Source organism: Amycolatopsis sp. cmx-4-83 (genome assembly GCF_046548815.1).
GTDB classification, from domain to species: domain Bacteria; phylum Actinomycetota; class Actinomycetes; order Mycobacteriales; family Pseudonocardiaceae; genus Amycolatopsis; species Amycolatopsis pretoriensis_A.
On record NZ_JAEBEF010000012.1, the window covers coordinates 165,898 to 223,568 of the forward strand.

A 57,671-nucleotide genomic window follows, 5' to 3' on the forward strand; every position below is an offset into this window, starting at 1 on the left:
AGGTCGCACAGGCCGACACACCGCGGCCGAGCAGCTCCTGCTCGCCCGGCACGTTCAGGTACCGCGCCGCCGCGCCCATGGCGAGGATGACCGCGCGGGCGGCGTAGCGCTTGCCGTTCGCGTGGACGTACTTCACGTCCCCGGTCAGCTCCAGCGACTCGACGTCCTCCGCGCGCAGCTCGGCGCCGAAGCGCTCCGCCTGCTTGCGCATCTCCTCCATCAGGTCCGGCCCCATGATGCCGTCGCGGAACCCGGGGAAGTTCTCGACCTCGGTCGTCGTCATCAGCGCGCCGCCGAACTGCGTGCCCTCGAACACCAGCGGTTCCAGCTGGGCCCGTGCCGCATAAACGGCAGCGGTGTATCCGGCAGGACCCGACCCGACGATGATCAGGTTCCTGATTTCCTCGGCAGCCACCCGTGACCTCCGCTCGTAGTGACCCGTGTACCAGGCTCAACACGATGGTAGGTGGCCATGTTCCCAGCCGTGACAGCCGCTACTTCTCCCCAACGACCTTGTCGAACAACACAGCCGGATCACCCGGCCCGCAGTCGGCGCCGAAGGCGACCAGGCGGAACTGGGCGAGCTTGCCGGTGGTCAGGATGATCATCACCCCGGCCTTGCCGCCGACGTTCACCGGGCGGATGCCTTCCGGGCGCACCTTGGGGTCGAGACCGGCGGCCGCGACGCAGGCGTCCAGCTTGTCCTCGTTCTGCAGCGGGCCGAAGTCGCGGACGCCGATCGCCTTGCCGACCAGGGCCTGCGCCCCGGCGCCGTCGCTGCCCACCGACGGGCCCGAAGGCGCCGGCGCGGCGACGTTCGGGGTGCCGGTCTGCTGCGACGTGCCCGGGAGGGCGACCGTCACGGCGACGACCGCCGCCGCGGCCGCGGTCAGCACCCCCGCGGCCCAGCCGAGCCGCTTGTTCCGCCGCCGCCGGGCCGCCGCGAGGTCCACCACCTGGGCGTCCCGCGGTGCCGGAGCTGCCGGCGAGGTCTCACGAAAGTGGGCGGCTGCTTCGGCGGCCAGCGCCGCGTCCAGCCGCGCCGCGAACTCCGCGGGCATCGGCGGGGCCGGCGCGTCGGCGAGCGCCGCCAGGTCGGCCTGGGTGGCGTCGAGGGCCTCCAGGATCGCCCGGGCTTCCGGATCCGCGCCGACCAGCGGCCACAACTCGGCCGCCTGAGCTTCGTCCAGCACCCCGGCGTGGAGGTCGGCGAGCACGTCGACAGACCAGGGCGGACCGACGGTCCCCCCGATCCCCCGGCTTTCGTCCGTCATCGTCCCTCCCCGCTACCCGGCTGACGCCCGGCCCGTTTGCTTTCGTGAGTTGGGACGTTCGCAATCGCATCGGGGTTCCGCAGGTGCCCGAGAACCTTCGCGAGTTTTCCGCGGCCCCGCGCGCACCGGCTCTTCACGGTGCCTTCGGCGATGCCCAGCAGCTTCGCCGTCTCGGCGACGGAGTAGCCCTCGACGTCGACGAGCACGATCGGGGCGCGCTGGTCTTCGGGCAGCTGCTCGAGGGCCTCGCGCACGAGCAGGCTGGTCTCCCGCTCGGCCATCGAGTCCCGCGGCGACGCCGGCTCGTTGAACCCTGTCTCCGGCAGCGGCACGGTCGGACGCGCCTGGCGGCGGCGGATCCGGTCGAGGCAGGCGTTCACCACGATCCGGTGCAGCCACGTCGTGACCTGCGACTCCGCGCGGAACTTGTCGGCGGCCCGGAACGCCGAGATGAACGCGTCCTGCAACGCGTCGGCGGCTTCTTCGGGGTCGCGGACCGTGCGCAGGGCGACGGCCCACATGCGGTCCCGGTGGCGCTGGACGAGTTCGCTGAACGCATGGGGGTCCCCCGCGGCGTGAGCCGCTATCAGATCCGCATCCGTGGGAGCTGCAGCTGTCACCCGGGAGAGCCTACTGACCCTGTCGGGTGGGTCACCCCGCAGGCAGGAAGGTCAGGTCCGCGATTTCGGTCTGGAACTCCTCGTCGGCGCCACCCAGCTGAGTGATCCAGACGATGAAGTACTCACCCTGGGTCGGCTGGGCCAGCGGAATCGTGGTGTCGCCGTCCTTCAGGTCGCCGTTGCCGACCACCTTCGTGTCGGCCAGATCGGGGTTCTTCTCGGTCGCCGAGCGGATCTCGACCTTGGTGCCCGCGGTGCCGCCGGACACCTGCACCTGGCTGAGGGTGATCGGGTCCTTGAAGGTGACGACCAGCCCGACACCCGGCTTCACAGCGGGGAACTGCTGCTTGTACTGCTCGGTCCGCCACTGCGTATCGGCCTTGCCGTCGATCGCGTACTTCGCCCGCGCGGTGTTGTCGCCCTTGCCCTCGGGGTTGTAGACGGCCACGGCCTGCGGCTTCACCGCGGCGCCGACGGTGGGTGACGGCGGCGGGGCCGGCTGGCTCGGCGCGGGCGGCTGCCCGGCGGGCTGGCTCGACGCCGGCGGCGCGGCGACGTTGATCGTCGGTCCGCTCGCCTTCGAGTCGCCCTGGAAGACGTTGATCAGCATCAGCCCGCCCCAGGCGAGGATGACGACGGTCGCGACCACCAGCACGGTGACGCCGAGCGCGAGCTTGCGCCGCCGGGCGACGTCCTTGACCGGCTTCTTCGTGGTCCAGACGGTGCCTTCGCCTTCGGCCGGGTCACCGCCGACGGCCTTGATCAGCTGGGTGCGCTCTTCCTCCTCGGCCACCTGGTCGAGCATCCGGAGGATGGCCGCGCTGGTGCGGATGCCGCCGTTGCCGCCGTCCTCGATGGTGCGGACGGCCAGCGACGACAGGTCCGCCGGGACCGTCGGCACGAGCTGGCGGGGCGGGATGATCCGGTTTTGCGGCGAAAGCGGTGCCGGCGGGATCGCGGGCGGGCCGCCGGGCAGCGCCCAGCGCCCGGTCAGCAGCAGGTACAGGACCGCGCCGAGCGCCTTGACGTCGTCGCGCAACGTGGCTTCCGGCAGCGGGCCGGGGAACGCGAGCTTCAGCGCGCCGTTCGGCGTCAGGCGGAGGCGCTGCGGGTGGTCGAGCCCGAGGACGAGCCCGTTCTGGTGCGCCTGCTCGACGGCTTCGGCCAGCGCCTGCACCATCCGCGCGGCCGCGGCGGGCGCCACCGGCCGCTGCGCGACGAGGTCGACCAGGTCGCTGCCCTTGGTCCACTCCGCGACGACGACGCCGAGCAGGCCTTCGCTCGAGGTGATGCCGCTGCCGAGCGCGAGCACGTCCAGCACGCGGGCGACGCCGCCGTGGCCGAACTTGGACGCGTGGGTGGCGCGTTCGAGGGTGCGCCGGGCCAGCCGGGCGGCCTCGGGATCGACCGGGTCACCGACCAGCAGGGTCAGCGCGACGTCCCGCTTCAGCTGCCCGTCGCGCGCACGCCAAAGGTGCGCGTCACCCCGCTCGTCCACGCCGAACTGCGCGAGGAGGCGGTAGCGGCCGTCGCCGACCACGCGCCCGGGGGCCAGCGATCCGACCTGGGCCTTGCCCACGTGGTTCGCACCCCCCGCCTGTTCGCTCCGCCTCGTGTCCACCCGCACTCTCTCCCGTTAGCTCCCCCGCCAAGGTTACCCAGAATACGACGCGGGAGTCGTCGCCATCCGTACCGGAATCGTTACCCGCGCTTGATCAACCGGGTGAACCTCGAAGTGGCCGGCCTCAGCTCCTCCACCTTCAGCGCCATGAGCACGCCGAACGAGACCACGATGCCCACCACGCTCTGGAGCAGGAGTTTCGCCCAGGCCCCGAAAGTAGGCCCGAAAGAGTCCGGTACCAGCTTGCCCGCGACCCACGCCGCGGCGACACCGAGCACGCTCGCCACCACCGTGAAGAGGATCACGCCGATCACCCGCTTGCTCCGCAAGTTGCCCAGCGTCACCCAGAGCCACACCTGACCGAGGATCGCACCGACCACGAACGTCAGCGCGTTGACCATCATCACGCCGAGCACGACGTTGTCCGGCGACAGCAGCACCGGGCACAGGTACAGCAGCGGCACCTTGACCAGCGTCATCACGATCATGATCAGCGTCGGCGTGCGGGCGTCCTTCATCGCGTAGAAGACGCGCATCTGCAGCATGACCAGCGCGTACGGCAAGAGGGCGAACGCCGAGATGGCCAGCGCGTCGCCGAGCCGCTCGGCGGTCTCCACCGTGCCCTTGCCGAAGGTGAACAGCGCGATGCCGATCGAGCCGCCGACCACGGTCATCACCGCGGAGATCGGGACGAGCATCACCGTCGAGATCCGCGACGCGTACGAGAGGTCGCCGATGAGCTTCTTGTGGTCGCCGTCCGCGGCCGCGCGGCTCATCCGCGGCATGATCGCCGTCAGCAGCGAGACGCCGATGACGCCGTACGGCAGCTGGAAGAGCAGCCAGGCGTTGCTGTAGGCCGTCACACCGCCGGGCGAGCCGCTGGTCAGCACGCGCGTGTTGATCGTGTAGCCGATCTGGCTGACCGCGACGTAGCCGAGGATCCAGAGGGCGAGGCCGCCGAACTCCTTCATCTGCTTGTCGATGCCCCAGCGCCACTTGAACCGGAAGCCGGACCGCAGCAGCGGCGGCACCAGCAGCAGCGCCTGCGCGACGATGCCGCCGGTCACGCCGATGCCGAGCGTCAGCACCTTGGGGTCGGTGATCGACGGGTTCGCGGTGTCGATGTCGCCCGGCATGATCCAGACGACCAGGATCGTGAAGATGACGACCAGGTTGTTGATCACCGGTGCCCACGCCGTCGGCCCGAAGACCTGCTTGGCGTTCAGCACCGCCGAGAGCAGCGCGAAGACGCCGTAGAAGAAGATCTCCGGCAGCAGCAGGTAGGCGAACGCCGTGGTCAGACCGGAGCTGGCCTTGCCGGAACCGTCGACGTACAGGCTCGTGAACGCCGGCGCCGCGAACACCGCGACCACCGTGCCGACCAGCAGCAGCGTGAACGCCACGGTGATCAGGCGCTGGGTGTAGGCGCGGCCGCCGTCGGGCTCGTCCTGCGCCCGCACCAGCAGCGGCACCACCACGCTGGCGAGGACGCCACCCATCAGCAGCTCGAAGATGATGTTCGGCATCGTGTTGGCGACGTTGAACGAGTCGTTCGCGATGCCCTGGCCGATCGCGCCGACCAGCAGCAGCTTCCACAGGAAGCCGGTGATCCGGCTGATCAGCGACGCGATCGCCATCCGGCCGGACGCCTTCGCCAGCGACGGCGCCTTGGCCGGTGCCTCCGGTGCGTCCTCGCCCGGCTTCGGCTTGACGAGCGGCGTCTTGAGCGCCGGCATGACCTGGGTGGCCAGCGCGTCGTACGGCCGCATGACGTCGGGGTCGGCGACCGGCCAGCGCGAGTTCATCGGGACGCCGGCGGTGCGCGGGATGAACCGCGTGGCCTCCGGGTCGGGCGGGCGCTGGGCCTCCTCCTGCCACGGCCGCACCGGCGCCGGACGACGGGTGCCGCGGCCGCGAGGCGGTACGGGCGTGCCGGGCGGCGGGGTGCCCGGGGCCGCCGGGATGCCGGGTGGCGGGGTCGACGGCGGGCTGGGCTGCGGGAGCCGTCCCTGCTGCGCGCCGGGGCCACCTTGCGGCGGCGCGGCCGGCGGGCCGCCTGCTTGGGAGGTGACCGGCTGGGCGCCGCTCAGGGGCTGGCCGGGCAGGGGGACGCCGCTCGGCTGGGGGCCGCCCTGCTGGGGGCTGCCTTGCGGTCCGCCTGGCTGAGCGCCGCCTGGGGGGCCGCCCGGCTGACCGACGCCTGGCTGGGGACCGCCTTGCTGGGGTGCCGCCGGTGGGGCGCCGCCGGGTTGCGGGCCACCCGGCGGCGGACCGCCTGGGTGGGGGCCGCCCGGTTGTGTGATGACGGGTTGGGCGCCGCTCAGGGGCTGGCCCGGCAGCGGTACGCCGCTCGGTTGCGGGCCCGGCTGGGCACCGCCCGGAGGCAGGCCACCCGGCTGAGCGCCGCTCGGCGGCTGACCAGGAGGCGGTCCGCCGGGAAGCGGCGGAAGCGGCGGCACGGGCTGGACCCGCGTCGGCGCGGGTCCGCCCCGCGGCGGTTGTCCCCCACGCGGCGGGGGCTGCTGGGGCGGCGGGACGCGGCGGGGCGGCCGGTCCTCGCGAAGGGCACGGTCCCCTTGTGGAGCCCGGTCGTCGCGAGGGCCGCGATCGGCCTGGGTTGCTCGGTCCTCGCGAAGGGCGCGGTCTCCTTGTGGAGCCCGGTCGTCGCGGGGGCCGCGGTCGGCGTGGGGTGCCCGGTCGTCGCGAAGGGCGCGGTCGCCCTGGGGTGCTCGGTCCTCACGAAGGGCGCGGTCGCCCTGCGGAGCCCGGTCGTCCCGGCGGCCGCGGTCGGCCTGGGGTGCCCGGTCGTCGCGGGGGCCGCGGTCGCCGTGCGGACCTCGGTCGTCGCGGAAGGCGCGGTCGCCGTGGGGGCCGCGGTCGTCCGCGGGCCAGTCCTCGCGGGGGCGGTCGCGGCGGGGCGCGCGGGGCGGGGCCTCTTCGCGACCCGGCCGGGCGGCCCGCCGGGGACGGTCGTCGCCGGGCACCCGGTCGCCGCGGGGCTGCTCGCGGCGGGGCTGGCCGGCGCGGGGTGGGGCGTCGTCCGGGGGCGGCATCTGGCGGGTTTGGCCGTTGCGGGGCGGCTGCCTGCGGCCGCGCTCCGGGGGTGGTGGAGGCGGCTGCTGCCGGCGGGGCGGTTGCGACGCGCGCGGGGGTCCGTCGCCCCGTTGCGGGGGCGGAGCGGCTTCGCGCCGAGGACGACTCGCACGCTCGGGTGGTAAGCCCGGGTCTCTCTCCAACGCGTGCCCAATCCTCGGTGCTCTACTCCGGTGCCGCGGCCGGGTGCCGCGCACGTGCGGACCAAGGGTAATCGGGAACCGCGCGGAACACGCGAAGGCCGAGGGATCAGTCCACTACATCGCGTCCCGCGCGGGCGTCCTTCACCCGCCGGTAGATGCGCCGCGAGGCGAGCAGAAGCAGGGCCACACCTGCGGCGACGGTCGCGATGATGGTGATCGCGCCGTACTCCGTGGACGTCAGCTCGAAGCGCGCGGATGACCCGAGCGGGGTACCGGTCGGGGTGCTCAACGACACATCGACGCTGAACCGGCCGGCCCGCAGCGCCTCCACCGGGAGCAGGTACTGCCGTCCGCCGCCCGCCGGGAAGGACACCTCCTTGCGGTCGTCCGTGCGCAATCCGGTGTTGTTGCTCAAGGTGAACCGCGCGTTGATGCCCACCGGCAGGTCGTTCACCACGTACACCGGCAGCGGGGAGTTGCCCGACGCCAGCGCGATGGTCTGCCGCGGCTGCTGGACGCTCACCCGGTCGCTGATCGCCGCGATCTCCGCCTGGGCGTTCGCGGTCGCCGCGTCGGCGGGCAGGCCGCGCCACGCCGTCGAGGCGCCGCGGAGCTCGGCCAGCCGGACCGGGGCGACGACGTCGTCCGGCTTCACCCGTTTGGTCGGGTCGAGCTGCATCGAGGACGCCATGCCGGTGGCCTGGCCGTCGACGGCCGAGAGCGTCGCGGCGACCTGGGGGTCGACCGCCGCGTTCGGGTCCTGGCCGCCGTCGCCGACCGCGCCGGAGGCGGCCGGGTCGGCCGAGAGCAGCGACGGGAGGGCGATCGGGGTGACCACGCCGGCGGTGATGAAGCCGGCGACCTGCTCGAGGTACGCGGTGAGCTCGGCGACCGGCGCGTCCCAGCGCCGCGGCGGGGCGACCAGCAGGTGGTCGGGCCGCTCCTGGCCGGCCGGCTGGCCGAGACCGGCCCGGAACGCGAGGGCGCCGAGGCCGTTCTGGCTCGAAATCGCCCGCTCGGTGTTCACCGGCGAGGTGACCGAGTCGGGCACGGTCGGCACGCCCGTCATGGCGGCCGAGACCAGCGAGTCGGTCGGCTGCGCGCGTACGGCGCTGCCCTGCACGGTGACACCGCCGCCGGCCGCGGTGGGGGCCAGCTTGGCGGCGTCGGTCAGCACCGTGCGGACGCCGGCCTGCGACAACGCCGTGAGCACCGCTTCGCTCGGCGTGCCGCCCGGCCAGAGCACCCCGGTCTGCGGCGTGACGCCGGCCAGCTGCTGGATCGCGGCCGCGCCCGACACCGCGCCGGTGACCAGCGTGGCGTCGCCCGGGCGGATCTTGGCGACGGTCTCGAGGTCGGCGTCGGCGAAGGGCAGAGTCACGACGCACCGGCCGGTCAGCAGCGTCTTGAGCGCGGCGAGCCACGCCTTCGCGGCCTCGGTGCCCTTGCCGTCGACGTTCCCGCCGTCGGTGTGCACCTGGTAGCCGCGGCTCATCGTGTCGATGGTGGTCAGCAGGTCCGGGTCGAGGGCGAAGCACATCGACTTCGCGAGGTTCGAGCTGCCGCGCACGGCCGTGGTCGCGGCGCCGACCAGCGCGTTCAGCCGGCCGTCGCCGCTGATCTCGGCGGCGAGGCGGTCGTCGCGCAGCACCAGCGGCTGGCCGTACGGGGCCGCGTACACCTGCGGGACGCTGCTGGTCAGCGGCCAGAGCATGGTCATGCTCGGCGCGCCGGCGCGACTGCTCGACTGCTTGCCGGGCCCGGTGAGCACCGGCATCAGCATGCTGACCGCGCCGAGCCGGGCGGGCCCGCCGAACTCCGGCGTGCCGTTCACGTTCACCAGCAGCGGGTAGACGCCGGGCCGGCTGAACCGCTCCGCGCGGGGGCCGGTCAGATTCACCGTGATGTTCAGCGGCGCGCTCTGCCCCGGGTCCAGCGCGTCCGCGACGGGGGCGAAGTCGGTCAGCGGGCTGTCCTTGAGGACGGCGCCGGAGAGCACGTCGTTGACCCCGCGCGAGGTCGTGACCCGGTCACCGACCTGCAGGCGGACCTGCGGCCGGGTGACCTTCCGGTCGCCGGTGTTGGTCACCGTGCCCGCGACGGTCAGCGTCGTGGTCGACCCGGTGATCACGCGCGGGGCGAGCTCGTTCAGGTCGACGCGCAGGCGGGCACCTTCCTCCGCCTGGGCCACCGAGGCGCCGGCGAGGGCGGGGACGGCCAGGAAGAGGACGGAAAGGAAGGCTGCGGCGAACCGCTTCACTCGGGGGCTCCCTCAGGGGCGTGCTCGTCTCGTCCGTGGACGTCCGGGCGCGCGAAAAGTTCCTTGGCCTTCCGGACGAGCTTGCGCTCGTCGGAGTAGGCGAGTTTGGTCTCCAGCTCGGCCAGCGGGACCCAGGCCACCTCGGTGACCTCGACGTCCTCGTCGGACAGCTCACCGCCCAGCGCCTCGAGCAGGAAGTGGTGGACGGTCTTGTGGATGCGCCGCCGCTCGGCCACGAACCAGTAGTCGATGGTGCCCAGCGGACGCATGACGCGCGCGGAGATGCCGGTTTCCTCCTTCACCTCGCGCACGGCCGTCTGTTCCACCGTCTCACCGTCCTCGATGTGGCCCTTGGGCAGCGACCACAGCAGTCTGCCGTGCCGGTCGAGCCGGCCGATCAGCACCGCCTGTTCGCGCGCCGCGTCCACCACGAGGCCACCGGCCGACGTCTCGTCGACCGTGGTCAGGCGCCTGCCGCGCTGACGCCTGCGCCGCCTGCGCGGCTTCGAGGCGCCGGGTCGGCCGGCTGATCCAGACATGCTGCGATGCTAGAGCAAACGGTTGCCCCGGTAGGCTGGCTCTCCGTGTCCGTGTCCGGCGGTGCTCGGAGCAAGCGCACCTGGAACGTAGTGGGATTTTCGTGAACGACGTGGTCGTCAAGCAGAACGCGGTGGTGGAGCTGATGCGGGTCTCCCCCCTGGCCGAGGAACTGGCGGAGAGGTTCGCCAGTGCGGGCCACCGCCTCTACCTGGTCGGCGGCAGCGTGCGGGACGCGCTGCTGGACCGGCCGTCCGGCGATCTCGACTTCACCACCGACGCGCGCCCCGACCGGGTGCTGAAGATCGTCAGCGGCTGGGGCGACGCCGTCTGGGACGTCGGGATCGCGTTCGGCACGATCGGCGTGACCAAGAAGGGCATGCAGCTCGAGATCACGACGTTCCGCGCGGACAGCTACGACCGCGTCGGCCGCAACCCCGAGGTCACCTTCGGCGACAGCATCGAGGGCGACCTGCTCCGCCGCGACTTCACGGTCAACGCGATGGCCGTCGAGCTGGCGTCGGGCACGTTCATCGACCCGCACGACGGGCTGAGCGCGCTGCGGGAGCAGGTCCTCGACACGCCGGCGACGCCGCAGGAGTCGTTCGCCGACGACCCGCTGCGGATGCTGCGGGCCGCCCGGTTCGCCGCGCAGCTGGGCTTCACCGCCGCGCCGCGGGTGGTCGACGCGATGACGTCGATGGCGGGCGAGATCGACCGGATCACCGCCGAGCGCGTGCAGGCCGAGCTGTCGAAGCTGCTGCTGGCCGCCGACCCGCGGCCGGGCCTGGAGCTGCTGGTCGGCACCGGGCTGGCCGACCGGGTGCTGCCCGAGGTGCCCGGGATGCGGCTGGCCATCGACGAGCACCACCAGCACAAGGACGTCTACCAGCACTCGCTGACCGTGCTCGCGCAGGCGATCGAGCTGGAGACTTCGCACGAGCCGGCGTCCGGACCCGATCTGATCCTGCGGCTGGCGGCGCTGCTGCACGACGCCGGGAAGCCGGCGACGCGGGAGTTCCAGCCGGGCGGCGGCGTGAGCTTCCACCACCACGAGGTGGTCGGCGCGCGGATGGCCCGCAAACGTTTGCGGGCGCTGAAGTTCTCCAAGGAGATCGTCGATGACGTCTCCCAGCTCGTGTTCCTCCACCTGCGGTTCCACGGCTACGGCAAGGGCGAGTGGACGGATTCGGCGGTCCGCCGGTACGTCACCGACGCCGGTCCGCTGCTGACCCGGCTGCACAAGCTGGTCCGCGCCGACTGCACCACGCGCAACCGCCGGAAGGCGGCCGCGCTGCAGGCGACCTACGACGACCTCGAGGCCCGCATCACGGCGTTGAAGGCCAAGGAGGACCTCGACCGGGTCCGCCCGGACCTCAACGGCGAGCAGATCATGGAACTGCTCGGCATCAAGCCGGGACCGGACGTCGGGAAGGCGTGGAAGTTCCTGAAGGACCTGCGCCTGGACCGCGGGCCGCTGGACCACGACGACGCCGTGGCCGAGCTGAAGCAGTGGGCCGCGGAAAACGGCGTCGGGAACGGCTGAGCCGGTGACGGGCGGGGGCAGCTTCCTGGTGGCGCTGATGCGCCGCGGCGCCCCCGCGATCGCCACCGCCACGAGCGAGCTGCCCGACGAGATCGCCGACCCGGCCCCGATGCACGCGCTCCGGCGCATCTCGCGGATGAACGGCCCGATCGACCCGAGCGAGCGCGACGGCCTGCTGCTGCGCGCCACCCGGTACGTCGTGCTCATCCCGCTGGCCTACCGGCTGCTCGCGGTGCCCGGCCAGTTCGGCGTGTACACCGTCAAGCACGGCACGACCGGGCTGCTGCCGGTCGGCGTCTTCACGCTGCTCTCGGTCGCGCTGAACGTGATCGGCCTGCGCTGGATGTTCCGCTCGGCGCCGTTCCGCGGCCGGGACGCCGGGAAGCTGCTCGCCGTCGACCTGCTCTTTTCCGTGCTCTCGCCGCTCGTCCTCGCGCTGACCGTGCCGGCGGTGGCCTACTTCGACGCGCTGGCGGTCAGCAGCGTCCACCTCTTCGGCGAGGCCGGGCTGCTCACGCTCGCGCTGGGCGTCCCGAGCGGGCTGGTGTTCGGCCTGGCGAGCTTCCCGCTGCGGATGCTCGCGAACTGGCTCAACACCGGCCGGTTCCAGGTGGACGCCGCGTTCTCGACGTACTCCGTGCTGCTCGCGGAGCTGTTCCTGGCCACCGCCGCCCTGCTGCTGACCGGCCTCGGCACCCGGCTGGCGCTGGCCTACGGCACCCGCAACGGACGCCTCGCCGAGCGCGCCCAGCAGCACCGGATGCTGCACGACACCGTGCTGCAGACGCTCGAGGCGATGGCGCTGTCCGGCACCGCCAACCCCGAGGAACGGCTGGTCGAGATCCAGCGGCTGGCCCGGGCGCAGGCGATGGAGATCCGGCACACGATCGAGTCGGCGAAGTCCGAGCGGGCCGAGGCGGGCGCCCGGCCGCTGGGCGAGAAGCTCGCCGCGCTCGCCGCCGAGATGGCGCGCGACGGCCTGCGCGCCCAGCTCGTGGTGGCGGAGCTGGACGACGACACGCTGTCGGAGGTCCGGCAGATCGCCATCCGCGACGCCGTGCGCGAGGCCCTGCGGAACACGATGAAGCACTCCGGCACCGACCGGGTGGTGGTCCGGGTCGAGGAGCGCGACGGCGGGATCGCGGTGATCACCCGCGACCACGGCAGCGGCTTCAGCGCGGCCGACCACCCGGCCGGCTTCGGCATCAGCGAGTCCATCACCGCGCGGCTGGCCGAGGTCGGCGGGACGTCGCTGGTCGAATCCGGACTGCCCGGCGGGGGCACTCGGGTGACGCTTTGGGTCCCCTTCTGATATCTCCTGAACATGACCTCGATCGAGCTGCTCGCCGACGCTCTCCTCGCCCACCGCGCCGGTGACCGCGACCAGGCCGTCGAACTCGCCGCCCGGGCCGGGCGCGCCGGCTCCACGCTGGCCGACGAACTGCGGATCTACCTGGGCGGAGACGGCTCGGCGCCGGTGTACGACCAGCCGAGCGCGTTCACGACCTTCATCCGCGGCGGCGGCAACATCGGCCTGTACCGGGCCCTGAGCACCGCGCTCGCCGAGCGCTACGACGCCGAAAAGCCCGAATCGCTGCTCGACCTGGGTTGCGGCGACGGCCTCGCCGTCGTGCCCGCGCTGGAGCAGGCCGCGCACACCCCGGCGCGGATCGACCTGGTCGAACCGTCGGCCGCACTGCTCGAAGGCGTCCACGAGCGGGTGCCGTCCGCGCAGTGCTGGCAGTCGAGCGCGCAGGAGTTCCTGGCCCGCGACGACCTCGGCTGGGACTTCGTCCAGTCGACGTTCGCGCTGCAGTCCATCGAGCCGGAACAGCGCGCGGAGGTGCTTCGCACGCTGCAGCTGCGCACCGGGAAGCTGGTCATCGCCGAGTTCGACGTCCCCGAGTTCGAGGAAGGCTCGCCGGAGCACCTGCGCTCGCTCGTCGAACGCTACGAGCGCGGGGTCGCCGAGTACGGCGAAGACGCCTCCCTGGTCGCGCAGGGTTTCCTGCTGCCGGTGTTGCTCGGGATCGTCTCCGGGCAGGAGCGGACGAACTGGGAGCACCCGGCCGCGGGCTGGACCGAGCAGCTGAAGACGGCGGGCTTCACCGACGTCGACGTCACCCCGCTCGCCGACTACTGGTGGTCGCCCGCCGTCCTGATCACTGCCTGCTGAGCGAGCCCGTTTCGAGGTGCTGGGCGAGCGGGCGCGGCAGCAGGTAGGCGACCGCGCCGCCCGGCATCCCGCTCCACGGCGCCGTCACGCCGGTCAGCACCCGCACCGCCCGCTGCACCCGGTACAGCCGCTTCTCCCGCTCGCGCTCGAAGGCCAGAGCGGCCTCGACGAACCGCGTACCCGCGGCGTGCACCAGGTTGCCGGTCTCGTTGCCGAACCGGACGACCGTCGTGCCCGGGGCGAGCGTGATCAGGCGCTTGCCGCGGTAGAAGTTCAACGGCGGTTCGCCGCGCATCGGCAGGATCGGCCAGTCGGCGGGCTGGTCGGACTCCTCCGCCGGGCGCGGCGGCAGCATCAGCAGCACGCCGAGCAGGAACCGGGCCGCGTCGCCGAGCGAGCCGAACGCCACCGGCTCGTCGGACGGCGGCCGTGAGACCTCCCAGCCGTTCTCCGCGCGGCGCAGCGTCCAGACGTCCTCGGCCGGGATCTCGTTCGCGCCGATCCGGTAGGCGGCCGGGGGCACGCCGTGCTCGGAGAGCCGCTGCTGGAGCAGCTCCAGCGTCTCCGCGCCGCGCAGGTTGCGCACCTGCTCGCCGCGGGCGACGCGGGTCAGCGCGCGCTCGTCCGGCAGGTCGGCGGCGGTCTGCGCCGGCCGCGGCGTGCCGCTGACCTCCGCCTCCGCCGTCGCGCGGACGAGCTCGCCGACGAACGGCGGCCGGAAAGCGGCCGCCCGGATGTGCTCGACCAGCTCCGGCTCCGGCGGCACCCCGTACTTGCGCAGGTAGTGCGGCACGGCGGCGGGCCAGATCCAGGTGCCGTCGGTGTGGAACGCGTTCGGCACGTCCGGCTTCGCGCCCGGCACGCCGAAGATGTCCGGCAGCGGCGTCGGCCGGTGCAGCGCGACCGGCGAGCGGAACAGGTAGTCGAGCACCCCGCGGACCTGATCCGGCGGCACCGGCGGCCGGTTGACCACCGGACGCTCGCCCTCGGCGTGCGAGTCCGCGGCCCGCGCGAGGCGGAACGCGGTGTCCAGCGGGAGCCCGGCCTTCGCGGTCAGCCACGCCGGCGCGTGCTTCGGCGTGCGCGGGTAGGTCGCCAGCTCCAGCTCGTAGGCGGCGGTCGACGGGCGCCCGCCGTCGTTGGGCGGCACCCGCCAGTCCGGCTCGCGGTCGGCGTCGAAGTCGAAGTCGAACGACGACGCCGAGTCGAGCGTGAACGTGCCCTGGAACCAGGTGCCGGTCTCGGGCTGGAACATCGCCGCGCGCAGCCGCGCGAAGAGGCCGCCGAGCCGGGGCACCGCGGGCAGCGACACCGACACCGGGCCGTCCTCGTCGCCGACCGCGCGGACTTCGATCTCCGCGTAGTCGCCGACCTGCCGGAACTGCGCGCCGACCCGCGACCAGCCGCCGGGCACGGTGTGCAGCAGCGTCCGGCCGATCGCGCGCAGCAGCGCGTTCTGGTCGTCGCCGCCCGGCTGCGGCCGCGCGTCCGGCGCCTCGGTGAAGTCCAGCCGCGTCTGCCACAACGCCGTGACCTGCTTGGCCGGCACGGTGACCGAGAAGTCGGTCAGCCCCAGCTGCGCCGCGCGGACGCTGTCGTCGCGGACCCAGCGCAAGGTCAGCTCGGGCCGCTCGCCCGGAGCGACCTCGAACACCTCGCCGTCGTACTCGGCGAAGGTGCGCAGCGTGAACGTCGCCGGCACCTCGCTCGCCGGCACCACTCGCGCCGGCCGCCCGTCGTGCTCCTTGTCGAACCCGTCCGGCGCCTCTTCCTCCGGAAGCACGGACAGCAGCACGGTGCCGTCGGTGGTGGACCGCTGCGCGCGGAACGTCCCCTCGCCCCACGTCGCGTACAGGCCGTCCGGGCGTTCGGCCACCTCAACCCGGTAACGCACGTTTTGTCCTCCCCTGCCCCAGTGACCCCAGGAATCTAGTCGACCGGGTACCGAGCGAACCACCGGTCGTCACCCGGCGCACCCGGGCCGAATTCGGTGATCGCGTCGTCCGCCAGTCCGACGATGACGTCGCGGAGCTCCAGCCGCTCCAGCCAGCTCTGCCGCAGTGCTCCCTCGCCGTACATCGCGCCGACGAGGTTGCCGCAGACCGAGCCGGTCGAGTCGCTGTCCCCGCTGTGGTTGACCGACGCCAGCAACGCCGTGTCGGCGTCGGTCGTGGTGAGCGCGACGTACACCGACATCGACAACGCCGTCTCGCCGATGTTCCCCGCGCCGAGCGATTCGAGCTTCTCCGGCGTCGGCGGGCCCTGCTCCGCCAGCGCCAAGGCAGCGTCGAGTGCCGCGCTCTGCTCTTCGTGCCCCGCGTGCTTCACGAGCTCCGCCCGCGCGGTCGCGACCGCGTCGAGCAGGGGTTTTCCGTGCAGCAGTTCGTGCACGACCACCGCGAAGCACCCGGACGACAAATACCCGCTCGGGTGACCGTGGGTCAGCGCCGCGCTCTCGGCGCCGAGCCGGAACACCTCGGCGAGGTCGTCCGACCACACCGCGATCGGCGCGGCCCGCATCACGCCGCCGCAGCCCTTCGAGTTGTTGACCGGCCGCTCCACGGTGCCGCGGACGCCCGAGCGGCCGTACGCCTCGAGCTCGCCGAAGCAGGTCAGGCCCGGGGCGCGGCGGCTGAAGAGCTCCTGGTGGGTGATCAGCCAGCCGTCCGGCGCATCGAGGGCCGACTGCGGCCCGCGCGCCCGGTCCCACGCGACGCCCTGGGTGTGCAGCCAGCGCTGGTAGGCCAGCTGCAGCGAGTGCACGACGTCGGCCGAGCCGGTGCGCCGCCGCTGCGCGTGCGCGCGGATCAGCGCTTCGAGGGTGAAGAGCGTCATCTGCGTGTCGTCGGTGATCCGGCCGACGCCGCCGTACGCGGGGATGAAGTCGGTGATCCCGGCCGGCCCGGCGATCTCGCGGATCCGGTCGATCGAGTCGAACTCCGTCTTCGCGCCCAGCGCGTCGCCGATCGCCCCGGCCAGCAGGCTGCCCCGCAGTCGCGATCGCAAGTCCGGTCCCTTCGGTTTCGGGGTGAACCGGCCGCTCGGGTACCGGCGCTCCCAACGCGGGTGTTCCGCGGTCTCCGTCTGGAGGCCGTTGCGGTTGAAGTACCAGAAGACGTCGCTCGCGATGTCCTCCAGCAGCCCGAGGTCGGGCAGCGCCGAGACCCACGGCAGGCCGGGCAGGCCGACCCGGGCTCCCACCAGTGCCCCGGCGAGGGCGCCCGCGACCGGGCCGGAGCGCGCGGCGAGCGTGATCGCCGCCGCGGGGTCGTAGCCGCGCTTGGCCGCGGCGAACAGCGCGCGGCCGAGCACCGAGCGCACGCTCCGGCCGTCGCCGATGCTTTCGAGCTGGGCGACGTCGTCGGCGTCGCGGTCCTCGCGCAGCGCCAGCGTCGACGTCGCCAGGTCGCCGCCCACTTCCCGCAGGCGGACGTGCACCGGCAGCGCGAACGCCTCGCGCGTGAGCAGGGCCTGGAAGACCGCGATCAGCAGCTCGACGCCTTCGGTGACTTCGGCCCCGGCGCCGCTGCCGGTCAGCTCGCGGGCGACGTCCTTCGCGTACCGCTCGCCGTCGACGTCGGCGAGCGCGACCGCGCCGGCCGGGGTCGCGGCCAGCGCGGTGGCCAGCAGCGCGGAGAACTCCGCGGGCGGCGGGCCCGCGTGCCGGGTCGCGACGGCGAGCCAGCCGACCGGGTCCGGCTCGGGCAGCGTGGCCGGGACTTCGCCGGTCGGCACCGGCGGCAGCCCGCGCAGCACGATGTCGGTGTGGAACAGCAGGTGCCGGGTCAGCCCGCCGAGCGGCAGCGGTCCGGCCGGGTCGGCACCGCCGCCCAGCGCGTCACCGATCGCGAAGCCGACGTACGCGCCGACGATCCGGTGCCAGGCGAAGCGCCCGGCGGGCGTGCCGAAGGCGGAGAACTTGCCGAACGTCCACGGCACCGGCCGCGGGCGGCCCTCCTCGTCGACGTGCGCGATCAGGCCGTGCGCGGCCAGGTCGGCGGGCCATTCCGGGGCCTGGCCCGCGCGGCGCCGGACGCCGTTGCGGTACTGCCAGGCGAACCCGCGCAGGTACCGGACGCACTCCTCGGGCGTCAGCTCGAAGTGGTGGTCGCGGGCGTGGTTCACCGCGTACCGCAGGTGCCGTTCGAGCAGGTCGGGCGGCTCGACGCCGAACTCTCCGACCAGCGCGGGCAGCGCGTCGGCGACCGCGGGGCCGGCTTCCGGTGCGGGTTCCTCGACCCGCGGACCGCGTTCGCCGGTCGCACCCAGCTCGGCCGCGGTCAGGCTGCGGACCAGCCCGGTGCCGGGGTCGAGCGTCAGCCCGGCCGACGACGGCAGATCGCGGACGGGCACCCGCCACCGGCGCGGGTAGCGCCCGGGAACCAGCGCCGACGAGCTGTAGGCGATGACTTCGCGGGCGCCGGTGCCGGGCACCGGCCGCAGCAGCGGCTCGCCGTCCGGCAGCGGCACGAGCACTTCGCAGTCGAGCAGCGCCTGGGCGAACTCGGGACGGCTGATCCAGCCCACGGCCAGGTAGGTCAGCAGCTTGGCGGCGTCCGTCGCCGGCACCGGGAAGCCGCGCCAGACCGGGCCGGGCGTGTACTGCTCGTTGACCCGGTACTCGCCGGTCGATCGGGTCCAGCCGCGGATCGCCCGCACCGGGAGCTCCGGGAACGCCTTCTCGTCGAACTCGGGATCGACGTCGGGCCGCCACTCGGCCTCGGCGGGCGTGCTCGCCATCGACGCCTGGTCGAGCGTGACCTCGCCGCCGTCGCCGGGCACGAACAGCACCGGGGCCGGGATCAGGCCCGCGCCGACGTCGGTGCCGTCCAGGTACGCGGCGGCGTTGACCGTGAAGCGCCAGCCGTCCGGGCGGCGCGTGGTGAGCTCGTCCCGGATCCGCAGCCGGTCACCGCCCGGTCGCGTGCGCAACCACTCCCGCACGCGAGCGACGGCGTCCTGTTCTTCCATGCTCCCCATCCTCGGGCTAATGCCGCGGGTACCGCTCGATCCACGTGTCACCCTGCGCGCTCAGCGCCGAGTGCCGGTCGAAGTGCCAGTAGGCGTCCGAAGCGACGTTCTCGACCAGGTAGCGCAGCTCCAGCTGGTCGACCCACTTCTGCGGCAGCCCGGGGATCCCGGTGCGCGCGCCCAGCAGGGCGCCGGCGAGCGCACCGGTGAGCGCGCTGCGGCCGGAGTGGTTGACCGCGCGCAGCAGCGCCTGCTCCGGGTAGTTCTCGAAGCCGGACAACGCGGCGAAGGCGCGGCCGAGCACCGACAGCGTCGTCTGGCCGTCGCCGATCAGCTCCGCCATCCGCAGGTCGGGCAGCCCGTGCTCGCCGAAGAACGGCACCGACTCGGCGACCATGTCCCCGATCGCCGTCCACTCCGGGCCCTGCTGGAACTGGTTGTCCGGGTTGAGCACCTCGCGGCTGAGGTTCCAGATCGGGAAGCTGAACGCGTCCTTGGTCAGCGCGTGCTCGAACAGCCAGGTCAGGTAGGTCGCGGCGGCCAGGTCCGGCTCGGTCGGGTGGGTGACGCCGGCGAGGTCGCGCACCGCCTGGCGCGCGCCGCCGCTGAGCCCGCTGCCGGGCCCGGCCATGGTCAGCGCGGCGGGCAACGCGGGGATCAGCGCGGCCGGGCCGGTCAGCGGCGGCGCGCCCGCGGCCTCGGTCGCGAGCTGGTGGTAGGCGTTGAGCTCGGCGTCGTCGGCGTCGCGGCGGGCGTGCAGGTCCGCGACCTGGACGAGCCAGCCGTCGGCGTTCTCCATCGGCGCGCCCTGGGTGCGCAGCCAGCGCTGCAGCGCCCCGCGGACGACGCCGGGGAAGAGCTGCTCGGCTTCGCGGGACTCCGGCTGCTCGCGGTGTGGGCTGCGGACGACGGCCTCGGTGTAGAACAGCAGCCGCTGCGTCAGCGAGCCGATCCGGCCCACCTGGTCGAACGCGGGCAGCAGGTCGGTGACGCCTTCGATGCCGTACTTCGCGTGGATGTCGTGCAGCGGCACCCGGTCGACCGCGGCGCCGAGCGCTTCGCCGAGGGCGAAGCCGACGTACGCGCCCGTGACGCGCTGCCAGCCGTAGCGGAAGCCGTCGAGGTCGCGCTCGGGGTACTTGCCGAACGTGTCCAGCCGCGGCACCGTGCGCCCGGCGTTGTCGTAGGCCGGGGCCAGGCCGTTCGCGCGCAGGTCGTTGGGCTTGCTCCGCGGCGGCTCCGGCATCTGCAGCCGCTTCAGCCAGGACTCGCCGAGCACGGTCTTCGCGCACTCCTCCGCCGTCAGCTCGAAGCCGCGGCGGCGGGCCTTCTCGGCCGCCTTGAGCGGCGGCTTCACCGGGTCCGGCAGCCCCATCCGCGCCGCGGTGTCGGCGGCGACGCGGATCAGGTCCTCCTCGGCCTCCGGGCAGCGGCCGTGCACGTCGATGCGCGGCTCGTGGCGCGGGAACCGCTTGACGATCTCCGCGAGCTCGCCGCTGGAGACGTCCTCGATGGTCGTCGGGCCGCCGTTGATGACCAGGTTCGGCGGGTGCTCGAACTCGGCGAGCGTGGCGACGTCGACCTTCCACCAGCCGTGCTCGCGCGAGGGCAGGTGCCGGGTCGAGCTGAACACCTTGAGCTCGTTGCGCTCCTCGGCGAAGTAGAAGCGGTCGGTCTTGCCGGTCTCCAGGTCGAGCGGGACGAACACCTCGCAGCGGATCAGCCCGATGAGCAGCAGCTCCCGGGTCAGCCAGCCGACGCTGCCGAACGACAGCAGCGTCTCGAGGGTGTTCTCCGGCTTCGGGTAGCCGCGGCGGATCGGGCCGGCCTTGTACTCGGGGTTCTCGCGCTCTTCGCCGGTCTGGTTGCCCTCGGCGTCGACCTTCACCCAGCCCGCGACCGCCTGCAGCGGCACGCCCAGCTCACCGAGCCCGGCCTTCACGTACTCGGGGTCGACGACCTCGCGCCAGTTCTCCTGGCCGGGGAACGCCACCGGCACCGACAGCCCGCCGGGGTGCGGGTGCGCCTGCCGCAGCTCGCCGTCCGGCTCGCGGACCACGACCGACGGCGGCGGGAAGATCTCCTTCTCCGGCCGTCCCTCGTCGAGGAACGCGATGGTGTTGTAGGGCACCGACCAGCCCTCGGGGATGCGCAGGACCTTCCCGGTGTCCACCCGGAGCCCGGCGGGACCGGAGACGTCCGGACCGTGCACCGCGCGCAGCCACTGGCCGACCTTGGCAATCGCTTCCGCCGCTTCCACCTACTCGATCCTCTCCAGGCTTCCGTCGGACTCGTGCTCGGCGATCGTCTTCGGCAGCACGAAGGCCACCGCACCACCCGGCAGGTTCGCCCACGGAACCGTGATGCCGGTGATCACGTGCAGAGGGCGTCTCAGCCGGTAGCTCCGCCGTTGCCGCTCACGTTCCAGCGGCAGCGACGTCGTGGCGAACCGTACCTCCCCGTGGTGGACGAGGTTGCCGGGTTCTTCGCCGAAGCGCAGAACGACCGTACCCGCCACCAGCCGGGTGATGCGCTTGTTGCGGAGCAGGGTGAGGGGAGGCTCACCCGGAGCCGGGTGGACCGGCCAGTCGTCGAGCTCCTTGGCGGTTTCCAAGGGGGTTTCGTGGCCCGCGGTCATCCGGGCGGGGTGCAGCAGCAACGCGCCCAGCAGCTGCTGCGCGGCATCCTCCAGCCGGGTGAAGTACTTCGGCTCCCGGGCCGTTCCGCCGGCGTACGCGGCGACCTCCCAGCCGCCGGGGGTGAAGTTGAGGCACCACGTGCCGTCCGCCCGCTCCCCGACCCGGTAGGCCTCGGGCCAGACGCCGTGCTCGCCCAGCCGCTGGACCAGCACGATCAGCAGTTCTTCATCGGCCAGCTTCGGATCCGGCGTCGTCTCCAGCTCGGCGGCGACGTCCCCGGTGGTCTTCTTGACGTCGGCCCGCCCCGGCTTCGGCCGCGGCCCGCCCCGCAGATCCGCCTCGGCGGTCCGCCGCACCAGCGGCTCGACGTACGGCGGCTGGAAGTGGTGGCGCCGGATGTGCGCGACGAGGTCCGGTTCGGGCGGAACGCCGTGCTTCGCGAGCAGCAGCGGCACCGCGTCGGACCAGATCCACGTCCCGTCGCTGTGGAACCGCTGGTCGCCGTCCTCGTGCACGACGGCTTCGCGTTCGAGGTACTGCAGCACGAGCGGCACCTCGGTGTCGGTCAGCGGCGGCCGCTCGACGTCCGGGTCGCCGATCTCGGCGTGCCGGAACACCAGGCCGAGTGGAAGCTGCGCGCGCAGCCGCCACCAGTCCGGGATGTGCTCGTCGGCCCGCGGGAAGGCGGCGAGCTCGTCGGGGTAGTCGGTCGCGGCCGGCGGTTCGGTCCACACCGGGTCGTCGTCACGCGCGAAGTCGAAGTCGAAGGTGCCGTCCGGGTTGAGCGTGAACCGCGCCTGCAGCCACGTCCCGCGGTCTTCGGCGTACATCCCCTCGCGCAGTTGGGCGAAGAGCTCGCCGAGCGCGTCCGACGTCGTCGCGTTGTGGCCTTCGAGTTCGCGGTGCGCCCCGACCTGCCGGAAGTCGACGGCGGCGGGCCCGGCGGCGTCCAACCGGTGGTCGCGCAGGAGCTTTCCCAGCTGCACCAGGAGGGTGCGCTGGTCGTCGGGCGAAAGTCGTTGTTCCACGTGAATCATTGCCCCGCGTTGAAGCGGCTCGTCACCGTGAACGACGGTGCCTCACCGGCGGCGATCCGGGCGGCTTCGTCTTCCCACATCTTGAAGGTGCGCTTCTGCAACGCGTGGACCAGCGCGGTCTCCTGCTTGGTCCGGCCGCGTCCCTCCTTGAATGCTGTGCCGTTGATGCCGTTGATCGTCTCGTAGAGCGCGAAGATCGGGCCGTCGCCGGACAGGTAGTGGTTCCGCTCGATCTCGGTCTCTTGGACGAACTTCTCCTCGCTGAACGGCCCGCCGATGTTCGACTCCGTGGTCGACCAGATCAGCTCGCGGATGTGGCTGCTGTCGGCTTCGAAGAAGCCCGTTCGCAGATTGAGGATGGTGCCCTTCAACCCGCCGTCGGGCGTCGAGTCGATCCGGTAGGTCTGGGCGTAGTACTTGTAGAACCTGGGGGTCTGGAAGGCCATCAGCCGCTCTCCTCGGATGTCAGTCCCCGCCGGAACGCTTCCTCGAACCGGCCTCGGACCTGTTCGGTCAGCGCCGCGGCGAGGGCCGCCTCCTCCGGCGACAGGAGGCCTTCTCGCCCGTCCTTCCTGCTCAACGTCTCGAAGTCGCGGCGCACCTCGTAGAGCGCGTGCTCGTACGACGCCACCTCGTCGATGTGCGTGAGGTGCAGTCGCAGTTCGGCCACGTGTCCGTTCGGCAGCCGGACGTTGAGCTGCAGGTCCCGGTAACCGCTGTCCTTGGGCCCGGCCAGCCGGTCCGTGAAGTCGACGATCTGGAGCTCGGGATCATTGCGTACCGCGTCCAGTGCGCGGTACATGTCCGCCACCCGCTCGAATTGGATCTTGGCGCCGACGAGGTCGTGCAGCTGGGAGCCGTCCCAGCCGTACTTCGCGATCTTCGCCAGCGCGCGGACGTCGTCCTTCGGCTCCGGCCGGAATCCCGGGTGGCCGTCGGTCTCTCCGGCGATCCGCTCGGTGATGCGGTTGAGCGTGCCCTGCGTCTCGGGCCAGCGCTCGCGTTCCTCCGCGACCCATTGCTCGCAGTACTCCGGATCACCGGCCCGTGCCTGGTCGAAGCTGCCGTGCCGCAGCGCTTCAGGCGGGGCCACGGCGGCGATCCCAGCGACGTCCGAGGAGATCTCCGCCTGCTCCGGCGTCGGGTCGAAGGGCTCGACGCCTTGATGCTCCACGTCGTCGATGACGTGGTAGCCGCGCTCGTTCACCTCGTGGACCGCGTCCTCGAGGATCGGGATCGCCTCGGGGTGCTTGAGCAGGCTCTCGAGGGTCTTCGGGTTGTCCAGCAGCGAGCGGGTCAGGTAGTCGTTGCCCGGTTCGCTCAGGATCCGGATCAGCTCGGGGTGCTGCCCGATGTGCTCGCGGATGTAGTCCGCCGACGCGTGCCCGTCGAGCGCGGCGGCGACGTCGTCGCGGGCGAGGAACGCGTCGTGCGGCTGGGCTGTCCCGTACCCGCCGTGGTCCCCCGTGACGTGGTCGGACCCGATGTGCACCTCGTCCGGCGTGCCGACGTGCATCAGCTTGATGCTCTTCGGCGGCTGAGGCAGGTGCATGAGGTCGCCGGACTGCGGGTCGATGAACGCGACGCCGTCGCGGGTGTGCACGACCATCGCCACGTGGCCGTACTCGACGCCGTTCGGGCCGTCGTACTTCACCGCGACCACGGCGTGGTGGTCCAGCGGCCGCTCGCGCATCTCGCGGATCACGTCGTCGTAGCTGCCGCGTGCGGAGAAGGTCTCGCCGAACCGGCCCTCGAGGTGCTCGAGCGTGCCGCGGCTGGCCATTTCGTGCAGCAGGATCGGCTCGGCCGTCAGGTCGCCGCCGCGCACGCGATCCAGGTACGCCTCAGGGCCGCGTGTGCAGTTCGAGAGGTAACCGTTTTCGAGCGCGCCGGGCTCGCGGAAGCCCGGGTTGACGTCGCGCAGGTGCGGGTGCCGGTCCTGGACGTAGGCCGCGCGCTCGCTCGGCGTCGTCCCGCCGGCGTGGATGGCCGGTTCGGCGGGCGGGTTCGTCGAGCGCGCCAGCCGTGAGTAGTCCGGCCTCGGCTCGGCGGCCGGCAGCGGTTCGGCCGGCGTCTCGTCGACGGTGTCGTGGACGGTCGGCTGCTCCGGCGAAGGCGCGACGTGCGCCGGCTCGTTGAGCCCGCTGAGCCGTTCCATCATCGCGGCTTGCTTGCGACGTTCGAACTCGGCCGCGTTGTGGTCGTTCTCCGCGCGCCGCTCGGCCATCTTCTGCTGCGCGGCCTCGGGATCGAGGTAGCGCGGGTGGCCGGGCCCGATTTCTTCGGCCTCGATGACCCACTTGCGGCGGCCGTCGGGGGTGATCTCGAGACGCCGTTCGTGCACCAGCAGCTGGGTGCCGGGCGGGGAAAGCGACTCGCGCTCGCCCGGGTTCTCGGCGAGCTTCGAGATGTCGCGCAGGTTGTCCGACCGGACGTGCAGCTCGACGTCGTCGCCGAACTTCGACGTCGAGAACTCGCCGGTCTTGATCGACGCACTGGAGAACGCGGGCTCGACGACGACCCGCCCCGGCTCGTACGGCCCGGCGACCAGCTCCGCCAGGCGCGGATCGCCGCCGACGTCGATGCCGCGGAGGCTCTCCCCGGACGTGCGGGGGACCTGGTTGAGGCCGTCCAGGATCGCGCGGGTGTTCTCGTGCGCGAGGTCGAAGCCGGGGTGGTCCGGGCCGCGGCGCAGGGCCTCGTTGACGTCGTAGGCGTACTCGCCGCGGGTGTAGCCGTGCAGCGCGACGGCGCCCTCGTCGGTCAGCGGCAGCCCGGCGGCGTCCCGGCGGTCCAGCGCCCGGTCGTGGATCTGCTGGTAGATGTCCTCGTCACCGACCGCGCGGCGGATGCTCTCGTGGTCGGCCGGGGTGCCGTGGTGCTCGCCGTCGAAGAGGTAGCCCTCGTCGTGCGGGAGCCGCTCCGTCGTCGGGTTGAGCCGGTCGGAGATGCCTTCGTGGTGCGGGGGCGCGTCCCCGCCGCCGAGCGGCAGGGCGTGGACGCCGGTGGCGTCGTGCGGCAGCTCGGCGAGCCGCCCGGTGACGGGATCGGCGAAGAGCACCCCGTGCTCGGTCCGCACGGCGGCGACCAGCCGGGACTCCCCGTCAGGCGTCTCGAAGGCGACGGCCGACCGCGCGCCGACGGGACGTTCCCCGAGGTCACGGGCGACGTCGTCGAAGCTGCCCCGGCTGTGCCACTGCCCGCCGAGCTGCTCGCTGACGTGCGCGAGGCTCTGCTGCCGGGCCGGCCCGGCGACGACGTCCTCGCCGTTCATCCGTCGCTCGAAGGCGACCATCGACTCGGCGGCGTTGGTCCGGAAGCCGTTCTGGAGGCCGTCCGGGCCGTAGTGGTTGCGGGTGTTGACGTCCCCGAGCTCGGGAACGGCGTCCCGCACGAGCCGCGCGTGCTGCTGCGGCGTCTCGACGGACCCGGCGTGCAAGACGGGCGGCCCACCCGGCGTCAGCGGCTCGGCGAGCTGCGCCCAACCCCCGTCGGGCTCCCCGGTGGCCGGCGGCACCCGCTCGGGCGGAGGGCCCGCGTTGGGGTCGTCGAAGGCGGTGAGCTTCGACATGTCACCCGGGCGGAGTTCGGGGTGCTCGGCGTAAAACTGCTCGAGCTCTTCGTCGGCCTCGCGCTGGAAGCGGTCCTCGTCGGCCCGCTCGTCGGCGCGGCGCTGCTCGATGGCGTCGCGCGCCTCGTGCGCCCCGAGGTGCCCCGGCTCACCGGCCACGACCTCCTCGGCATGCACGACGTAGTGCGGCTGCCCGGGCTCGGGCTTCGGCTTGTGGTTGGGGTGCCCAGGGCCTTCCTCGACGCCGGTGATCTTGAACTGCGTCCCGGCCTTGAAGAGGACCTCGCGTTCGTGCCCGATGCTGGCCATCGACTCGACGTCGCGCCCGGTCTTGGACTGGATCCGCATCTCGACTTCACCGGGGAACTTGCTCCGCGGGTGGTCGGCGTCGATCTTCGAGGAGCTGAGGAACGAGGGCTCGGTGATGTGCGCGCCGTCGTGGAACCGCGAGACGAAGGCCTGAAGCCGCGAGAGGTTGCCGCCGAAGTCGACCCGCCGCGAGACGGTGCCGAGGTGAGGAGGAAGTTCGTTCAGCCCGGAGACGAGCGCCCCGGCCTGGGGCGCGAGGTCGATCAGTTCGGGACCGCCCATCCGCAGGGCGCGGTTGAGCGGCCCGACCATTTCGTACCGCGTGTAGGCGTGGACGGCGAAGGCCCCGTCATCGGAGATCCCGGGGTGGTGCTCGTCGCGCTTGGCCAGCGCTTCGCGGCGGACCTGTTCGTGGCGCCACTCGCCGTCTTCCAGGCTGGAGCGCCCGGAGTCCATGAAGGTGTCCTCGACCCGCCGAATGCCGGCGGGATCATCGGTGTGGAAGTCGTGGTCGGTGAGGTAGGGCTCGTCCGGCCGGGGTTGCCCGTAGTCAGCGTGTTCACCGGCGGCCGTTTCCTGTTCGTGCACCGGTTGCTCGTCGGCACGCCCTTCGTACGCGAGCGGCTCTTGTTCGCGCGGGGTCGCTTCGTCGGGACGCTGTTGCGGCGCCGGCTCTTCAGTGGCGGGCGCCTCGTGTTCGCGTGGGGACGTTTCCGCCGGGCGCTGCTCGTCGCCCGCGCGCGTTTCGTGCTCGCGCGTGGCCGAACTCGCCTCGGCGGGCCGTTGCTGCTCGTGCGGCTGCCCCACCGGACGTTCCGGCCCCGGAGCGGTTTCCCCGAGCGGCCGAGGCTGCTCAACGGGCCCCCGCGGCAAGTGCTCCGGCGGCGACCCGAACCGCGGCGGCGGCACCCGAGGATCGTGCGAAGGCATCGGCGGACGCCCACCAGGAGGAGGCGGCACAGGCGGACGCCCACCAGGATGCGGCCCAGGCCCCTGCGGCCCCCGAGTCTGATTCGGATAGCCGGCAGGCCGCGGCGCACCCTGCGGCGGCATCCGCCGCGGATCGTTCGGGTGCAACCCACCCTGCGGCGCCTGCCCCCCAGGAGGCCAAGGCCCCCGCGAATGCGACGACCCCCCATGCTGAACCGGCGGCGGCCCACCCGGCAACGGCGGCTGCCCCCCATGCAACAACCACCGCGGATCCTGAGGTGTCGGCCCACCCTGCCGAGGCGGCCCGCCCTGTCCATGCGGCGGCTGCCCACTCCGCGGAGGCTGCTGCCCACCCTGCGACGGCTGCCCACCCGCCTGAACCGGCTGCCCAACATGCGGCGGCTGACCGCCCGACTGAACCGGCTGCCCAGGGTGCTGTGGCTGGCCGTTCGGCTGGACCGGCTGCCCAGCGTGCGGTGACTGGCTACCCGGTTGCCCCGGGTACTGCGGCTGACCACCCGACTGCCCAGCGTGCTGCGGCTGGCCGTTCGGCTGAACCGGCTGCCCAGGGTGCTGCAGCTGGCCGTTCGGCTGGACCGGTTGCCCCGCGTGCGGCGGTTGCCCGCCCGGCTGAAGTGGCTGCCCCGTTCGGGGCGGTTGCCCGCCCTGCTGAACGGGCTGTCCAGCGTGCTGCGGTTGCCCACCCTGCTGAAACGGTTGCCCAGCGTGCTGCGGTTGCCCGCCCTGCTGAACGGGCTGTCCAGCGTGCGGCGGCTGGCCTCCCGACTGAGCCGGTTGCCCAGTGCGCGGCGGTTGCCCGCCCGGCTGGGCGGTTTGCCCAGTGTTGAGCGGCTGCCCGGCGTGCGGCGGTTGCCCACCCGGCTGAAGTGGCTGCCCCGCGTGCGACGGGTGGCCACCTGGCTGGACGGCTTGCCCGCCGTGCGGCGGCTGAGCGCCCGGCTGAAACGGTTGCCCACCGGGCTGGACCCCTTGCCCGCCGTGCGCTGGCTGGCTGCCCGGGTGAACAGGATGACCGCCGTTCGGGAGTTGACCCCCGCGCGGCGGCTGACCCGGCCGGCCACCACCGGGTGGCAACTGGCCTTGGCCAGCCTGCGCACCCGATTGGCCGCCGTGGGGTGGCCGACCAGGCCGTTGTCCGGCTTGCGGCCCCAACGGGGGCTGCCCACCCGGCATCATCCGGCGCGGGTCCGGCGTCCGTGGCTGGTCGCCGCCGCGTGATGGCATCGGGGTCTGCGGGGCCGGGGCGCCGGGGCGTGCCGTTCCTCCGTCGTTCGGCATGCCGGCCGGCGGGGGTGGGGGTGCGAACCCGCCCGGAGACTGTGGGGAACCGCCGCTCTGCACCGGTGCCGGGCCGGCGTCTGCCGCGAAGGGCTGGTTCTGGCCGCCGGTGAAACCCGCTGCTCCGACGTTGTCCTGCGGGCGTCCGGCGCTCTGGCGGCCGGGCTCCGGGGGCGGGGCCATGCCGTAGCCGCCCTGGGACGAACCGCCGGTCGACGACGACGGCGCCGCAGACTGGGGTTCCGCCGTCGCTCGGTGCTGCGTGGTCGGTCCGGCCGTCTGCTCGGCTGGGCTCGGGGCGCTTTCCGCGCGTTGGTGCGGCTCCCGGCCGGTCCCCGGCGCGGCATCGGATCCCGAGGTCGCTTCCGGTCGCGGCTCCTCGGCCGACGGCTGCTCCCGGCGCACCTCAGGCTCCGGACTCCGGGACTCCGGTGCGGACTCTTGTCGAGTCTCCGGCTGCTCGCTCCTTGACTGGGGTGCCGACTCAGCCCGGGACTCCGGTACGGACTCCTGCCGAGCTTCCGGCTGCTCACCGCGCGGCTGGGGTGCCGACTCAGCCCGGGACTCCGGTGCGGACTCCTGCCGAGCTTCCGGCTGCTCGCTCCGCGACTGGGGTGCCGATTCAGGCGCGGACTCGCGCCGGGACTCGGGCGTCGATTCACTCCGGGATTCAGACTGCTCGCCCCGCGACTCAGGCTCCGACTCACCCCGGGACTCGGACCGGCTCTCCGATTGCTCCCCGCGTGACTCAGGCTCCGCCCCCGACTCCCCCGACTCCCCAGAAGACCCGGACTCCCGAGAACCGGAACCCGGCCCAGTATCCGAGTCCCCACCCTCCGACCGCGGGATGTTCGCCTCGTGAACCGAGTGCAGCTGCTCCTTCGCGCCCCCGACGGCACCCCCGACCGCCCCGCTCGAAGCGCCCATCAGCAGCTGCTCCGGCGTCAACGACCCCAGATCCCCGGTAACCGCCGCCTGGCCGACCGTCTGCGCGACGCCCTCCACCGCACCACGAGCGCCCGCCCGCATCGCGGCGTCCGCGACCTGCCCGCCAGCGCTGTGCGAAAGCCCCTCGGTCGCCCCTCGCCCGATAGACCCCGAAGCCGCTCCGACGACGCCGCCGACCGCTCCCGAGATCGCCGCGTCCGACGTCTTCGACCAGTCCCAGTCCTTGCGGTCGCCCTTCGCCATCTGCAGGCCCTGGATGCCCGCGTCCATGCCGAGGTTGATGGCCTCGTTCTTGAGGACCTCCATGCCGATCTTCTTGAGACCCTGCTTGAGCAGCTTCTCCAGCAGCTCCTTCGCGACCTGCTTGAACCCCTGCTGAGCCAGCTTCTCGAGCAGCTGCCGGAACAGCATCTGCACGGTCATCCGGGTCGCGACCTGCGCCGGCGCGATGCCCGCCGTCGAACCGCCGAACGTCACCGCCGCCGCCGCGATCATCGCCGCGATCTGGGCGGCCAGGACGATCAGCGAGATGATGATCATGTACTTCGTGTACTCGACGTCCAAGGCCGTCTGGTCACACGAATCGCCCAGCGCCTGAGCCGCGTCGGCGAGCTGCTTGAAGTACGCCTCGTCGCCGTCGACGAACTTCTTCCACTGCTCGGCGAACGCGTCCGCGCCGTCGCCCGTCCAGTTTTCGGCGATGCCGGTCGCCGCCTGGTTACCCGCTTCCGACGCCGGCGCGATCGCCGAAGACGCAGTGTGCCACGCGTCCCGCAGCGCGCGCAGCTTCGTCTCGTCGCCCTCGGGCCAGCTCTCCCCGACGACGATCGGCAGCAGCCACTTGACCGCGTCGGGCATCTCCATACCCACGCGTCATTGCCCCTTGCTCAGCTGGGACGTCACGTCTTCGTCGGCCCCCGAAAGGGCCTTCATCGACTTGGCGACGTTCTGCTGCATCCCCCGCAACCCCTGCACGAGGTTGGTGAACCCCTCGACGGCGCCCTGCGCGCCGGGCACGTAGTCCTTCGCGAACTCCTTGCCGGAGTCGTCGGTCCCCCAGCACTCGCCCTGCGCGGAAAGCGCGCCCTGCAGCGCCTTGACCGCGTTGTCGAGTCCGTCCGCGGCCGTGACCAGGCCGTTCGACGCGCGCAGGACCGCGTCGGGTTCCGCGGTGAAGCCGGATCCCCCCTCCGGCATCAGTCGCCCCTCGTCATCCAGGACGACGGCGGCTCCTCGTCCACGTCGTCACGCGGCGGGCGGACGCGCTTGGGCGCGGGCTTCGGAGCGGGCATCGACGGCGGCGGCGCCTGCTCGTTGCGCAGGATCGAACCGGTGTCCTCGAACGACTCCGGACGCGGCGCGGGTGCCTCTTCCTCGACGAAGTCCGGGATCTGCGGCACCAGCCCGGCCAGCGACGGCGCGCCCTCGACCAGGTCGGCGAGGTCGGGCAGGCCTTCGGTGATCGGCGCCATCAGGTCGGCGATCTTCTGCTTGACCTGCAGCGATCCCTGCCGCACCAGTGTCTGGACGGTGTTCGCGAGCTGCGCGGGGGTCGTGCGTTCGAAGGTGGTGGGCGCGAACTCGAGCTTCGCGAGGCTGCCGCCGGCGTCGATCGTGGCGCGGACCAGGCCGTCGGGGGAGCTCACCTGCGCGGTGGTCTCGGCCGCCGCGGCCTGGGCGTCGCGCAGCTGCGCGGTCTGCCGCTCGAAGTTCTCCAGGAGGGTGTCCATCTGGTCCTTCATCGCGGCATTGCGTGCTTCGAGCCGTGCACGGTCGTCGCCCGCGGTGGTCACAGGTGCCCCCGGTGTCCCTCGAACCTACTAATGACTTCGCGTCACCCTAATGCCAATGGAGCAGTCGTCGTGACCGGTTCGGGTCTTTGCGTCAGCGAATCGCACGGCGTCGGGCCAGCGCGTAGCCGGCCCCGCCGACGAGGTAGCAGGCCGTCGCGGCGATCAGCAGACCCGGCGCGCGGCCGTCGTCCGGCACGAACAGCGCGCCCAGCGAAACCGCCGCCACCTGCGTGATGTTGAAAAGCGTGTCGTACAGCGCGAACACCCGGCCGCGCGCTTCGTCGGCGACGTCGAGCTGGATCGACGAGTCGACGCAGAGCTTGAGCACCTGCCCCGCCCCGGTGATCACGAACGACGCGAGCAGCGCCAGCGGCAGCAGCATCGGCAGGCCCAGCGCGGACTGCGCGATCGCGGCCAGCACCAGCGAGCCGAGCACCGCGCGCAGCCGGCCGAACTTGCGGATGATCCGCGCCGTCAGCAGCCCGGCCAGCAGGAGACCGGCGCCGGCGAGCGCGGCCATCTGCCCCAGGCCGGGCAGGCCGGCGCGCAGGATCCCGTGGTCGGTGAAGTAGTTGCGCATCAGCAGCACGGTGACCAGCAGCGACACCCCGAAAGACGCCCGGTGCGCGAACAGCGCGATGAACCCGGCCGTCACGCTGGGCGCGCGCCAGGCGTGCCGGGCGCCGTCGGCCAGCCCGCGCGCGACGGCCAGCACCGGGTTCGGCGGCTCGTCGACCACGGACGGCCCGAGCACGCCGCGGACGAACCCGCGCGCGATGAACGCCGAGACCAGCGTGCCGAGGACGGCGAACGCCGTGGTCTCGGCCGAGCCGACGTCGTTGCTGCCGAACAGCGCCCGCAGGCCGATCGCGCAGCCACCACCGATCACGGCGACCACCGAGCCGAGCGTCGTGGCGAAGGCGTTCGCCGTCACCACGCTCTCCGCGCGCACGACGTGCGGCAGCGACGCCGAAAGCCCCGAGCCGATGAAGCGGGAGATGCCCTCCGCGGCCAGTGCCAGCGAAAACAGGCCGAGCCCGCCGAACCCGAGCCCGACGGCGGCGGACGCGGCCACGATCGCCAGGCCCCGGAGGAGGTTCGCGAAGATGAGCACGCGACGGCGGTCCCACCGGTCCAGCAGCGCACCCGCGAAGGGCCCGACGACGGAGTACGGCAGCAGCAGCGCGGCGAACCCGCCCGCGATGGCCAGCGGGTCGGCGGCGCGCTCGGGGTTGAACAGGACGGCCCCGGCGAGGCCGGCGCGGAAGACGCCGTCACCCCAGCTCGCGGCGAAGCGGGTGAAGAGGAGGCGGCGGAAGTCGGGGTCCTTGAACAGCTCCCGGGGGCCTTGTCGTGCGGTCGCCGCACCGGTGCTGATCGTCACGGAGCCAGCGTAGTAGGTGGCCGGCGCACTGAGGTCGCCTCTCGGCGGCTATGCGCAGTGTGGCTCCAGCCGGACGGTATTCCACAAAGGCGGTTCTTCAGTGAGCCCGGGGGACACGGAGTGCGCCGACCACTGTTTCAAACGAGGCTGCTGGGGCGATTGTTCCCGAGCCGAAGTAATTCGCCGGGCCGAAGGTGAGATCATGGGTCGCGTGCCAGCGGACGCCGAGGTTGAGCCGGGAACGCTCCTGGTCGCCGCCCCCACGATGGTCGACCCCAACTTCAAGCGGACCGTGGTGTTCGTCATCGATCACCGGGACGAGGGCACCCTCGGCGTGGTCCTGAACCGGCCGAGCGACGTCGCCGTGCACGACGTGCTGCCCAACTGGGGTGGGCACGTCGCCGAGCCCCAGGCGGTGTTCGTCGGCGGCCCGGTCGAGAAGAAGACGGCGTTGTGCCTGGCCGCGCTGCGCACCGGCGAGACGGCGGCGAGCGTGCCGGGCGTGATCGCGGTCCGCGGGCCGGTCGCGCTCGTCGACCTGGACACCGATCCCGAGGTGCTGGTGCCGAAGGTCCGCGGCGTACGTGTCTTCGCCGGCTACGCGGGCTGGGACTCGGGTCAGCTGGCGGGCGAGATCGAGCGCGACGACTGGGTCATCGTGCCCGCGCTGCCGAGCGACATCCTGGCCTCGCCCAACGGCGACCTGTGGAGCCAGGTGCTGCGCCGCCAGGGCATCCCGCTCGCACTACTGGCCACCCACCCCGGTGACCTGCAGCGGAACTAGGCGTCTTCCTTCTTGAAGACGCCGCAGCCGCCGGCACCGCACGCGCAGCCGCTGCACCCGGCGGGCGCCGCCGGGGCCGGCGGGGGCACGGTCAGCGCGGCCCGGTTGCCGAGCACGCCACCGCCCATCACCAGCAGGAGCATCGCGAGCACGCCCGCGAGCGCGGCGGAGATCAGGCCGCCCGTCGTCGGCATCGCCAGCCCGGCCAGCCCGGTGAGCACCGCGATCGCGCCCCCGGCCATGGTCGGCAGGCCCGCGACGCGGTTGGCCAGCTTGAACGCCTCTTCGCTGCGCAGCGCCGCCTGCGTGCGCACCCCGGTGCCGCCTTCGCGCGTCAAGCGCTCGCGGAACCCGAGGAACCCACCAAAACCGACGAGCAGACCCAGCACGACCGGAACCAGCGCGATAGCGAACACGGGTCAAGGATAAGCGTGACGTCCCGGCAACCTGCCGGATACCCTGATCGACTGTGCTACAGGCCATGTCACCGCGTGTACTGCCCACCGTCCTGACCGCTGCCCTGATCGGGGGAATCCTCGCCGCCGCGCCGGCGAGTGCCACCGAGAGTCACCAGCGACCCGTCCGGTTGCTCGGCGAGCGGATCGTCCCCAACGCCTTGGCGTTCCAGGGCACGACGGTCGGCGGCCTGTCCAGCATCGACTACGACCCGCGGACCGGCGGCTACGCGCTGATCTGCGACGACCGGTCGGCGATCAACCCCGCCCGCTTCTACACCGCGACCTTCCCGGTGTCGGCGAATGGCGTCGGCCCGGTCACCTTCACCGGCACGAAGCCGCTGCTGCGCCCCGACGGCACGCCGTACCCGCCGCTCGCGCGGAACGACCCCTCGAAGCCGCAGAACGAGCAGACGATCGACCCCGAGGAGCTGCGCGTCGACCCGTGGACCGGCGACTACTACTGGTCGCAGGAGGGCGAGCGCACCGCCACGACGTTGATCGACCCGTCGATCCGCGAGGCGCACCGCGACGGGAAGTACGTCCGCGACCTGCCGATCCCCGCGAACGAGAAGATGACGCCGACGGCGGGCCCGCGGCAGAACCTGGTGCTCGAGGGCATCACCTTCACCGGCTTCGGCTCGCTGCTGGCCAGCGAGGTCGAGGGCCCGCTCCTGCAGGACGGTCCCGAACCGACGACGAGCACCGGTGCGCTCTCGCGGATCACCCTGCAGTCGCGGTTCGGCCCGGTGCTGGCGCAGTACGCGTACCCGCAGGAGCCGATTTTCGCGTCACCGGTGCCCGCCGGCGCGTTCGCGACCACCGGCGTCTCCTCGATGCTGGCCGTCGACCAGGCCGACCCGACGAAGTTCCTGATGATGGAGCGCTCGTTCGTCACCGGCGTCGGCAACAAGGTGCGCGTCTACGAGATCGACACGAAGGGCGCGACGAACGTCCTGAACGTCCGGTCCCTGGCCGACGCCAAGCACGTCAAGCCGGTCAAGAAGCGGTTCCTGTTCGACGCCGCCGACCTCGGCTTGTCCACTGTGGACAACCTGGAGGGCATGACCTGGGGCCCGAAGCTGCCCGGCGGCGAGCGCAGCTTGATCATCGTCAGCGACAACAACTTCTCGGCCACGCAGGTCACCCAGTTCGCCGCACTGGCGGTCCCCTCGGAACGGCTTTGACCAGCAAGTTACGATGAACGCATGAACACGGCTCGGCTGCTCCTTAGCCTGCCGCGCTGACCGGGCCCGGCCCGGCCGGCGCGGCGACCCCTCATGCCCTGGTGGCTGAGGGGTCGAGTTGTTTCTGGAGTAGCTCCCACGGAGGAAGACGGCGATGACCGAGACAACAGGGACCGACGTCCCGGCGCACCGGTACACGGCCGCGCTGGCGGGTCAGATCGAGCAGCGCTGGCAGGACCACTGGGCCGACCAGGGCACCTTCCACGCGCCCAACCCCGTCGGGCCGCTCGCCGTCGAGGGGCAGCCGGTGCCCAGCGACAAGCTGTTCGTCCAGGACATGTTCCCGTACCCGTCGGGCTCCGGCCTGCACGTCGGACACCCGCTGGGCTTCATCAGCACCGACGTCTTCGCCCGGTACCACCGGATGATCGGGCGCAACGTGCTGCACACGATGGGCTTCGACGCGTTCGGCCTGCCGGCCGAGCAGTACGCGGTCCAGACCGGGCAGCACCCGCGCAAGACGACCGAGGAGAACATCCGGACCTACCTGCGCCAGATCCGGCGCCTGGGCCTGGGCCACGACGAACGCCGTCGCATCTCCACGATCGACCCCGAGTACTACCGCTGGACGCAGTGGATCTTCCTGCGCATCTTCAACTCCTGGTACGACGCCGAAGCGGGCAAGGCCCGGCCGATCGCCGAGCTGGAAGCCGCGTTCGCCGACGGCTCGCGCCCGGTGCCCGGTGGCGGCGACTGGACGTCGCTGAGCGCGCTGGAGCGCAAGAAGATCATCGACGACCACCGGCTGGTCTACATCTCCGAAGCGCCGGTCAACTGGTGCCCGGGGCTGGGCACGGTGCTGTCGAACGAAGAGGTCACCACCGACGGCCGCAGCGAGCGCGGCAACTTCCCCGTCTTCCGCCGCAACCTGCGGCAGTGGATGATGCGGATCACCGCGTACGCCGACCGCCTGGTCGACGACCTGGACCTGCTGGACTGGCCGGAGAAGGTCAAGTCCATGCAGCGGAACTGGATCGGCCGCTCGCACGGCGCGCGCGTCACGTTCAAGTCCGGCGAAGACGCGATCGAGGTCTTCACGACCCGCCCGGACACGCTGTTCGGCGCGACCTACGTGGTGCTGGCGCCGGAACACCCGCTGGTCGACAAGCTGACGTCGGCTTCGTGGGCCGAGGACGTCGATCCTCGCTGGACCGGCGGCGCGGCGACGCCCGCCGACGCCATCAAGGAGTACCGCGTCGCGGCGTCGCGGAAGTCCGAGCTGGACCGGCAGGAGAACAAGGAGAAGACCGGCGTCTTCACCGGCGCGTACGCGACGAACCCGGTCAACGACAAGCAGATCCCGATCTTCGTCGCCGACTACGTCCTGATGGGCTACGGCACCGGCGCGATCATGGCCGTCCCCGGCCAGGACGTCCGCGACTGGGAGTTCGCCGAGAAGTTCGGTCTGGAGATCATCCGGACCGTGCAGCCGTCGGAAGGCTTCGACGGCAAGGCGTTCACCGGTGACGGCCCGGCGATCAACTCGGGCTTCTTGGACGGCATGGACGTCGCCGAGGCCAAGAAGACGATCATCGACTGGCTGGCCGAAAAGGGTGCCGGCACCGGGACCGTGCAGTACAAGCTGCGCGACTGGCTGTTCTCGCGCCAGCGCTACTGGGGCGAGCCGTTCCCGGTCGTCTACGACGAAGACGGCGAAGTGCACGCCGTCCCCGAGTCGATGCTGCCGATCGAGCTGCCCGAGGTCGCCGACTACTCGCCGGTGACGTTCGACCCCGAGGACCGCGACTCGATGCCGTCGTCGCCACTGGCGCGCGCGACCGACTGGGTCGAGGTCGAGCTGGACCTGGGCGACGGGCCCAAGACGTACCGCCGCGACATCAACACGATGCCGAACTGGGCGGGTTCGTGCTGGTACCAGCTGCGCTACCTGGACCCGACGAACTCGGAGACGTTCTGCGCGCCCGAAAACGAGCAGTACTGGATGGGGCCGCGCCCCGGCGAGTACGGCGCGGACGACACCGGCGGCGTCGACCTGTACGTCGGGGGCGTCGAGCACGCGGTGCTGCACCTGCTGTACTCGCGCTTCTGGCACAAGGTGCTGTACGACCTGGGCCACGTGACGTCCAAGGAGCCGTACCGGAAGCTGTTCAACCAGGGCTACATCGAGGCGTACGCCTACACCGACGCGCGGGGTGTCTACGTCCCGGCCGAGCAGGTCGAGGAGCGCGACGGGAAGTACTTCTTCAACGACGAAGAGGTCACCCAGGAGTACGGCAAGATGGGCAAGAGCCTGAAGAACGTCGTCACGCCGGACGAGATGGCCGAGAACTACGGCGCCGACACGTTCCGGTTCTACGAGATGGCGATGGGCCCGCTGGCGATGTCGCGCCCGTGGGCGACCAAGGACGTCGTGGGCGCGCACCGGTTCCTGCAGCGGCTGTGGCGCCTGGTCGTCGACGAGACGACCGGCGAGCTGCGGGTGTCCACAGAGGACGCTTCGGAGGCGGACCGCAAGGTGCTGCACAAGACCATCGCGGGCGTCCGCGAGGACTACGCGGAAATGCGGTTCAACACGGCCGGCGCGAAGCTGATCGAGCTGAACAACCACGTCACCAAGGTGTACGGCGCGACCGCGTCGACGCCGCGTGAGCTGGCCGAGCCGCTGGTGCTGATGCTGGCGCCGCTGGCCCCGCACCTGGCGGAGGAGCTGTGGCACCGGCTGGGCCACGTCGATTCACTGGTGCAGGGCCCGTTCCCGGTGGTGGACGAGAAGTACCTGGTCGAGGACTCGGTCGAGTACCCGATCCAGGTCAACGGCAAGGTCCGCTCGCGGGTCACGGTGCCGGCTTCCGCGTCGCCGGACGAGGTCCAGGCCGCGGCGCTGGCGGACGAGAAGGTGGCGTCGATGGTCGGCGACGGCGCGCCGCGCAAGGTGATCGTGGTGCCGGGGCGGCTGGTCAACATCGTCCTGTAGCGCCACGGCGGAAAGCCGCCGGTGCTCCTCGCCGGTTCTCGATTTGATTGAACGGTCAAGGAAAACCGTTCGAGCGAAGGAGAACCGGGGATGACCCTCGACGGCAAGGTGGCGCTGGTGACGGGCGGCAGCCGAGGCATCGGCGCGGCCACGGCACTGCGGCTCGCCGAGGACGGCGCCGACGTCGCGCTGACCTACGTGAACAACGCCGCGCGGGCGGCCGAGGTGGTCGAGCAGATCAAGAACCTCGGCCGTCGCGCGCTGGCGATCCAGGCGGACTCGGCGGACGTTTCCGCGGTTTCGGCCGCCGTTTCGGCTGTGGTGGCGGAATTCGGCCGGCTCGACGTGCTGGTGAACAACGCGGGCGTCGGGTTCGTGGGCGCGTTCGCCGAAACCTCGTTGGAGGACGTCGACCGCGTGCTGGCGGTGAACGTCCGCGGCGTCTTCGCGGTGACCCAGGCCGCGGCCGGCGTCCTGAGCGACGGCGGCCGCGTGATCACGATCGGCAGCTGCGTCACCGACCGCGTGCCCGGCCCGGGCATGGCGCTGTACGCGACCAGCAAGGCGGCGATGGTCGGCCTGACCAAGGCGTTGGCACGCGAACTCGGCCCGCGCGGCATCACGGTCAACCTGGTCCACCCCGGCCCGACGGACACGGAAATGAACCCGGCCGACGGCCCGTACGCGGCCGACCAGCGGGCGTTGACGGCGTTCGACCGCTACGGCACACCGTCCGAGGTGGCGGCCGCCGTCGCGCACCTGGCTTCTCCCGATGCCGGGTACGTGACGGCGTCGGTGCTGTCGGTGGACGGCGGCCACGCGGCCTAACCGGAGTAGAGCCCGATCTCCCGGGCGAGGTCGATGAGCATCGCCTCGAACAGGACGTCCGGCTTGGACATCGGGATCGGGTAGTTGCCGAAGACCTCGAGCGTGACGTGCCCGTAGAGCCGGGCCCAGAACTGGATCATCAGGTACGTCACGCCGAGGTCGATCTTCTCCACCGGCACGCCCTGGTCGGACTCGACGAGCACGGTGACCAGCGATTCCTGGAACGTCTTGAGGTCGTCCCGCAGCTCGTCGGGCACCCCGCTGGCCGACGGGAGAACGATGTCGTGCCGCGCGAGCACTCGCCCCGCGGCGGCCAGGAAGATCCGCCCGAAGGGCTCGTCGACCCGGCTCAGCGCACTCCCGGCCGTCGACCCCACCCCGCCGGTCGGCGAGGCGAAGACGAGGGTGAATTCCTTCGTGTGGGTGAGCGCCCACCGCCGGAACCCCTTGCAGATGGCGAACAGCTGCAGCATCCCGTCGTCCGGCAGCTCGGCGATCTCCTCGGCGAGCTCGTCCGCCAGATCGGCGCAGACGTCCAGCCGCAGGTTCCCGACGAGATCATCCCGCGACTCGTAGTACCGGTAGAGCGCAGGCGCGGTGATCCCCAGCTCCCGAGCGATGGCGCGCAGGGTGACCGCCTCCGGCCCCTGCTCGACGAGCAGCCTCCGGGCAGTCCGCCGGATGTCCTGTTCGGTAGCCGCACGCGCGCGACCCCTGCGGGTGGGGTGGCTCATCCGAACAGTCTAGGTGCTTACTACGACAAGTCTTGCATTAACGCGATGTCCGTCGTAACGAAAAGGTGCAGCTCAGGCGCGCGCCTTGACGTTGGTGAGCACGGTGTCGGCCACTCCGCGCCCGAGCTGGCAGGCGTCCTTGCCGGCTTGGACCGCCGAGTCACCGATGCTCAGCGAGACCGAGTAGGCGAGGTCGTCCGCGACACCGACGACCACCACACAGGCCCGGTTGTCCGTCGTTCCCTCGTCCACGTAGCCGATCGCCGGGTAACCCTGGATCGGCTCCAGGTCGTCCACCCAGCGTTTCGCCTTGGGTTTCACGTTCTTGTAGGGGAGGCTCAGTCCCTGCCCGGACTTGGTGTCGTAGCCGACCAGGATCCCGGCGGACGACCCCGAGGCGCTGGCCCAGTCGCAGGTGGGGCCCAACTCGGTGTCGCTCGCCTTCGGGGCTTTCGTTTGCCCGAGGTAGCCCGTGAGTTGCTCTGCCGTCAGAGCCGAATCGCAGGGACTGCCGGCCAGTGCAGCCGCTGGGAGGGGCTTGTCGACTTTTGGCGCGCCGCTGTTCGGCAAGTCCGCGTTGCTGGTCGAGTCGGTGGTGATCGTCGCAGGGCTCGCCGTGCCGTTCGTCGGGCTCTTTCCGGTGCACGACGTCAACAAAGTCGCGCCTATGACTACGGCAGTGGCGGCCAGGAGAACTTGACGGCTCATTCGAGCGACCCCTTGATCGTCTTGGTCGAGTCTGCTGCTTGCTGATCCGCGGCTGTGGTGATTCCGAGGGCCTGCTGCAATCTGTTGATCAATTCGGTGAGGTAGTTGAACTGGTAATGCAGATGACCCTCGTAGTACGAACCCGCTTCGTTGACCCCGTTCGGCCCGTTCACCGCCGCCTGGCTGACCGGCTCTTCCGCCGGGGGGCTCGCCATCATCAAGTACCGCGCCGCCCGCAACTGCTCGGCGAGGGCGTCCCGTTGGGTCTTTGCCTTTTCGAGCATTGCCCGCATATCGGCCGAGCTCATCGCGAACCCCTGCCCGCCGGCCGGCGGCGGTCCCGAACTCGGCATGTCCGTCGCCCAGAAGCCGATCCCGCTGAAGATCGAGCCCGTCATCGTCCTCCCCCTAACCCGTTCAGGGTCGCGTACAGCACCTCGGTCAGCGCACCCCAGGTCCCCGGCTGGAAGCTGACCATCCGCTCGCGCCCCGGGTACACGTAGGTCAGCACGCGCCCGGCCCCGGCCACGTCCACCGCGGTGATCGGCGCGCTGCGCGATCCCCGATTCACGGCGTAGCACTGGTGCAGCCCCGTCCGCGGAGACGCCATCAGCCGGCGCGCCCACGGCAGCGGGTCACGGCCTCGGTCCGAGGTCTGGTCCTCCAGGTCGTACGACTCCTCCACCGCCCGGCCCGAGAACCGCGCCTCCGGGATCGACACCGCGTCGATGCGGGCGGGCGGCACCGGCGGCAGCACGTCCACCAGCGACTCCGCGAGCCGCGGCGGTTCGACGACGTCGATCCGGACCGTGTCGTCCTTCCGGATCAGCCGGAGCGCGTCCGGCCCGGAGGCGGACACGAGCACCGCGCCCGACTCGTCCGCTTCGATGTCGCCCAGCCACGCCGTGAACTGGTGGGTGCCCCGCGCCAAGACGCGCAGGACGTCGCGGAATTCCCGCGTCAACGTGCCGCCCGCCGCGAGGCGGAGTGACGTCAACACGTCGAGGACGTCCGCGTCGAGGCGCTTGCGGGTTTCGTCGCCGAGCCAGAGGTTGTCCGCGCCGAGGACCGCCGGGGGTGGGCCGTGGCGCTCCCACTCCCACGCGGTGAGCAGCGCGGCTTTGGGCAGGAAGATCACAGCCCGATCACCGGGGGCACGGTCCGCTCGTCGGACCCGCCGAAGATGCTCTCCGGATCCGCTTCCACCAGGTACGACGCGCGCTGGTGCTCCGCGTCCTCCTCGCCCTTGCCACCCTTGGCGCCCTGGCCCATGCCGCCCATCCCCGGCGAGCCCGGTTTGCCCGCAGCGCCGCCGCGGAGCCCGCCGGCCGCGCCCGGACGGCCTTCGCCCGGCAGGCCGGATCCGGTGGCCGAACCCGGACCGCGGGCACCCGAGCCCGGGCCGCCGCCCGGCCCGGTGCCGCCGCTCGCGCCGGACGACGAGCCCGGCCCGAACCCGCCGCCACCAGGGCCGAAGCCCGGCCCGAAGCCGGGACCGAACCCGCCGCCGGGACCCGAACCGGGGCCGAACCCGCCCGGACCGGTTCCCGGCGGCTGGTAGTCCGGTGGGAACTGCGTGGACGGCGGTACGTAACTCTGCGCGCGAACGCTGTCGTCCAGGCCGGACGAGCCCGGTGGCGTGACGTGCCCCGGTGGCGTCACCTGCCCCGGAGGCGTCACCTGCCCGGGTGGCGGCGTGACCGGCGGGTGGACCGCCGGCGGCGGCTGGACCTGGGCGCCGATCGACCGATCGTCGTCGCCACCGCCCGACGTCCGCTTGCGTGGCGGCGGCTCGACCGGCTTCTTCGGGTCCTGCACCGTGAAGTCGCCACCGGTGTACTCGCGGAGCTGGCCGTAGTCGATCGTGCGGGCCGCGGTGTTCGAGCTGGACTGCTGCGAATACGCGTTGTACCGCTCGACGTTCTCCTGGGCCTTCCGGTTGTACTGGTTGATCTTGTCTTCGGTGTCGGTGTCCCACGGCGTCGCGACGTCCCAGGCGCTGCGCGTCGGCGGCTGGTCCGTGACGTCCGGGTGCAGCGAGTTCTTCATCTGGTGGAACTGGTCGATCTGCGCCTGGGCCAGCGTCGAGTTGCGGTCCAGGGTCGTGGATGCCGAAGTCGCCGACGCCGTCAACGGCTGGAGCCGCTCCCGCGCCGCGTCCGACGCGCCGCCCGTCCACGCGGATTCGAGACCGGACGTCAGTTCCCGCGTGCCCTGCTCGAGCTGACGCTGGTACGTCGACTGGTCGACACCGGCCTGGTGGACCTTCTGCAGCGACTCGGTGCCGGGTCCGCGCATCACGGCCTGGACCAGCTGGCCGGGCGAAAGGCCCGAAGCCTGCGGGTTCGCCGCCCCGGTCCCGGTCTGCGAGCCGAGGTACGCGCCCGCGATCGCCCCCGGCACCCCGCCCGCGAGCAGGCCGACGCCCGCGCCGGTCAAGACGTTTCCGAGCCGCTCACCACCCGACTGGACGGCGTGCGCGATTTCCGACCCGGCGTGCTTGGCAGCGTCGAGCATGTCACCGAACAACCCCACCGAACCGCGCTCCCCTCGCGTTCGATTTCCCCTCTTGCGTCACGGACGATACCGCACCGGTCACCCACCGTGGGAAGAACCGACCAGGTCAGGGGATCGCACCTGCCACCGCGCGGCACCGTCCTCGGTCCAGAAGAACCCGAAGGTCGCGATCCGGCCGACGAGGTACCAGACCAGCAAGCCACCGGGAACGACGCCACCCCGGCGAGCAGCCCACCCGGCCTCGGCTCGGCACCCAGCCACCGCCGCGCGAGCCGTTGCCGGGCCCGCGCGGACACCGGGTTGACCGCCCGGGCGGGTGGGGAAAACCGGAAGTCCGCCGAATCTGTCGGACCCGTGTGCCACACTCGGTCGCCGTACGGTCACTGACGTGAACGGGGAGGTTCGCGTGTCGAATCCTGAGCAACTGCTGGCGAGCTTCGACGCCAAGATCGCCGAGGTCAAACAGCGGGGCGACCGCATGCAAGCCGAGATGGCGACGGTCTCGGTGGCCGAGCGCAGCCAGGACGGTCAGATCGCGGTCAAGGTCAACCACCTCGGCAACCTCGTCGGCCTGGAGATCGGGCACGCGGTGCGCGAAAAGGCGAACCTCGCCGACGAAATCCTGCGGACCGTCCAGCGCGCCCAGAGCAAGCTGGCGGGTGCCGTGCAGGCCGGGATGCCGTCGATCGCGGGCACCGAGACCATGACCGAGCTGGTCCAGCAGCTCCACCGCGAATTTCCGGAGCCGGAGCCCCAGGGCTTCGTGGACGGTGGCCACGCGGCGCCCGAGAACGACGGTTCGCGCTTCATCGCCGAGGAAGAGCCACCGGCGCCGCCGAAGCCGAAACCGGCGCCGCCGCGCCGCGCGCCCGAGCCCGGCACCGACGACGACTACTTCAGCGACGGCGACTACCTGCGCTGACCAGGGCAACGAGGGAGGGGAACACCGTGAACGACCCGCAGCCGGACGTCCGGATCAAGCCGGAGCAGTTGCTGTCGCACGCGAAGAAGCTCGAACCGTTCGTCGACCGGTTCGCGAAGACGCTGGACGCGGCGGCCCAGGTCGTCGACCCGATGGCGTTCGGCCTCGTCGGCCAGGCCTGCGGACTGGGTGCGCTGTGCGCCGTCGCGCAGACCCTGGGGAGCGACTCCATCGGGCACGCGAAGAACGTGGCCCAGGAGCAGATCGACCGCGTGCGCACGTGGTCGCAGCACGTCGACTGGCGCGAGCAGGACGTCAAGGCGAGCCTGGAAGGCATCCACCTTGACTGAGAACGCGTTGGTGACGGAAGCCAAGAAGAAGGTCGACGAAGGGTCTTCGGCGCTCGAAGGCGCCGGGATGGCGCAGGACTTCTGGGACGTGGCGACGAAAGCCGCCGACGGCGACTGGACGGAAGGCCTGCTCAACCTGGGCTTCGGTGCGGCCGGCGTGATGGACTTCCTCCGGGACCCGATCGCCGGTCTGGCCAGCATGGGGCTCGGCTGGCTGATCGAGCACGTCGAGTTCCTGCGCGCCCCGCTCGACTGGGTGACCGGCAACCAGGAACAGCTCGACGTCATGCAGGAGACGTGGAGCGGCATCAGCGACGAGATCGACGCCGTCGCCAAAGACCTCCTGGAGACCGTGAAGGCCGACAGCGCGGAGTGGCAGGGGCAAGGTGCGGACGCCTACCGCGCGTTCGCCGCTCAGCTCGGCGACATGTACTCCGGCGTCGCCGGTGGCGCGAAAGCCGTCTCCGTCCTGATCGACGTCTGCAAGAGCATCCTGAACGTCGTGCGCAGCGTGCTGCGGGACCTGCTCACCGAGTGCATCGGCAAGCTGATCAGCATCCTCATGCGGTACCCGGGCCCCGCCGCGCCGGCGGGCCTGGCCGGTGAAGGCACGGCCGAGATCGTCAGCTGCGGCACGCGGATGTCGGAGTGGCTGCAGAAGCTCATGCGGGCCTTTCAGAAGGGCATCAGCCAGTTCAACCACCTCAGCGGGCTCTTCCGGACCGTCGGCCAGAAGCTGCTCGCCGCGCTGCAGGACGCGGCTCGCGCGGCGCCGGGCATCTTCAAGGACGGGCTGAAGGAGCTGCCGAAGGCGCTCGGCGAAGAGGCAGGTAAGGAAGCGGGCAAGAAGACGGCGGGCGCCTACGACGAGGCCGACAAGAACTACCGCGAGAACCACTACAACGAGAAGAAGCCGGCGGCCACGGAACCCGTCTTTCAGCAGCAGGGCGGGCAGCGCATCTCCGGGTCGATCTAGCGCCGTGGTGTCGACGACTCCCGGCGGCCCGGAAACGGCCGTGGTGCAGGTGCGGCTGCCGATCCACAACCCGCCGGCCGAACTGAAGACGGCCGTCGGGTGCATGGCGTTCCTCGGTCTCGTGCTCGCGGTCGCGGCGGGCCTGCTGGCGTGGGTACGCAGCGGGGATCCGGTCATGCACCTGGTCTCGCCCGCGCTCGGCCTGCTGGCCCTGCTGTGCTTCTGCGGCAAGCCGATCCTCGGGCGCTACCTCCGCCGCCACGGCGCGCTGGTCACCGCGCGGGTCGAATTCGGTCCCGACGGGTTCCGGCAGCCGCTCGAAGACAAGACGACGCTCGTCCTGCCCTGGAACGACGTCCGGCGGTTCGTCTTCCGCGAAGGGCAGCCGAACGAGCGGGTCGCGCTCGCGGTTTCCCTCGTCGACGACGAGGCCATCCGCAACCTGAACCCCAGCTGCCGGCACAAGTCCGAGGACGGCCTCATCTTGTCGTCGGCGCTGGCCAGGGAAGAAGCCGAAAAGGCGCTGGCGGCGATCGAGCGGTACCGCCCCGGCCTCGCGCGGTGGAACTCCAAGAACGTCCGGCGCGGCGGCTTCGGCGTGCCGAACCCGGTGAAGCGGCTGGTCAAACGCTGGAGCTCGGATCAGGCGCGCACGATCATCCGCGCCGAGCAGGCTTCCGCCGGCCGGTTGGCCATCCTGTGGGCGGCGTGGCTCGCCGTAATCGCGGACTTCGTGGCGCCGGCCTTCTACGACATCCCACCGGGCATCCCGCTGCCGGTCGCGGTGGCGATCTGGGTACTCCTCTACCTGACGCGCTACCGGGGCGACTTCGGCGAATTCGCCCTGACCGCCGGCACGATCACCTGGCGTCCCAAGGAAGGCGACCCGGTCTTGGTACGGCGCGCCGACCTCGCCCGGCTGACGGTCGAGCCCTCGGCGAAGCAGGCCACGCGCCACTACGTTTCGGTCCACGCGACCCTCCGCCGAGGCGAGAACCGGCCGCTGGCAGCGAAGGTTTCGCCGGGCGCAGCCAAGAACGTGCTGCGGCTGGTGACGGTGTGAACGAGAGCGTCGTCGTTTCGCGGACGGAGGGCCGCCCTTGGCTCGTCGCCGGAGCCCGGGTTCCAGTGCCGCCACCGGCAGCGCTCCACCGCCCGTCGAAGGGACTCAAGGCACACATCCGTGAGGTGCTGCCGGGCGGAATCGCTTGGCCGGGATGAGTTCGGTGCCGGTCGGCTTCGAGTCCGTTCCCTGCGTCCGGCGCCCGCGGTGGGGAAAGATCGCCGTCCAGACGATGGTCGCCGAGGCGGATCGGCTTCTACTGGTCCTGCACCGCCGACGTGACGACCGAGAACGGTGCGATCCGGCCGGTGCGGTTCCGCTTGAACGAGCTGACGCCGGACGACATCGGCAAGCCGGTACCGGTGGAGGGAAGCCGGCGTGCCGCCGACAGGCTGGTGGTGTGGTGGGCGATCGCCCCGGGCGTCGTTCTCGTTCTCGGCCTCGGCGCCTGGTCCGTGCTGCACCGGCGCAAGCGATTGCGTCATCGCGTCTCGCCGTGGCAGCCGACCTCCAGGCTCGTGGCGCCGACCTGCGTACTGGCTGCCGGAGCCGGACCGGGCGGTGGGCGCGGGCGCCGGAAGATCGCGCCGGCCGAGTGGTCGGCCCAGCGGTACTGGCGGCTCGCCGGCTCGATCATGGTGGCTGGTGCGGTCTGCGCCGTCGCCGGCGCGTTCGCCGGGGCCGCCGACGCGCGGGAGGTCCTCACCACGCTGGGCTTGCTGGGCCTCGCCGCCCCGCTCTTGCTCTACCCCTTCACGCCTCGGGCCTACCGTTCGAACGAGAACGCCACCGCCGTGATCATTTCGGGCGACGGCATCGGCTGGCGCCGCCGTGGCGAGACGACGTTCGACCTCGATTGGGCCGAAGTGGCCGAGGTCAGGGTGACGACGATCGACCACGACGGCCTCGTCCTGCGGGTGGTCGATCTGTTCCTCGCCGACGGACGGCACGGCGATCTGCGGGGCCTGTGGCAGCTCGGCGCCCAGCTGGGCGAGCACCGTTTGCCGGGTGAGAAGGGGGCGTACCGGCTGCCGGAGGCGTTCAGCGACGCCGCCGCCCGGCAGGTCCGGGAGGCGATGCTCGCGTACCGGCCGGACCGGTACCGCGAGTTCGCGGCGGGCCTCGAAGGGGCGCCGCCGACGCCGATCACTCGGGGGGCTACGTGATCGGCGCCGGCGACCCGATGCCCTGTCCGGCTCGCGCCGGTCGGGGCAACGTCACCACCACGTCGAGCGTGATGACGCACCTGGAGAGCGGGACCGGTCCGTGAAGTGACGGCCGGGGGACGGACATCCCCCGATCGAGTGACGGGCATCCGCTGCTCGCATGATTGTCGCACTCAGCCCCGGATAAGTTACAAAAACCTTCACTTTCCTCTTGCCCGCCGGTCCTGACCTGGACCGGACCGGGTTTCTGGCACAGTTCGGGGATGAACTCCGACGTGCTCGTTGTGGGATCCGCCAACGCCGACCTCGTCGTCGCGGTGGATCGGCGGCCGGGTGGTGGGGAGACCGTGCTGGGTGGGGACACCGTGCTCTCGCCGGGCGGCAAAGGCGCCAACACGGCGGTCGCGGCCGGCCGGCTCGGAGCGGACGTCGCGCTGCTCGGTGCCGTCGGCGACGACACCTACGGCCGGTTGCTGCTCGACTCGCTGCGCGCCGCCGGCGTCGACACCGGGCTCGTGCGCACCAGCGACCGGCCGACCGGGATCGCCTACATCACCGTCACCCCGGACGGCGAGAACTCGATCCTCGTCTCCCCCGGCGCCAACTCGAGCCTCGAACCCGATGACGTCGACGCCGTCTTCGACGGGGTGGAGGTCGTGGTCCTCTCGCTCGAGGTGCCGCTGCCGACCGTCGAGCACGCCGTCGCGCGCGCCGCCGAACACGGCGTCAAGGTGCTGCTGAACCTCTCGCCCGCGGCGAAGCTCTCGTCCGCGACGCTGGCCAAGCTCGACGTCCTGCTGGTCAACGAGCACGAAGCCGCGTGGCTGACCGGGCCGGGCGCCGACTTCACCAAGCTGCTCGGCCTCGGACCGCGGGCCGCCGTCGTCACGCTCGGGGCGGCCGGAGCGGTTGTCGTCGAGGCCGGCGGGGTCACCGAAGTCGCGTCGCCGGCGGTCGAGGCCGTCGACACCACCGGTGCCGGGGACGCCTTCGCGGGCGCACTCGCCGCGTCCCTCGCCGACGGCGCCGACCTGGTCACCGCGGCCCGGCGCGCGGTGCGGGTCGCCGCGTTCAGCGTGACGCGGCCCGGTGCGCAGCCGTCCTACCCGACCGGCGCGGACCTGGCGGAATGATCGCGCCGTCGCGCGTGTTGCCCGTCACATGGGCGACTCTTTCGGTTCGGCCTGGTGGCGCGGCTACGCCGCTCAGCTGAGGGCGATCGCCGAGGCCAGACGGCCCGACCACCTCGCGATCATGCCGCTCGAGGAGACCCTCAAGGCGCTCGGCAAGCAGACCGAGCTCGACGAAGGCGTCTACGACGTGCCGCTGGAGGGCGTCGTCGGCACGGTCGCCCGCGCCGGGGACTTCGACCGCGAGTTCCGGCCGCGCAACCGGGCCCTGCGCGACCGCTGGGAGCACCTGACGCGGACGTCGGCGGACCTGCCGCCGGTGCGGCTCGTGCGGCTGTCCGACATGTTCTTCGTCGAGGACGGCCACCACCGCGTGGCCATCGCCCGCGCCCGCGGCGCCCGGGCCATCCGCGCGCGGGTCCGCTGGATCAGCACGGTCGCCTGCGCGCTGCGCTGCCTGACGCTCGCCGACCTGCCGTCGAAGACCGCCGAGCGGATGTTCCTCGAGCGCGTGCCGCTGCCCGACGACGTCCGCCTCGGGCTGTGGCTCGACGACCCGGCCGACTGGTTCCGGCTCGCCGACTCGGCCGAGGCCTGGGGATTCCGCCGTATGCTGGCCGGACGGCCGGTCCACAGCCGCGGCGAACTGGCTGAAGCCTGGTGGCGCGAGGAGGTCGGGCCGGTGCTCGAACAGGTCAAGCAACGTGGTTTGTGCCCGCCACCACGAGATATCCAGACGTATCTGAGCTATGGTCTAGACCATGTCTGACTCTCTGTCCGGGGTCGCCGTCAGCCCCGGCCGTGCCAGTGGTCCCGTCGTCCGCGTCGCGGAGCCGCTCGGCGAACCCGCCGCCACCCCGGCCCCGGCCGATCCGGCCGCCGAAGCCGCCCGGATCGCCCCCGCCGCCGCGATCGTCGCCGGCCGCCTGGAGAAACAGGCCGAGACCGCGACCGGCGAAGCGGCGACGATCCTGATCACGACCGCCGCGATGGCCGCCGACCCGGCGCTCGCTTCGCAGGCAGAACAGCTGGTCAAGACGCAGAGCCTGCCCGCCGCGCGCGCCGTCTACCAGGCCGCCGAGGGCTTCGCCGAAGCGCTCGCCGCGGCCGGCGGGTACATGGCCGAGCGCGTCCGCGACGTCCGCGACGTGCGTGACCGCCTGATCGCCGAGCTGCTCGGCATCGCGCCCCCCGGCGTGCCCGAGCTGACGTCGCCGACCGTGCTGGTCGCCCGCGACCTCGCCCCGGCCGACACCGCGGGCCTCGACCCGGCGAAGGTCCTCGCCCTGGTCACCGAAGAGGGCGGCCCGACCAGCCACACCGCGATCCTGGCGCGCGCGCTCGGCATCCCGGCCGTCGTCGCGGTGCGCGGGCTGCTGGCGCTGGACGCGCAAGCGCTTGCGGTCGACGGCGACACGGGCGTCGTCGAGGTCGCGGACCCGTCGGCGCCGGTCGTCACGGCGACGGTGGCCCGGCTCGCCGACTGGAACGGTACGGGCGCGACGGCCGACGGCCACCGCGTGAAGGTCTACGGCAACGTCGGCTCCCCGGCCGACGCCCAGGCCGCGGCGGACGCGGGCGCCGAGGGCGTCGGCCTGTTCCGCACCGAGTTCTGTTACCTGGACGCCTCCGACGAGCCGTCGGTCGCCGATCAGCGCGCGGCGTACACGGCGGTGCTCACGCCGTTCCGCGGCAAACCGGTCATCGTCCGCACGCTGGACGCGGGCGCCGACAAGCCGCTGGCCTTCCTCTCCCCGGAGGTGGAGCCCAACCCGGCGCTCGGCGTCCGCGGGCTGCGCGTGGCGTTCGACCGCCCCGAGGTGCTCGACCGCCAGCTCGAAGCGATCGCGGGCGCGGCCGAGGATTCGGGCGCCGAGGTCTCGGTGATGGCCCCGATGGTCGCGACGGTCGAGGAAGCGGCCTGGTTCGCCGACCGCGTCCGCGCGGCGGGCATCCCCCGGGCGGGCGTGATGATCGAGATCCCGGCGGCCGCGCTGAGCGCCCGCGAGATCCTCGAAGCGGTCGACTTCGTCTCGGTCGGCACGAACGACCTGGCCCAGTACACGTTCGCGGCGGACCGCCAGCTCGGCGCGGTCGCGAAGCTCAACGACCCCTGGCAGCCGGCCCTCCTGCGCCTGCTGAAGCTGATCGGCGACGCGGCGAAGGCCACGGGCAAGCCGGCGGGCGTCTGCGGCGAGGCGGCGGCGGACCCGCGCCTGGCCCTGGTCCTGGCCGGGCTGGGCCTGACCAGCTTGTCGATGAACGCGCCGGCGGTCCGCACGGTCGGCGCCGGCCTGGCCGCCACGACGCTCGCGGAGTGCGAAGGCTTGGCGAAGGCAGCGCTGGCGACCTCGGACCCGGCGGCGGCACGCGCGGCCGCTCGCCCCTGATCGACGGGGAGCGGGCGGCCGAGGTTGGGCGCCGCCCCCCAACTTTCAGTCTATCGGTCATCACCGACCGTTCCGACCTGTGCGAACCTGGCCGCACGGGGTTGTCCACATTGTTCGAGGGGTGTGGACAACCCCGGCCTCGCGAAAAACCTCCCCGGGGTCTGTCGATCCCGGTCCTTCCCGCTCGACGAACTGGTGCAAGCACCCCAGCCGAGTCGGGAGGACCCTCACATGACCGCCATCATCTCCGCTCCGGTTGCCGAAGTCAGGGCCGGGCGCCGGGCGTGGGTCGGGCTGGCCGTGCTGGCCCTGCCAGCTCTGCTCGTTTCGCTCGACGTCTTCGTCCTGGTCCTCGCGCTGCCGAAGCTCGCCGTCAGTCTGCACGCCGATGGGACCGAACAGCTCTGGATCATGGACACCTACGGCTTCATGGTCGCCGGGTTCATGGTCACCATGGGGACGCTCGGGGACCGGATCGGCCGGCGGAAACTCCTGCTCATCGGGGCCGCCGCCTTCGGGGTCGCCTCCGTCGTCGCCGCCTTCTCCACCAGCGCCGCCATGCTCATCGTCGCGCGGGGGGCGCTCGGGATCGCCGGGGCGACGCTCGCTCCCTCCACCCTCTCGCTGATCGGGGCCATGTTCGAGAACCCGCGACAGCGTGCCGAAGCGATCGGGATCTGGGCCGGGTGCTTCACCGTCGGGGCGATCATCGGGCCGGTCGTCGGCGGGTTCATGCTCGAGCACTTCTGGTGGGGTTCGGTCTTCCTGCTCGGCGTCCCCGCGATGGTCCTCCTGCTGGTCATCGGCCCGAAGCTGCTGCCCGAGTACCGCGACGAAACCGCCGGGCGGCTCGACCTGCCCAGTGTCGGGCTCTCGCTCGCCGCCATCCTGCCCGCCGTCTACGGCGTCAAGGAGCTCGCTCGCGACGGCGTCCATCTCACACCCGTGCTCGCGCTGGTGATCGGCGGACTCGTCGGGTACGTCTTCGTGAAGCGGCAGCGGACGCTCGCAGAGCCGCTGATCGACTTCAGCCTCTTCGCCGCGAAGGCGTTCCGGACCGCGCTCGGCGGGATGCTGCTGTTCAGCATGCTCGGGGGGACCACGATGCTGTTCGTCGCGCAGTTCTTCCAGGTCGCGCAGCAGCTCTCGCCGGTCGGGGCCGCCCTCGGGCTGCTGGCGGGGATGGCCGCCTCGACCGTCAGCTTCCTCGCCGCTCCCGTGCTCGTTCGCCGCGTCGAGCCGCGGGTGCTGATCGCCGGTGGGGTCGCGCTCGCCGCGGCCGGGATGGCGATCCTCGCGTTCGTCGAGCCGGCCGGTGGACCCGCGTGGCCCGCGCTCGGGTTCGCCGTGACGTCGCTGGGGGTCGGGCCGATGGTCGCGCTGGGGACCGATCTCGTCGTCGGGTCGGTTCCGGTGCGCAAGGCCGGGGCCGCCTCCGCGCTCGCGCAGACCGTCAACGAGTTCGGGTACTCGCTCGGGCTCGCGACCGTCGGGACGCTGGGCAGCGCCGTCGTCCGGGCGTACGGGTTCGCCAGCGGGCTGCACGTCGTCGCCGGGCTCGCCGCCGTCGCGTTCGCCGTGCTCGTGCGGTTCGTCCTGAAGAACCTGCGGACCGCCTGAGCCGAACACGAAGGCCTCCCCGCCCGATGCCTGGGCGGGGAGGCCTCCTTGACGCCGGGGGCAGAGGGACCCCGGCTAGCCGAAGAGCCCGCGCCGCGGGTGGCGGATGACCAGCGAACCGCCGTGGACGCGGCCGCTCAGCACGTAGCGCGGGTTGCCCATCCGGCCGTTGCTGCGCGTCTTGTCCTCCATCGCGCCGAACTTGACGTCGCTGATCGCGTTGAGGTCGACCGCGGCGTGCTCCGGGATGATGATCTCGACCGAACCCCACTTGGCGTCCAGCTCGATGTGCACCACCGGCGACTGCACCTGGGCCTCGGTGAAGTCCAGCTTCGTCGACCCGTACTTGTTGCGGACGACCAGCTCGGGCGGCACCACCCACGGCCCGCCGCGGTGCAGCGAGGAGTACTTGGCGTTGAGCTCGAACCGGCGGCCCGGCGCGTAGCCCACCGGCGGCGGCGCGTACGCCGGAGCGGCGGTGACGGCCGCGTTCGGGTGGTACAGCCCGGCGAGGTCGGCCAGCACGGCGTTCAGCTCGCCGCGCGTCCTCGACGCCAGCGCGCGGTCGGTCCGCTCGGTGAACTCGTCGAGGTCGATCATGCCGCGGCCGATCGCCTTCTGGAGCACGCCGACGACGTGTTCGCGCTCGTCGTCGGACACCCGGAGGTCGCGCTCGCTCAACGGCTTGGTTTCGGTGGCCCGGTCGGCCGCCGCGTTCTCTTCCTCGCCCATGGTCACGATGGTAGAACCGGATCCCACCAGGCAGATCGGGGGAAAACCCTGAACGGACCCGTAGTTCGCGGTGCCGCTCTCGGGGCGGCGCTGGTCCTGCTGTCCGGGTGCACCGGCGAAACCACCCCGCCGCCGCCGGCCACGACGACCGCACCGCCCCCGACGACGGCGTCGCTGCCGGAAGGCCTCACCGGCGTCCGGGCGACCGGCGGGATCGGGGTCACGGCGTTGCTCCCCACCACCGGCCCGACCCTGTTCGACGCCGACCGCGGCGCCGCCGCCACGCCACCCGGCTACCCCGGTGGTGACACCGGCCTGAGCGTCGTCCGGGTCGGGACGGGCGCCGTCCTGACGACCTTCCCGCCCGACACCCACAGCATCGAGCCGTTCGAAATCCTCGGCTACACCGGCCCGTCGACGCCGCCGCGCTCGCTCGGCCGCGCCTGGTCGGTCGCGCCGGACGCCGCCGGCCAGGGCGTCTGGCTGATCCGGCAGGACGCGCCCGACAACTGCCGGCTGCAGCACGTGCCCCTCGCCGGCGGCGAGCCCGACCGCGGCCAGCCCGCCAGCTGCCGCACCCGGGTCCGCGCCGAAACCGCGCACGGCCTGCTGATCACCATCAACTCCGGCGCCGCCGAGTCGACCGACGCGCTGATCGACCCGGCCACCGGCCGCACGGTCGAGCAGGCCCCGCGCATCCTCGCCGTCGCCGGCGACCGGATGCTGCTCGACGGCCTCACCGACCTCACCCTCGTCGACCTGCGCGACCGCGGCCGCAAGCGGCTCAGCCGTCCGTCGATCGGCGGCCAGCCGACCGTGGTCGCATCGCGCGACGGCGCCTGGATCGCGGCCGACTTCGCCAACGCCGCCTACCGCGGCACCAGCACCCAGCTCCGGGACGTCTGGCTGCTCCGCCCGGACACGCTGACCTGGGAACACGCCCCGGGCATGCCGTACGTGACCGAGCACCTCAAGCGCAACGGCGGCCTCGACTGGACCGCGAACGACGACCTCGTGCTCGCCGACGGCGTCATCGGGGCCTGGCACCCGGGCGAGCCGCGGTGGCGCCTCGGCTCGGCCACCCTGCCGGCCGGCGACTGGTCGGGCCTCGCCGTCCTCCCGTGAGGGTCACTCCCCGTCGAGGCCGTGCTCGATCGCGTAGCGGGCCAGCTCGACGCGGTTGTGCAGCTGCAGCTTCCGCAGCGTCGACTGGACGTGGTTCTCCACCGTGCGGTGCGACAGCACCAGCCGCTCGGCGATCTGCCGCGCGGTCAGCCCCTTCGCGACCAGCCGCAGGACGTCGGTTTCGCGCTCGGTCAGCCGGGGCGGCTCGGCGCCGCCGGCCGGCGCGTCCGCCATCCGCCGGTACTCGCCGAGCACCAGCCCGGCCAGTCCCGCGGTGAACACCGGGTCGCCCGCCGCGGTCCGGTGCACGGCGTCCACCAGCTCCGCCGACGACGCCGACTTGACCAGGTAGCCGGACGCGCCGGCCTTCACCGCCTCCAGGACGTCCTTGTGCTCCCCGCTCGCCGACAGCACCAGCACCTTCGTCGACGGCAGCGCCGCGGTGATCTCGCGGGTGGCGTCCACGCCCGAGGTGGTGCCCAGGTTGAGGTCCATCAGCACGACGTCCGGCAGGACGGTCCGCGCGATGCGCAGCGCCGCGTCGGCGTCCGGCGCGGTCGCCTTCACGTCGAAGCCGTGCTCGGTCAGGTCGCGGGCCACCCCGTCGCGCCAGATCGGGTGGTCGTCGACCACCATGACCGAAATCCGCGCCTCGCTCATTGCGCACCCCTCGTGCTCGGCACCCTGACCTCCCACTCCGTGCCCCGGCCGGGCCCGGTGTCGAGGGTCGCGCTCCCCCCGAGATCGCGGACCCGCCCCCGGATGGATTCCACCACGCCGAGGTGCCCGTCCGCTGCCGCTCGCTCGAGAACGCCGTCCGGAATGCCCGGTCCGTCGTCGCGGACGCTCACCACGACTTCGCCGCCCAGGTCCTCCAGCAGCACCCACGCGTGCGCGCCCGGCCCGGCGTGCTTCTCGACGTTCGCCAGCGCTTCGCGGGTGACGGCGGCGAGCTCTTCGGTGACGTGGGCCGGCAGTTCGACGTCGTCGGCCGGGGTCGAGACCTGCACCGACGACGTCGCGAGCAGCTGCAGGGCCGCGCGCAGGCTCAGCGTTCCGCTGTCGTTCGGCGTCAGCGGCTCGGTCGTCACCAGCGACCGCAGCGCGATCTCCTGCTCGCCGGCCAGCCGCGCGAGCTCCGCCGCTTCGCCGCCGACCTCGTTGCCGCGTTTGCGGACCCGGGCGAGCACCTGCAGCACGCTGTCGTGGATCGACCGGGCCAGCCGCTCCCGCTCGGCCGTCGCGGCTTCCTTGCGCAGCGCCTGCTCCAGCCGCGCCGCGGACCGGCGGCCCATCGTCGCGGCCATCCCGACCAGCAGACCGGCGGCGGCGAGCAGGACGCCGTCACGGGCGACGTCGAGGTCGAACTTCTCCCGCGCCAGCCCGGTCGCCACGCCGACGACCAGCCCGGCCAGCACGCCACCGCTCGCACCGAAGCGCGCGCCGGCGGCGACCGGGGGCACGGCCGCCCAGACCGTGGTGATGAGCGGGACGTTCAGCGCGAACTGCGCGTCGCTGAGCACCCACGGCGAGGTCAGCAGCAACGCCGTCGTGAACGCCAGGTCGACGACGACCAGCGCCGGCGGCCGCGTCCGCTCGCGCAAGTAGAGGAAGCTGGTGACGACCGACCAGGCGGCCATCGCGCCGACGATCGCCCACGCCAGCCATTCGCGCTGGTAGTGACCGCTTTGGACGATCACGGTGCCGCAGGCGAACGCCCAGGTGAGCCAGCGGAACGCGAGCACGCCCCGCCACATCGGCGTGATCGGGTCCGGTGACCGCCGGGTGGTCACGGCTTGTCGTCGCGCTTCGGCGGCTCCGCCGTCGAAGCGTCGGCTTCCTCCTCGGCGACCGTCGCGATTTCGGCCTTCGGGCCCCCGGGTTCGGCGTCGTTCGGCTGCGCGGCCTGGTCCTTGAGGACGTCCACCTCGGCCGGGTCGGGGTTGGTCTCGTGCAGCAGCGACCGGACGCCGGCGTTGAGCACCGCCAGCAGCGGCACGGCGAGCAGCGCGCCGGCGATCCCGCCCGCGACCAGGCCGGCGGTGATGGCCAGGACGACGGCGAGCGGGTGCAGTTTCACCGCCCGCCCGAGCAGCAGCGGCTGCAGGATGTGGCTCTCCAGCTGCATCACGCCGATCACGATGGCCAGCACGATCACCGCACCGATGACCCCGTTCGTCACCAGGGCGATCAGCACCGCGACACCACCGGCGATGACGGCGCCGATGATGGGGATGAACGCGCCGATGAAGACCAGTGTCGCCAGCGGGATCACCAGCGGCACGCCCACGATCCACAGGCCGACCCCGATGCCGACCGCGTCGACCACGGCGACCGCGGCCGTCGCCCGCACGTAGCTGACCAGCGACGCGAACCCGCGGCGCCCGGCGACGTCGACGCGGTTGCGGACCCGCCGCGGCGCGGCGCGGACCAGGAACGTCCAGATGCCTTCGCCACCGCTGAGGAAGAAGATCGTGATGAACAGCGTCAGCAGGAAGCCGGTGAGGATCTCGCCGACGGTGCTCGCCGTCGTCAGCGCGGTCGTCGTGATGGACGCCTGGTTGTTCTGGATGAAGCCGATCGCCTGGTTGATGAAGTCCTGGATCTGCTCCTGACGCAGGTGCGGCGGGCCGTTGAGCAGCCACTCCTTGATCTGGTTGAGGCTGTCGTTGAGCTGCTTCTGCAGCTGGGGCAGGCCGGAGGAGAACTGCGTGATGACGAACGTCAGCAGGCCGCCCAGCACCGCCAGCCCGGCGACCAGCACGATCGCCGTCGCCAGCCCGCGCGGGAACTTCACCGCGACCAGCTTCTGCACCGCCGGCGCCAGCAGCGCGGACAGCAGCAGGGCGATGGACAGCGGGATGATCACGACCGAGAGGTAGCCGATCACCCACACCACGGCGTACAGCGCGGCGATCACCACGATGAACCGCCACGCCAACGCCGCGCTGATGCGCAGGCCCCGGGGGATCAGCCCGGTGATGTCCTCGTGCTCCGGCAGGAACGGGTCTTCGCGTCGCGCGTGGCTCACCGGCTCACCGTACTGGCAACACCGCCCGATTCGGCCGCTTTCCGACAGCCGAGTCCGACACGCGGACCGGCCAGCCGTGATCACCCGCCGTGAAAGCCGATCGCACGCTGTGTTCTTCACACGATGGGGGCATCAAGTCGTGTCGAGGGTGCGGGCGGCGTCGCGGATTTGGTTAGGTCGCTCCCGTAACGGCACATCGCCGGACACCCACCGAACTCTTGGAGACGCACCAGTGGCCGACCACGCGACGAACGAGGGGCAGGGCGCCAAGCGCGCCGGCCGCTTCTTGTCGCGTGCGCTGCTGGTGCTCGGCGGGGCCGTGGCCGGCACCGCCGCCGCCTGGCTCGTCTCGGGTGCGGCCGCTTCCGCGGACACCGTCGACGTGGCCCCCGCCCCGATCGCCGCGGCCGCCACCGGCAGCATCGGCGACGTGAACAGCGGTGCCTCCGAAGCGGCGACCGACGTCTCCGCGTCGAGCTGCCAGCAGGACGCCACGTCGTGGAGCGAGCCGTGCGCCCGCACCCTCGGCCACGAGGTCTCCGACCGCGTCAGCGACTCGGTTTCGGACCTCGCCGAGGACGCCGTTGTGAGCCCGGCGTCCCGCACGCTCGGCGCGGTCGAGCACATCGTCCGCGAGCCGCAGGACACCCGCGAGGTCCTCGAGCAGACCTTCACCCCCGAGCCGGGGCACGACGTGCTGCAGCTGCTCGACCCGGTCGGCCACGGCGACCTGATCCCGCTCCCGGGGCACGCCCCGGTCGAGCCGGAGCCGGTCACCACGGGCCTCGGCCAGACCACGGACACGGT

Annotated in this window: 49 protein-coding genes (2 of these 49 only partly in view); 23 read left to right on the forward strand and 26 right to left on the reverse strand. The window is 72.2% G+C overall.

All coding sequences use genetic code 11. The annotated features are described in order from the left end of the window. The 5 genes from trxB to murJ form a co-directional block, all read right to left on the reverse strand. Positions 1 to 415, reverse strand: the beginning of a protein-coding gene (gene trxB / locus ACLJQM_RS35045) for a thioredoxin-disulfide reductase (protein ID WP_410634646.1). It extends 578 nt beyond the left edge of the window; 415 of the gene's 993 nt are visible here — the first part of the coding sequence; its start codon is at positions 413 to 415; its stop codon lies beyond the left edge, outside the window. A gap of 79 nt (positions 416 to 494) precedes the next feature. Beyond that, a complete protein-coding gene (locus ACLJQM_RS35050; RefSeq protein WP_410634647.1) occupies positions 495 to 1,274 on the reverse strand; it encodes a hypothetical protein in 780 nt (259 codons plus the stop codon). Continuing rightward, positions 1,271 to 1,894 (reverse strand): RNA polymerase sigma factor SigM, encoded by a 624-nt coding sequence (gene sigM, locus ACLJQM_RS35055; protein ID WP_125309327.1) that lies wholly within the window; start codon positions 1,892 to 1,894, stop codon positions 1,271 to 1,273. Before sigM ends, ACLJQM_RS35050 begins: the two co-directional genes overlap by 4 nt. 31 nt (positions 1,895 to 1,925) lie before the next feature. Further along, positions 1,926 to 3,515, reverse strand: a complete 1,590-nt coding sequence (locus ACLJQM_RS35060) for a hypothetical protein (protein ID WP_410634648.1) — start codon at positions 3,513 to 3,515, stop codon at positions 1,926 to 1,928. A gap of 80 nt (positions 3,516 to 3,595) precedes the next feature. Beyond that, positions 3,596 to 5,401 (reverse strand): murein biosynthesis integral membrane protein MurJ, encoded by a 1,806-nt coding sequence (murJ, locus tag ACLJQM_RS35065; RefSeq protein WP_247016307.1) that lies wholly within the window; start codon positions 5,399 to 5,401, stop codon positions 3,596 to 3,598. A 174-nt stretch (positions 5,402 to 5,575) separates the two neighbouring features. Between murJ and ACLJQM_RS35070 the strand changes: the two genes are divergently transcribed. Next, positions 5,576 to 6,733 (forward strand): hypothetical protein, encoded by a 1,158-nt coding sequence (locus ACLJQM_RS35070; protein ID WP_410634651.1) that lies wholly within the window; start codon positions 5,576 to 5,578, stop codon positions 6,731 to 6,733. Positions 6,734 to 6,857: 124 nt separating this feature from the next. Here ACLJQM_RS35070 and ACLJQM_RS35075 read toward each other — a convergent pair whose 3' ends face one another. Next, the gene (locus tag ACLJQM_RS35075; RefSeq protein WP_410634652.1) at positions 6,858 to 9,011 is read right to left on the reverse strand and encodes a DUF6049 family protein; all 2,154 of its coding nucleotides are present in this window, start codon (positions 9,009 to 9,011) and stop codon (positions 6,858 to 6,860) included. Next, a complete protein-coding gene (locus ACLJQM_RS35080) occupies positions 9,008 to 9,550 on the reverse strand; it encodes an NUDIX hydrolase (RefSeq protein ID WP_163046934.1) in 543 nt (180 codons plus the stop codon). The genes ACLJQM_RS35075 and ACLJQM_RS35080 overlap by 4 nt, the downstream gene beginning before the upstream one ends. Before the next feature lie 101 nt (positions 9,551 to 9,651). Here ACLJQM_RS35080 and ACLJQM_RS35085 point away from each other — a divergent pair, with 101 nt between their 5' ends. From ACLJQM_RS35085 to ACLJQM_RS35095, 3 genes are read left to right on the forward strand one after another with little or no spacing between them, the layout of a single operon-like run. Then, positions 9,652 to 11,094, forward strand: coding sequence for a CCA tRNA nucleotidyltransferase (locus tag ACLJQM_RS35085; protein ID WP_410634653.1), 1,443 nt, complete (start codon positions 9,652 to 9,654; stop codon positions 11,092 to 11,094). A 4-nt stretch (positions 11,095 to 11,098) separates the two neighbouring features. Continuing rightward, entirely contained in the window at positions 11,099 to 12,406 is a 1,308-nt protein-coding gene (locus ACLJQM_RS35090; protein WP_247016315.1) for a sensor histidine kinase, read from the forward strand. A gap of 12 nt (positions 12,407 to 12,418) precedes the next feature. Continuing rightward, entirely contained in the window at positions 12,419 to 13,270 is an 852-nt protein-coding gene (locus ACLJQM_RS35095; protein WP_410634655.1) for a class I SAM-dependent methyltransferase, read from the forward strand. On the opposite strand, the gene ACLJQM_RS35100 is transcribed toward ACLJQM_RS35095, so the two are convergent. The 6 genes from ACLJQM_RS35100 to ACLJQM_RS35125 are packed head-to-tail and all read right to left on the reverse strand — an operon-like array spanning position 13,257 to position 26,604. Further along, on the reverse strand, positions 13,257 to 15,164 hold the full coding sequence (locus ACLJQM_RS35100) for a TNT domain-containing protein (protein WP_360775425.1): 1,908 nt from the start codon (positions 15,162 to 15,164) through the stop codon (positions 13,257 to 13,259). The two genes, ACLJQM_RS35095 and ACLJQM_RS35100, sit on opposite strands and share 14 nt — an antisense overlap. Positions 15,165 to 15,199: 35 nt before the next feature. Then, a complete protein-coding gene (locus ACLJQM_RS35105; protein ID WP_410634656.1) occupies positions 15,200 to 18,241 on the reverse strand; it encodes an ADP-ribosylglycohydrolase family protein in 3,042 nt (1,013 codons plus the stop codon). A gap of 16 nt (positions 18,242 to 18,257) precedes the next feature. Continuing rightward, a complete protein-coding gene (locus ACLJQM_RS35110; protein WP_247016323.1) occupies positions 18,258 to 20,501 on the reverse strand; it encodes a YrhB family protein in 2,244 nt (747 codons plus the stop codon). Further along, positions 20,502 to 21,917, reverse strand: coding sequence for a TNT domain-containing protein (locus ACLJQM_RS35115; protein ID WP_410634659.1), 1,416 nt, complete (start codon positions 21,915 to 21,917; stop codon positions 20,502 to 20,504). Continuing rightward, positions 21,914 to 22,363 carry a hypothetical protein gene (locus ACLJQM_RS35120; protein ID WP_360775434.1) on the reverse strand — a complete coding sequence of 150 codons (450 nt, stop codon included), beginning with the start codon at positions 22,361 to 22,363 and terminating at the stop codon, positions 21,914 to 21,916. The genes ACLJQM_RS35115 and ACLJQM_RS35120 overlap by 4 nt, the downstream gene beginning before the upstream one ends. Beyond that, positions 22,363 to 26,604 (reverse strand): toxin glutamine deamidase domain-containing protein, encoded by a 4,242-nt coding sequence (locus tag ACLJQM_RS35125; RefSeq protein WP_410634660.1) that lies wholly within the window; start codon positions 26,602 to 26,604, stop codon positions 22,363 to 22,365. Before ACLJQM_RS35125 ends, ACLJQM_RS35120 begins: the two co-directional genes overlap by 1 nt. Before the next feature lie 438 nt (positions 26,605 to 27,042). On the opposite strand from ACLJQM_RS35125, the gene ACLJQM_RS35130 reads away from it, so the two are divergent. The 3 genes from ACLJQM_RS35130 (at position 27,043) to ACLJQM_RS35140 (ending at position 29,572) form a co-directional block, all read left to right on the forward strand. After that, the gene (locus tag ACLJQM_RS35130; protein ID WP_410634662.1) at positions 27,043 to 27,207 is read left to right on the forward strand and encodes a hypothetical protein; all 165 of its coding nucleotides are present in this window, start codon (positions 27,043 to 27,045) and stop codon (positions 27,205 to 27,207) included. Positions 27,208 to 27,258: 51 nt separating this feature from the next. Continuing rightward, the gene (locus ACLJQM_RS35135; RefSeq protein ID WP_410634663.1) at positions 27,259 to 27,966 is read left to right on the forward strand and encodes a hypothetical protein; all 708 of its coding nucleotides are present in this window, start codon (positions 27,259 to 27,261) and stop codon (positions 27,964 to 27,966) included. A 1,456-nt stretch (positions 27,967 to 29,422) separates the two neighbouring features. After that, a complete protein-coding gene (locus ACLJQM_RS35140) occupies positions 29,423 to 29,572 on the forward strand; it encodes a hypothetical protein (protein WP_247016333.1) in 150 nt (49 codons plus the stop codon). Between the two features lie 275 nt (positions 29,573 to 29,847). Here the strand turns inward: ACLJQM_RS35140 and ACLJQM_RS35145 are convergent, their stop codons facing one another. The 3 genes from ACLJQM_RS35145 to ACLJQM_RS35155 all read right to left on the reverse strand — a co-directional run bounded on the left by ACLJQM_RS35145 (position 29,848) and on the right by ACLJQM_RS35155 (position 32,151). After that, positions 29,848 to 30,171, reverse strand: a complete 324-nt coding sequence (locus tag ACLJQM_RS35145; RefSeq protein ID WP_360775443.1) for a WXG100 family type VII secretion target — start codon at positions 30,169 to 30,171, stop codon at positions 29,848 to 29,850. Continuing rightward, positions 30,171 to 30,716, reverse strand: a complete 546-nt coding sequence (locus ACLJQM_RS35150; protein ID WP_410634664.1) for a YbaB/EbfC family nucleoid-associated protein — start codon at positions 30,714 to 30,716, stop codon at positions 30,171 to 30,173. Before ACLJQM_RS35150 ends, ACLJQM_RS35145 begins: the two co-directional genes overlap by 1 nt. 142 nt (positions 30,717 to 30,858) lie before the next feature. After that, a complete protein-coding gene (locus ACLJQM_RS35155) occupies positions 30,859 to 32,151 on the reverse strand; it encodes an MFS transporter (RefSeq protein WP_360775449.1) in 1,293 nt (430 codons plus the stop codon). Between the two features lie 202 nt (positions 32,152 to 32,353). Between ACLJQM_RS35155 and ACLJQM_RS35160 the strand changes: the two genes are divergently transcribed. Beyond that, complete coding sequence (locus ACLJQM_RS35160; protein WP_247016341.1) at positions 32,354 to 32,935, forward strand: YqgE/AlgH family protein; 582 nt, start codon at positions 32,354 to 32,356, stop codon at positions 32,933 to 32,935. On the opposite strand, the gene ACLJQM_RS35165 is transcribed toward ACLJQM_RS35160, so the two are convergent. Continuing rightward, positions 32,932 to 33,351, reverse strand: a complete 420-nt coding sequence (locus ACLJQM_RS35165) for an SdpI family protein (protein ID WP_247016343.1) — start codon at positions 33,349 to 33,351, stop codon at positions 32,932 to 32,934. The two genes, ACLJQM_RS35160 and ACLJQM_RS35165, sit on opposite strands and share 4 nt — an antisense overlap. Before the next feature lie 65 nt (positions 33,352 to 33,416). On the opposite strand from ACLJQM_RS35165, the gene ACLJQM_RS35170 reads away from it, so the two are divergent. The 3 genes from ACLJQM_RS35170 (at position 33,417) to ACLJQM_RS35180 (ending at position 38,400) form a co-directional block, all read left to right on the forward strand. Beyond that, positions 33,417 to 34,577, forward strand: a complete 1,161-nt coding sequence (locus ACLJQM_RS35170; RefSeq protein ID WP_410634665.1) for an esterase-like activity of phytase family protein — start codon at positions 33,417 to 33,419, stop codon at positions 34,575 to 34,577. Positions 34,578 to 34,731: 154 nt separating this feature from the next. Beyond that, positions 34,732 to 37,572, forward strand: coding sequence for a leucine--tRNA ligase (gene leuS, locus ACLJQM_RS35175; RefSeq protein ID WP_410634667.1), 2,841 nt, complete (start codon positions 34,732 to 34,734; stop codon positions 37,570 to 37,572). A gap of 90 nt (positions 37,573 to 37,662) precedes the next feature. Then, entirely contained in the window at positions 37,663 to 38,400 is a 738-nt protein-coding gene (locus ACLJQM_RS35180) for a 3-oxoacyl-ACP reductase family protein (protein WP_410634669.1), read from the forward strand. On the opposite strand, the gene ACLJQM_RS35185 is transcribed toward ACLJQM_RS35180, so the two are convergent. After that, positions 38,397 to 39,134 carry a TetR/AcrR family transcriptional regulator gene (locus tag ACLJQM_RS35185; RefSeq protein WP_410634671.1) on the reverse strand — a complete coding sequence of 246 codons (738 nt, stop codon included), beginning with the start codon at positions 39,132 to 39,134 and terminating at the stop codon, positions 38,397 to 38,399. The two genes, ACLJQM_RS35180 and ACLJQM_RS35185, sit on opposite strands and share 4 nt — an antisense overlap. A gap of 72 nt (positions 39,135 to 39,206) precedes the next feature. Continuing rightward, a complete protein-coding gene (locus tag ACLJQM_RS35190; protein ID WP_410634826.1) occupies positions 39,207 to 39,734 on the reverse strand; it encodes a DUF3558 domain-containing protein in 528 nt (175 codons plus the stop codon). Here ACLJQM_RS35190 and ACLJQM_RS35195 point away from each other — a divergent pair. Beyond that, entirely contained in the window at positions 39,673 to 39,834 is a 162-nt protein-coding gene (locus ACLJQM_RS35195; RefSeq protein ID WP_410634838.1) for a hypothetical protein, read from the forward strand. The two genes, ACLJQM_RS35190 and ACLJQM_RS35195, sit on opposite strands and share 62 nt — an antisense overlap. A 4-nt stretch (positions 39,835 to 39,838) precedes the next feature. On the opposite strand, the gene ACLJQM_RS35200 is transcribed toward ACLJQM_RS35195, so the two are convergent. The 3 genes from ACLJQM_RS35200 to ACLJQM_RS35210 are packed head-to-tail and all read right to left on the reverse strand — an operon-like array spanning position 39,839 to position 42,377. Next, positions 39,839 to 40,240, reverse strand: coding sequence for a hypothetical protein (locus ACLJQM_RS35200; protein WP_410634672.1), 402 nt, complete (start codon positions 40,238 to 40,240; stop codon positions 39,839 to 39,841). Beyond that, a complete protein-coding gene (locus ACLJQM_RS35205) occupies positions 40,237 to 40,980 on the reverse strand; it encodes an ESX secretion-associated protein EspG (protein ID WP_410634673.1) in 744 nt (247 codons plus the stop codon). The genes ACLJQM_RS35200 and ACLJQM_RS35205 overlap by 4 nt, the downstream gene beginning before the upstream one ends. Continuing rightward, positions 40,977 to 42,377, reverse strand: coding sequence for a hypothetical protein (locus ACLJQM_RS35210; protein ID WP_410634674.1), 1,401 nt, complete (start codon positions 42,375 to 42,377; stop codon positions 40,977 to 40,979). The genes ACLJQM_RS35205 and ACLJQM_RS35210 overlap by 4 nt, the downstream gene beginning before the upstream one ends. Positions 42,378 to 42,765: 388 nt before the next feature. On the opposite strand from ACLJQM_RS35210, the gene ACLJQM_RS35215 reads away from it, so the two are divergent. The 9 genes from ACLJQM_RS35215 (at position 42,766) to ACLJQM_RS35255 (ending at position 51,976) form a co-directional block, all read left to right on the forward strand. Beyond that, on the forward strand, positions 42,766 to 43,281 hold the full coding sequence (locus tag ACLJQM_RS35215) for a YbaB/EbfC family nucleoid-associated protein (protein ID WP_410634676.1): 516 nt from the start codon (positions 42,766 to 42,768) through the stop codon (positions 43,279 to 43,281). A gap of 26 nt (positions 43,282 to 43,307) precedes the next feature. After that, positions 43,308 to 43,631 carry a hypothetical protein gene (locus tag ACLJQM_RS35220; protein ID WP_360778093.1) on the forward strand — a complete coding sequence of 108 codons (324 nt, stop codon included), beginning with the start codon at positions 43,308 to 43,310 and terminating at the stop codon, positions 43,629 to 43,631. A 10-nt stretch (positions 43,632 to 43,641) separates the two neighbouring features. Further along, positions 43,642 to 44,607 (forward strand): WXG100 family type VII secretion target, encoded by a 966-nt coding sequence (locus tag ACLJQM_RS35225; RefSeq protein WP_410634677.1) that lies wholly within the window; start codon positions 43,642 to 43,644, stop codon positions 44,605 to 44,607. A gap of 7 nt (positions 44,608 to 44,614) precedes the next feature. Further along, complete coding sequence (locus tag ACLJQM_RS35230; protein ID WP_410634679.1) at positions 44,615 to 45,670, forward strand: hypothetical protein; 1,056 nt, start codon at positions 44,615 to 44,617, stop codon at positions 45,668 to 45,670. Between the two features lie 278 nt (positions 45,671 to 45,948). Beyond that, positions 45,949 to 46,836, forward strand: coding sequence for a hypothetical protein (locus ACLJQM_RS35235; RefSeq protein WP_410634680.1), 888 nt, complete (start codon positions 45,949 to 45,951; stop codon positions 46,834 to 46,836). 263 nt (positions 46,837 to 47,099) lie between these two features. After that, positions 47,100 to 47,969: a ribokinase gene (locus ACLJQM_RS35240; RefSeq protein ID WP_410634681.1), complete on the forward strand. Its 870-nt coding sequence runs from the start codon at positions 47,100 to 47,102 to the stop codon at positions 47,967 to 47,969. Positions 47,970 to 47,997: 28 nt separating this feature from the next. Then, positions 47,998 to 48,735, forward strand: a complete 738-nt coding sequence (locus tag ACLJQM_RS35245; protein ID WP_360778083.1) for a hypothetical protein — start codon at positions 47,998 to 48,000, stop codon at positions 48,733 to 48,735. Beyond that, positions 48,728 to 50,356, forward strand: coding sequence for a phosphoenolpyruvate--protein phosphotransferase (ptsP, locus tag ACLJQM_RS35250; protein WP_410634682.1), 1,629 nt, complete (start codon positions 48,728 to 48,730; stop codon positions 50,354 to 50,356). Before ACLJQM_RS35245 ends, ptsP begins: the two co-directional genes overlap by 8 nt. A gap of 231 nt (positions 50,357 to 50,587) precedes the next feature. Continuing rightward, complete coding sequence (locus ACLJQM_RS35255) at positions 50,588 to 51,976, forward strand: MFS transporter (protein ID WP_410634683.1); 1,389 nt, start codon at positions 50,588 to 50,590, stop codon at positions 51,974 to 51,976. Between the two features lie 75 nt (positions 51,977 to 52,051). On the opposite strand, the gene ACLJQM_RS35260 is transcribed toward ACLJQM_RS35255, so the two are convergent. Continuing rightward, entirely contained in the window at positions 52,052 to 52,708 is a 657-nt protein-coding gene (locus ACLJQM_RS35260) for a DUF1707 domain-containing protein (protein ID WP_247016376.1), read from the reverse strand. Between the two features lie 228 nt (positions 52,709 to 52,936). On the opposite strand from ACLJQM_RS35260, the gene ACLJQM_RS35265 reads away from it, so the two are divergent. Next, positions 52,937 to 53,833 (forward strand): hypothetical protein, encoded by an 897-nt coding sequence (locus tag ACLJQM_RS35265; RefSeq protein ID WP_410634684.1) that lies wholly within the window; start codon positions 52,937 to 52,939, stop codon positions 53,831 to 53,833. 3 nt (positions 53,834 to 53,836) lie between these two features. On the opposite strand, the gene ACLJQM_RS35270 is transcribed toward ACLJQM_RS35265, so the two are convergent. From ACLJQM_RS35270 to ACLJQM_RS35280, 3 genes are read right to left on the reverse strand one after another with little or no spacing between them, the layout of a single operon-like run. Then, the gene (locus ACLJQM_RS35270) at positions 53,837 to 54,493 is read right to left on the reverse strand and encodes a response regulator (RefSeq protein ID WP_247016381.1); all 657 of its coding nucleotides are present in this window, start codon (positions 54,491 to 54,493) and stop codon (positions 53,837 to 53,839) included. After that, complete coding sequence (gene macS / locus ACLJQM_RS35275; RefSeq protein ID WP_247016383.1) at positions 54,490 to 55,626, reverse strand: MacS family sensor histidine kinase; 1,137 nt, start codon at positions 55,624 to 55,626, stop codon at positions 54,490 to 54,492. Before macS ends, ACLJQM_RS35270 begins: the two co-directional genes overlap by 4 nt. Continuing rightward, positions 55,623 to 56,864, reverse strand: a complete 1,242-nt coding sequence (locus ACLJQM_RS35280) for an AI-2E family transporter (protein ID WP_360778072.1) — start codon at positions 56,862 to 56,864, stop codon at positions 55,623 to 55,625. Before ACLJQM_RS35280 ends, macS begins: the two co-directional genes overlap by 4 nt. A 232-nt stretch (positions 56,865 to 57,096) precedes the next feature. On the opposite strand from ACLJQM_RS35280, the gene ACLJQM_RS35285 reads away from it, so the two are divergent. Continuing rightward, positions 57,097 to 57,671, forward strand: the 5' portion of a protein-coding gene (locus tag ACLJQM_RS35285) for a hypothetical protein (protein ID WP_410634685.1). It continues 340 nt past the right edge of the window; only the first 575 of its 915 coding nucleotides appear in the window; the start codon lies at positions 57,097 to 57,099; the stop codon falls past the right edge of the window.

Bases quoted from the DNA above. Each gene is read 5' to 3' on its own strand.
- ACLJQM_RS35050 (WP_410634647.1), bottom strand. From the start codon at position 1,274: ATGACGGACGAAAGCCGGGGGATCGGGGGGACCGTCGGTCCGCCCTGG.
- ACLJQM_RS35080 (WP_163046934.1), bottom strand. From the start codon at position 9,550: ATGTCTGGATCAGCCGGCCGACCCGGCGCCTCGAAGCCGCGCAGGCGG.
- ACLJQM_RS35095 (WP_410634655.1), top strand. From the start codon at position 12,419: ATGACCTCGATCGAGCTGCTCGCCGACGCTCTCCTCGCCCACCGCGCC.
- ACLJQM_RS35105 (WP_410634656.1), bottom strand. From the start codon at position 18,241: ATGGAAGAACAGGACGCCGTCGCTCGCGTGCGGGAGTGGTTGCGCACG.
- ACLJQM_RS35115 (WP_410634659.1), bottom strand. From the start codon at position 21,917: ATGATTCACGTGGAACAACGACTTTCGCCCGACGACCAGCGCACCCTC.
- ACLJQM_RS35120 (WP_360775434.1), bottom strand. From the start codon at position 22,363: ATGGCCTTCCAGACCCCCAGGTTCTACAAGTACTACGCCCAGACCTAC.
- ACLJQM_RS35130 (WP_410634662.1), top strand. From the start codon at position 27,043: ATGCGGCGGCTGCCCACTCCGCGGAGGCTGCTGCCCACCCTGCGACGG.
- ACLJQM_RS35140 (WP_247016333.1), top strand. From the start codon at position 29,423: ATGCCCGCCGTCGAACCGCCGAACGTCACCGCCGCCGCCGCGATCATC.
- ACLJQM_RS35145 (WP_360775443.1), bottom strand. From the start codon at position 30,171: ATGCCGGAGGGGGGATCCGGCTTCACCGCGGAACCCGACGCGGTCCTG.
- ACLJQM_RS35150 (WP_410634664.1), bottom strand. From the start codon at position 30,716: ATGAAGGACCAGATGGACACCCTCCTGGAGAACTTCGAGCGGCAGACC.
- ACLJQM_RS35160 (WP_247016341.1), top strand. From the start codon at position 32,354: ATGGGTCGCGTGCCAGCGGACGCCGAGGTTGAGCCGGGAACGCTCCTG.
- ACLJQM_RS35170 (WP_410634665.1), top strand. From the start codon at position 33,417: ATGTCACCGCGTGTACTGCCCACCGTCCTGACCGCTGCCCTGATCGGG.
- leuS (WP_410634667.1), top strand. From the start codon at position 34,732: ATGACCGAGACAACAGGGACCGACGTCCCGGCGCACCGGTACACGGCC.
- ACLJQM_RS35180 (WP_410634669.1), top strand. From the start codon at position 37,663: ATGACCCTCGACGGCAAGGTGGCGCTGGTGACGGGCGGCAGCCGAGGC.
- ACLJQM_RS35185 (WP_410634671.1), bottom strand. From the start codon at position 39,134: ATGAGCCACCCCACCCGCAGGGGTCGCGCGCGTGCGGCTACCGAACAG.
- ACLJQM_RS35200 (WP_410634672.1), bottom strand. From the start codon at position 40,240: ATGACGGGCTCGATCTTCAGCGGGATCGGCTTCTGGGCGACGGACATG.
- ACLJQM_RS35240 (WP_410634681.1), top strand. From the start codon at position 47,100: ATGAACTCCGACGTGCTCGTTGTGGGATCCGCCAACGCCGACCTCGTC.
- ACLJQM_RS35245 (WP_360778083.1), top strand. From the start codon at position 47,998: ATGGGCGACTCTTTCGGTTCGGCCTGGTGGCGCGGCTACGCCGCTCAG.
- ptsP (WP_410634682.1), top strand. From the start codon at position 48,728: ATGTCTGACTCTCTGTCCGGGGTCGCCGTCAGCCCCGGCCGTGCCAGT.
- ACLJQM_RS35255 (WP_410634683.1), top strand. From the start codon at position 50,588: ATGACCGCCATCATCTCCGCTCCGGTTGCCGAAGTCAGGGCCGGGCGC.
- ACLJQM_RS35260 (WP_247016376.1), bottom strand. From the start codon at position 52,708: ATGGGCGAGGAAGAGAACGCGGCGGCCGACCGGGCCACCGAAACCAAG.
- ACLJQM_RS35270 (WP_247016381.1), bottom strand. From the start codon at position 54,493: ATGAGCGAGGCGCGGATTTCGGTCATGGTGGTCGACGACCACCCGATC.